This window comes from Mesorhizobium sp. M0500 (assembly GCF_040321165.1).
Taxonomy (GTDB): Bacteria; Pseudomonadota; Alphaproteobacteria; order Rhizobiales; family Rhizobiaceae; genus Mesorhizobium.
In genome coordinates this window covers 7501-63021 of record NZ_JAMYRB010000025.1, presented here as the reverse complement: position 1 = coordinate 63021, position 55521 = coordinate 7501, and the positions used below count along the sequence as shown (strand labels likewise).

55 protein-coding genes, 1 tRNA gene and 2 rRNA genes (2 of these 58 cut by a window edge) are annotated in these 55521 nt (G+C 63.3%); 33 read left to right on the top strand and 25 right to left on the bottom strand.

The window, feature by feature from the left end:
• Positions 1-16 carry part of the coding region annotated (locus NKI70_RS28165) for a hypothetical protein (protein WP_352725630.1) on the top strand (this coding region is incomplete at its 5' end). 231 nt of the annotated region lie to the left of the window's left edge, so 16 of the 247 annotated nt are shown.
• 241 nt (positions 17-257) lie between these two features.
• Here the strand turns inward: NKI70_RS28165 and NKI70_RS28160 are convergent.
• From NKI70_RS28160 to NKI70_RS28130, 7 genes are all read right to left on the bottom strand, one after another.
• Entirely contained in the window at positions 258-491 is a 234-nt protein-coding gene (locus tag NKI70_RS28160) for a hypothetical protein (RefSeq protein WP_352698463.1), read from the bottom strand.
• Between the two features lie 187 nt (positions 492-678).
• Positions 679-2103 carry an NADP-dependent phosphogluconate dehydrogenase gene (gnd, locus tag NKI70_RS28155; RefSeq protein WP_352698461.1) on the bottom strand — a complete coding sequence of 475 codons (1425 nt, stop codon included), beginning with the start codon at positions 2101-2103 and terminating at the stop codon, positions 679-681.
• Between the two features lie 140 nt (positions 2104-2243).
• On the bottom strand, positions 2244-3869 hold the full coding sequence (locus NKI70_RS28150) for a copper resistance CopC/CopD family protein (protein ID WP_023675214.1): 1626 nt from the start codon (positions 3867-3869) through the stop codon (positions 2244-2246).
• 56 nt (positions 3870-3925) lie between these two features.
• A complete protein-coding gene (locus tag NKI70_RS28145; protein ID WP_023675213.1) occupies positions 3926-4444 on the bottom strand; it encodes a YcnI family copper-binding membrane protein in 519 nt (172 codons plus the stop codon).
• A 25-nt stretch (positions 4445-4469) separates the two neighbouring features.
• Complete coding sequence (locus NKI70_RS28140; RefSeq protein ID WP_352698457.1) at positions 4470-5006, bottom strand: copper chaperone PCu(A)C; 537 nt, start codon at positions 5004-5006, stop codon at positions 4470-4472.
• Positions 5007-5107: 101 nt separating this feature from the next.
• On the bottom strand, positions 5108-5464 hold the full coding sequence (locus NKI70_RS28135; RefSeq protein ID WP_023675211.1) for a DUF2946 family protein: 357 nt from the start codon (positions 5462-5464) through the stop codon (positions 5108-5110).
• Between the two features lie 119 nt (positions 5465-5583).
• Entirely contained in the window at positions 5584-6486 is a 903-nt protein-coding gene (locus tag NKI70_RS28130) for a GntR family transcriptional regulator (RefSeq protein ID WP_023675210.1), read from the bottom strand.
• Positions 6487-6742: 256 nt separating this feature from the next.
• Here NKI70_RS28130 and NKI70_RS28125 point away from each other — a divergent pair, with 256 nt between their 5' ends.
• From NKI70_RS28125 to NKI70_RS28105, 5 genes are all read left to right on the top strand, one after another.
• Positions 6743-8248 carry a UxaA family hydrolase gene (locus NKI70_RS28125; RefSeq protein WP_023675209.1) on the top strand — a complete coding sequence of 502 codons (1506 nt, stop codon included), beginning with the start codon at positions 6743-6745 and terminating at the stop codon, positions 8246-8248.
• 329 nt (positions 8249-8577) lie between these two features.
• Complete coding sequence (locus NKI70_RS28120; protein WP_023675208.1) at positions 8578-9573, top strand: ABC transporter substrate-binding protein; 996 nt, start codon at positions 8578-8580, stop codon at positions 9571-9573.
• 103 nt (positions 9574-9676) lie between these two features.
• Positions 9677-11230: a sugar ABC transporter ATP-binding protein gene (locus tag NKI70_RS28115; protein ID WP_352539443.1), complete on the top strand. Its 1554-nt coding sequence runs from the start codon at positions 9677-9679 to the stop codon at positions 11228-11230.
• On the top strand, positions 11227-12192 hold the full coding sequence (locus NKI70_RS28110) for an ABC transporter permease (protein ID WP_352448376.1): 966 nt from the start codon (positions 11227-11229) through the stop codon (positions 12190-12192). Before NKI70_RS28115 ends, NKI70_RS28110 begins: the two co-directional genes overlap by 4 nt.
• Positions 12193-12262: 70 nt before the next feature.
• Positions 12263-13279, top strand: coding sequence for a zinc-binding alcohol dehydrogenase family protein (locus tag NKI70_RS28105; protein ID WP_352698455.1), 1017 nt, complete (start codon positions 12263-12265; stop codon positions 13277-13279).
• An 18-nt stretch (positions 13280-13297) separates the two neighbouring features.
• Here the strand turns inward: NKI70_RS28105 and phnF are convergent, their stop codons facing one another.
• Positions 13298-14041 (bottom strand): phosphonate metabolism transcriptional regulator PhnF, encoded by a 744-nt coding sequence (phnF, locus tag NKI70_RS28100; protein ID WP_352698453.1) that lies wholly within the window; start codon positions 14039-14041, stop codon positions 13298-13300.
• 135 nt (positions 14042-14176) lie between these two features.
• Between phnF and phnG the strand changes: the two genes are divergently transcribed.
• The 11 genes from phnG (at position 14177) to phnE (NKI70_RS28045) (ending at position 24540) form a co-directional block, all read left to right on the top strand.
• Positions 14177-14638, top strand: a complete 462-nt coding sequence (gene phnG, locus NKI70_RS28095) for a phosphonate C-P lyase system protein PhnG (RefSeq protein ID WP_023675204.1) — start codon at positions 14177-14179, stop codon at positions 14636-14638.
• Complete coding sequence (gene phnH / locus NKI70_RS28090) at positions 14638-15246, top strand: phosphonate C-P lyase system protein PhnH (protein ID WP_023675203.1); 609 nt, start codon at positions 14638-14640, stop codon at positions 15244-15246. Before phnG ends, phnH begins: the two co-directional genes overlap by 1 nt.
• Before the next feature lies 1 nt (position 15247).
• Positions 15248-16360, top strand: coding sequence for a carbon-phosphorus lyase complex subunit (locus NKI70_RS28085; protein ID WP_352698451.1), 1113 nt, complete (start codon positions 15248-15250; stop codon positions 16358-16360).
• Between the two features lie 264 nt (positions 16361-16624).
• Positions 16625-17584, top strand: a complete 960-nt coding sequence (locus tag NKI70_RS28080; RefSeq protein WP_352633810.1) for an alpha-D-ribose 1-methylphosphonate 5-phosphate C-P-lyase PhnJ — start codon at positions 16625-16627, stop codon at positions 17582-17584.
• Positions 17581-18357, top strand: a complete 777-nt coding sequence (gene phnK / locus NKI70_RS28075) for a phosphonate C-P lyase system protein PhnK (RefSeq protein WP_352633812.1) — start codon at positions 17581-17583, stop codon at positions 18355-18357. The genes NKI70_RS28080 and phnK overlap by 4 nt, the downstream gene beginning before the upstream one ends.
• A gap of 227 nt (positions 18358-18584) precedes the next feature.
• A complete protein-coding gene (gene phnL, locus NKI70_RS28070) occupies positions 18585-19292 on the top strand; it encodes a phosphonate C-P lyase system protein PhnL (protein ID WP_352577416.1) in 708 nt (235 codons plus the stop codon).
• Positions 19289-19906, top strand: a complete 618-nt coding sequence (locus NKI70_RS28065; protein ID WP_352577415.1) for a DapH/DapD/GlmU-related protein — start codon at positions 19289-19291, stop codon at positions 19904-19906. Before phnL ends, NKI70_RS28065 begins: the two co-directional genes overlap by 4 nt.
• A gap of 235 nt (positions 19907-20141) precedes the next feature.
• Positions 20142-20990 (top strand): phosphonate ABC transporter ATP-binding protein, encoded by an 849-nt coding sequence (phnC, locus tag NKI70_RS28060; protein WP_023675197.1) that lies wholly within the window; start codon positions 20142-20144, stop codon positions 20988-20990.
• A 90-nt stretch (positions 20991-21080) separates the two neighbouring features.
• Positions 21081-21989, top strand: coding sequence for a phosphonate ABC transporter substrate-binding protein (phnD, locus tag NKI70_RS28055; protein ID WP_352539454.1), 909 nt, complete (start codon positions 21081-21083; stop codon positions 21987-21989).
• Between the two features lie 159 nt (positions 21990-22148).
• Positions 22149-23105 (top strand): phosphonate ABC transporter, permease protein PhnE, encoded by a 957-nt coding sequence (gene phnE, locus NKI70_RS28050; RefSeq protein ID WP_023675195.1) that lies wholly within the window; start codon positions 22149-22151, stop codon positions 23103-23105.
• Positions 23106-23172: 67 nt separating this feature from the next.
• Positions 23173-24540: a phosphonate ABC transporter, permease protein PhnE gene (gene phnE, locus NKI70_RS28045; RefSeq protein ID WP_352725627.1), complete on the top strand. Its 1368-nt coding sequence runs from the start codon at positions 23173-23175 to the stop codon at positions 24538-24540.
• A gap of 24 nt (positions 24541-24564) precedes the next feature.
• On the opposite strand, the gene NKI70_RS28040 is transcribed toward phnE (NKI70_RS28045), so the two are convergent.
• The 3 genes from NKI70_RS28040 to NKI70_RS28030 form a co-directional block, all read right to left on the bottom strand.
• The gene (locus tag NKI70_RS28040; RefSeq protein WP_352456817.1) at positions 24565-25416 is read right to left on the bottom strand and encodes a sugar phosphate isomerase/epimerase family protein; all 852 of its coding nucleotides are present in this window, start codon (positions 25414-25416) and stop codon (positions 24565-24567) included.
• A gap of 176 nt (positions 25417-25592) precedes the next feature.
• On the bottom strand, positions 25593-26780 hold the full coding sequence (locus NKI70_RS28035; RefSeq protein ID WP_023675192.1) for a Gfo/Idh/MocA family protein: 1188 nt from the start codon (positions 26778-26780) through the stop codon (positions 25593-25595).
• A gap of 150 nt (positions 26781-26930) precedes the next feature.
• A complete protein-coding gene (locus NKI70_RS28030; protein ID WP_023675191.1) occupies positions 26931-27986 on the bottom strand; it encodes a sugar phosphate isomerase/epimerase family protein in 1056 nt (351 codons plus the stop codon).
• 392 nt (positions 27987-28378) lie between these two features.
• Here NKI70_RS28030 and NKI70_RS28025 point away from each other — a divergent pair, with 392 nt between their 5' ends.
• Genes NKI70_RS28025 through NKI70_RS28005 form a run of 5 tightly spaced genes read left to right on the top strand, consistent with a single transcriptional unit; the run spans position 28379 to position 32616 of the window.
• Positions 28379-29266, top strand: coding sequence for a sugar phosphate isomerase/epimerase family protein (locus NKI70_RS28025; protein ID WP_352725625.1), 888 nt, complete (start codon positions 28379-28381; stop codon positions 29264-29266).
• A gap of 54 nt (positions 29267-29320) precedes the next feature.
• A complete protein-coding gene (locus NKI70_RS28020; protein ID WP_023675189.1) occupies positions 29321-30490 on the top strand; it encodes a mandelate racemase/muconate lactonizing enzyme family protein in 1170 nt (389 codons plus the stop codon).
• A 1-nt stretch (position 30491) separates the two neighbouring features.
• Positions 30492-31208 (top strand): FadR/GntR family transcriptional regulator, encoded by a 717-nt coding sequence (locus NKI70_RS28015; protein WP_292661187.1) that lies wholly within the window; start codon positions 30492-30494, stop codon positions 31206-31208.
• Position 31209: 1 nt separating this feature from the next.
• Positions 31210-32190, top strand: a complete 981-nt coding sequence (locus tag NKI70_RS28010; protein ID WP_352448395.1) for a hydroxyacid dehydrogenase — start codon at positions 31210-31212, stop codon at positions 32188-32190.
• Positions 32191-32232: 42 nt separating this feature from the next.
• Positions 32233-32616, top strand: coding sequence for a hypothetical protein (locus NKI70_RS28005; protein WP_352588475.1), 384 nt, complete (start codon positions 32233-32235; stop codon positions 32614-32616).
• A 14-nt stretch (positions 32617-32630) separates the two neighbouring features.
• On the opposite strand, the gene NKI70_RS28000 is transcribed toward NKI70_RS28005, so the two are convergent.
• Positions 32631-33926, bottom strand: a complete 1296-nt coding sequence (locus NKI70_RS28000) for an amidase (RefSeq protein WP_352577409.1) — start codon at positions 33924-33926, stop codon at positions 32631-32633.
• Between the two features lie 120 nt (positions 33927-34046).
• Here NKI70_RS28000 and NKI70_RS27995 point away from each other — a divergent pair, with 120 nt between their 5' ends.
• Positions 34047-34394 carry a GFA family protein gene (locus NKI70_RS27995; protein ID WP_352577407.1) on the top strand — a complete coding sequence of 116 codons (348 nt, stop codon included), beginning with the start codon at positions 34047-34049 and terminating at the stop codon, positions 34392-34394.
• Here the strand turns inward: NKI70_RS27995 and NKI70_RS27990 are convergent.
• Positions 34391-35614, bottom strand: coding sequence for an MFS transporter (locus NKI70_RS27990; protein ID WP_352577405.1), 1224 nt, complete (start codon positions 35612-35614; stop codon positions 34391-34393). The genes NKI70_RS27995 and NKI70_RS27990 overlap by 4 nt on opposite strands.
• Before the next feature lie 90 nt (positions 35615-35704).
• Here NKI70_RS27990 and NKI70_RS27985 point away from each other — a divergent pair, with 90 nt between their 5' ends.
• The gene (locus NKI70_RS27985; protein WP_023675183.1) at positions 35705-36685 is read left to right on the top strand and encodes an AraC family transcriptional regulator; all 981 of its coding nucleotides are present in this window, start codon (positions 35705-35707) and stop codon (positions 36683-36685) included.
• Between the two features lie 12 nt (positions 36686-36697).
• On the opposite strand, the gene NKI70_RS27980 is transcribed toward NKI70_RS27985, so the two are convergent.
• The 8 genes from NKI70_RS27980 to NKI70_RS27945 form a co-directional block, all read right to left on the bottom strand.
• Positions 36698-36979 carry a hypothetical protein gene (locus NKI70_RS27980; RefSeq protein ID WP_352448400.1) on the bottom strand — a complete coding sequence of 94 codons (282 nt, stop codon included), beginning with the start codon at positions 36977-36979 and terminating at the stop codon, positions 36698-36700.
• 246 nt (positions 36980-37225) lie between these two features.
• Complete coding sequence (locus NKI70_RS27975; RefSeq protein ID WP_352577403.1) at positions 37226-38347, bottom strand: ABC transporter ATP-binding protein; 1122 nt, start codon at positions 38345-38347, stop codon at positions 37226-37228.
• Complete coding sequence (locus NKI70_RS27970) at positions 38347-39450, bottom strand: ABC transporter ATP-binding protein (RefSeq protein ID WP_352577401.1); 1104 nt, start codon at positions 39448-39450, stop codon at positions 38347-38349. Before NKI70_RS27970 ends, NKI70_RS27975 begins: the two co-directional genes overlap by 1 nt.
• The gene (locus NKI70_RS27965; protein ID WP_023675179.1) at positions 39447-39668 is read right to left on the bottom strand and encodes a hypothetical protein; all 222 of its coding nucleotides are present in this window, start codon (positions 39666-39668) and stop codon (positions 39447-39449) included. The genes NKI70_RS27970 and NKI70_RS27965 overlap by 4 nt, the downstream gene beginning before the upstream one ends.
• Positions 39665-40624: a carbohydrate ABC transporter permease gene (locus tag NKI70_RS27960; RefSeq protein ID WP_352448403.1), complete on the bottom strand. Its 960-nt coding sequence runs from the start codon at positions 40622-40624 to the stop codon at positions 39665-39667. Before NKI70_RS27960 ends, NKI70_RS27965 begins: the two co-directional genes overlap by 4 nt.
• A 1-nt stretch (position 40625) precedes the next feature.
• Positions 40626-41531, bottom strand: a complete 906-nt coding sequence (locus tag NKI70_RS27955) for a carbohydrate ABC transporter permease (RefSeq protein ID WP_023722315.1) — start codon at positions 41529-41531, stop codon at positions 40626-40628.
• Positions 41532-41605: 74 nt separating this feature from the next.
• Positions 41606-42922, bottom strand: a complete 1317-nt coding sequence (locus NKI70_RS27950) for an ABC transporter substrate-binding protein (RefSeq protein ID WP_352448404.1) — start codon at positions 42920-42922, stop codon at positions 41606-41608.
• 357 nt (positions 42923-43279) lie between these two features.
• Positions 43280-43975 (bottom strand): TetR/AcrR family transcriptional regulator, encoded by a 696-nt coding sequence (locus NKI70_RS27945; RefSeq protein ID WP_502897736.1) that lies wholly within the window; start codon positions 43973-43975, stop codon positions 43280-43282.
• A gap of 109 nt (positions 43976-44084) precedes the next feature.
• Here NKI70_RS27945 and NKI70_RS27940 point away from each other — a divergent pair, with 109 nt between their 5' ends.
• From NKI70_RS27940 to NKI70_RS27930, 3 genes are read left to right on the top strand one after another with little or no spacing between them, the layout of a single operon-like run.
• Complete coding sequence (locus NKI70_RS27940) at positions 44085-45281, top strand: Tm-1-like ATP-binding domain-containing protein (protein WP_352696724.1); 1197 nt, start codon at positions 44085-44087, stop codon at positions 45279-45281.
• A gap of 11 nt (positions 45282-45292) precedes the next feature.
• On the top strand, positions 45293-46132 hold the full coding sequence (locus NKI70_RS27935; protein ID WP_352456829.1) for a phosphoenolpyruvate hydrolase family protein: 840 nt from the start codon (positions 45293-45295) through the stop codon (positions 46130-46132).
• Between the two features lie 26 nt (positions 46133-46158).
• Positions 46159-46578 carry a cupin domain-containing protein gene (locus NKI70_RS27930; protein ID WP_352577395.1) on the top strand — a complete coding sequence of 140 codons (420 nt, stop codon included), beginning with the start codon at positions 46159-46161 and terminating at the stop codon, positions 46576-46578.
• 11 nt (positions 46579-46589) lie between these two features.
• On the opposite strand, the gene NKI70_RS27925 is transcribed toward NKI70_RS27930, so the two are convergent.
• The gene (locus NKI70_RS27925) at positions 46590-47777 is read right to left on the bottom strand and encodes a M24 family metallopeptidase (protein ID WP_352577393.1); all 1188 of its coding nucleotides are present in this window, start codon (positions 47775-47777) and stop codon (positions 46590-46592) included.
• Positions 47778-48143: 366 nt separating this feature from the next.
• Between NKI70_RS27925 and NKI70_RS27920 the strand changes: the two genes are divergently transcribed.
• The 6 genes from NKI70_RS27920 (at position 48144) to NKI70_RS27895 (ending at position 54141) form a co-directional block, all read left to right on the top strand.
• On the top strand, positions 48144-49754 hold the full coding sequence (locus tag NKI70_RS27920; RefSeq protein WP_352620174.1) for an ABC transporter substrate-binding protein: 1611 nt from the start codon (positions 48144-48146) through the stop codon (positions 49752-49754).
• A gap of 287 nt (positions 49755-50041) precedes the next feature.
• Complete coding sequence (locus NKI70_RS27915) at positions 50042-51028, top strand: ABC transporter permease (RefSeq protein WP_352568295.1); 987 nt, start codon at positions 50042-50044, stop codon at positions 51026-51028.
• Complete coding sequence (locus NKI70_RS27910) at positions 51025-51855, top strand: ABC transporter permease (protein WP_352568296.1); 831 nt, start codon at positions 51025-51027, stop codon at positions 51853-51855. Before NKI70_RS27915 ends, NKI70_RS27910 begins: the two co-directional genes overlap by 4 nt.
• Complete coding sequence (locus NKI70_RS27905) at positions 51852-52850, top strand: ABC transporter ATP-binding protein (RefSeq protein ID WP_352568297.1); 999 nt, start codon at positions 51852-51854, stop codon at positions 52848-52850. The genes NKI70_RS27910 and NKI70_RS27905 overlap by 4 nt, the downstream gene beginning before the upstream one ends.
• A complete protein-coding gene (locus NKI70_RS27900) occupies positions 52847-53638 on the top strand; it encodes an ATP-binding cassette domain-containing protein (RefSeq protein ID WP_352725622.1) in 792 nt (263 codons plus the stop codon). Before NKI70_RS27905 ends, NKI70_RS27900 begins: the two co-directional genes overlap by 4 nt.
• The gene (locus tag NKI70_RS27895; protein ID WP_352568299.1) at positions 53635-54141 is read left to right on the top strand and encodes an L-2-amino-thiazoline-4-carboxylic acid hydrolase; all 507 of its coding nucleotides are present in this window, start codon (positions 53635-53637) and stop codon (positions 54139-54141) included. Before NKI70_RS27900 ends, NKI70_RS27895 begins: the two co-directional genes overlap by 4 nt.
• A gap of 250 nt (positions 54142-54391) precedes the next feature.
• Here the strand turns inward: NKI70_RS27895 and NKI70_RS27890 are convergent.
• The 3 genes from NKI70_RS27890 to NKI70_RS27880 form a co-directional block, all read right to left on the bottom strand.
• Positions 54392-54468 (bottom strand) — tRNA-Met (locus NKI70_RS27890).
• A 130-nt stretch (positions 54469-54598) separates the two neighbouring features.
• Positions 54599-54713, bottom strand: a 5S ribosomal RNA gene (gene rrf, locus NKI70_RS27885).
• A 96-nt stretch (positions 54714-54809) separates the two neighbouring features.
• Positions 54810-55521, bottom strand: a 23S ribosomal RNA gene (locus NKI70_RS27880); it runs 2087 nt beyond the window's last position.

The window sequence follows — 55521 nt, the reverse complement described above, 5'->3', positions numbered from 1 at the left end:
TGAGCTTCTTCAGTAGGATTGCTGGTTTTCCGTACTATTTGCACAGACCGGCTCTCATCTGGCGTAGAGGTGAGCCGACAGCCAGCGCACGACCCGCCCGCGACCCGCAACATGGTGACCGGTGATGTCGGCTTTCAGGAAACAGCAAAGTTGATCTGGATGTCCGTTATGAGGCGCAGTCCCGACGTCCAGATGGCGAACCGCCGGACCGGCCCGAGAACTCCCAACGGCGCGCTTGAGATCACCCGCGCGCGGCTCTACTGGTCCGAAAACCTCACGCTCACGCCGCGCTGCCGAAAATAGGCCTGCATCAACTTGCGCCCCGAGCGGTTGTTCTGCGCCAACTTGGTCGGATCGAACACCGCCTGTTTTATCCCTTCTCGAGTCAGCGCCGCTTTAAGCGTCGCGATATGTGCGTCGATGTCGGCATTGTCCGCCCGCAGCGAGGCATAGATAGTTTCGGTCGCCTGGGCCACGGTCGGTTCGCTCACAGGTGTCGTCCCTTGGTTGGTCGAGCGGCGGCTTACCACAGATTCGCGGCTCCGCCGATACCGATGAGACCGTCAATCGTCTCTACCGGCATAGCAGGTTCCTGGCGCGACCCGACACTCAGTTGGTCGCTGGAGATGTCTGCTTTCTGGCAACCGCAAAATTGGACTCTAGGTCCAAGTCGCGGCGCTAACCCGCCGCGCCACTCCCCCAGGGCCCATGGAAAGCGCCCTGCCCATCGATGCGCTCGAAGCCGTGCGCGCCGAAGAAATCGCGCTGCGCCTGGATCAGGTTCGAAGTGCCGCGGCCCTGCCGGTAACTGTCGAAATAGGCAAGTGCAGACGACAGGGCCGGCACGGGCGAGCCGGCTTCGGCCGCCCTTGCGACGACACGGCGAAGCGACGGCTGTGCCTCCTGCATCAATGAAACGAAAGCCGGCGCCATCAACAGGTTGGTGGCCGCGCCGCCGGCGCCGAAGGCCTCCGCCATCGTATCCAGCAATTGCGAGCGGATGATGCAGCCGGCCCGCCAGATCTTGGCGATGACCGGCATCGGCAGGTTCCAGTTGAATTCCTTCGACGCGCCGCTCATCACCGCGAATCCTTGCGCGTAGGCGGCGATCTTGCCGGCAAACAGCGCCAGCTCGAGATCGGCGAGCAGGGCGTCCCTGTCTCCGGAAATCTTGCTCACGCCGCCGCCATAGACCTTTTCGGCGGCAAGCCGCTCGTCCTTGATCGACGACAGTACGCGTGCCGCCACAGCCGCCTCGATTGCGGTGGCCGGGATGCCGAGCTGCTGCGCCTCGATCACCGACCATTTGCCGGTGCCTTTCTGGCCGGCGCGGTCGAGGATGATGTCGACCACCGGTTTGCCGGTCTTGGGGTCGTCGGCGGCCAGCACCTTGGCGGTGATCTCGATCAGGTACGAATTGAGCCTGCCCGTGTTCCACTGGGAAAACACCTCAGCGATCTCTTTCGGCCCCATGCCGAGCCCGTCGCGCAATATGCCGTAGATCTCGGCGATCATCTGCATGTCGGCATATTCGATGCCGTTGTGGATGGTCTTGACGAAATGGCCGGCGCCGTCGGTGCCAAGCCACGCCGCGCAAGGCTCGCCCTTGAACTTGGCCGAGATCGCGGTCAGCACCTTTTCGACGCGCTTCCAGGACTCTTCGGTGCCGCCGACCATGATAGAGGGACCGTGGCGTGCGCCCTCCTCGCCGCCGGACACGCCCATGCCGATGAAGGTCAGGCCCGAATCGGTAAGCTCGGAGAAGCGCCGCATCGTATCGCGGAAATTGGCATTGCCGGCGTCGATGACGATGTCGTTGGCCGACAGCACGCCGCGCAATGCCGCGATCTGCTCGTCGACCGGCTTGCCGGCCAGCACCATGATGATGATCGGCCGCGGCGGCCGGATCGCGGCAGCCAGTTCTTCGAGGCTGTAGCAGGGCACCACCCTATCCCGAAGCGCGCCGGCATTTTCGACAAAGGCATCGGTGCGCGCCGCGGTGCGATTGAAGACGGCGATGCGGTGCCCCTTCTCGGCGATATTGAGCGCCAGGTTGGAGCCCATCGTGCCAAGGCCGATCAGGCCGATTTCGGCTTTTTCCATCGTTTCTTCCCTGCTTTCGGATCTTGTTGGTTTGAGCCCGCGATTGGGTTGGACGCCCATTCTTGATGGCGATGATTGACGGGGGTTCGCGGCCGCGTCAACCGCCTCGCCGAATTGTGTTGCGCGGACCAGCGCCGTCTTCACGGCCTGATGTCGATCGGCGCCTCTATCTTCACCATCTCGAAATCCGAGACCAGGATGTCGAGCCGCGCCGTCCACCGGCCGGCGACCGGGATGACGAGATCGTCGACGCGCCAGGTACCGTCGCCGGGCTTCGTCGCCGGGCGCTTGATGGGTTCGATGCCGGAATCGGGCTTTGACAGCACCAGCGTTACCTGCTTGGCGTCGAGCGGGCCGAAATCGCCGGTCATGATGAAGATCGAAGCGGCAACAGCTCCGGCATGGCCGGGCGCAATGCTGAGGTCGGCCATCGCTTGCAGCGTGTGGATATGCACCGACGCCGGCTGTGCCGCGGCGATCGCCAGCGCGCGCGGCGGCGGCGTGAAGCGCCAGCCGGCGGCAACGCCGAAGATCGCCAGCACGATCAGCAGCTCGATGGCGATCGAGCGGGCCAGCCGCCGCTGGACTTCTGTTTCGCCCGCCTCAGCCGGGGCCGTAAGCTTGAAGCGATTGACGGCGGCGAGTGTGAACAGAAAGACGAGCAGCACCAGCTTGAGCAGCAGCAGCCGGCCGTAAGCGGTATGGACCAGCACCGACGTCGTTTGCACCTGGATGACGGTGAGCACGATGCCGGCTGCCGCAAGCACCGCCACGACGAACAGGATCGCTCGTGAAAACCGGCGCAGCAACGGCCCGGCTTTGTCCGGCTGCCGTTTCAAGGCAAGACCGAGCGGCGCCAGCGCCCCGGCCCAGACGGCGATACCAGTGGCGTGCAGAAACACCATCGGCCGGGTCAGCCATTGCGGCTCGGCGGCACTGGCATGCCCGCTGGCGGCAAGTGCTGCGCCAACGCCAACCAGTCCGGCCAAGGCCAGCGGCTTTGCGTCGGCGGGCGGCACGACCAGCGATAGCAGGCCAAGGCCGAGCGCCATCAGCGCGATCAGCACCGTCCAGCCGAAGCTGGTGCCAAGCCCGGTCTGCCAGATGACCGGCTGCGCCAGCCGGGCAAGCGGCGCGCCGAGTGCATCCAGCCCCTGGAAACCGAGCGACAAGAGTGCGGCGGCCAGCCCGCACAGGATCGCGGCGACGATCATGTTCTGGCCGGATCGGCCGCCTTGCGCCAGCCAGGCCTGCGCAAAGGCACCGCCGACGCCGAAAAACAGGCCGATGTATAGAAAAACCTTGCCGATCCAGATCGCCGTTCGAAGCGCCCGGTCGACAGCTTCGGAGGCGGCCGGCGCAGCACTCGGCGCACCGACCGAGAACAGCACCGAGCCGCCGACCGGATGCCCGTCGGCGGAGATTACCCGCCAGCTCAGCACATGCGTGCCCGACGTCAGCGCCTGCGGATTGTCAATCTCGACGGTCTGGCCGCTGAGCCGGAAAGAGCTCAGCGGGATCGACGTCCCGTCGGGCCGCACCAGCGTCAGCACCAGCGGCGAAACCGGCTCGCTGAAGGTCAGCGACATCTGCGACGGGCTCTGCGCCAGCACCGCACCGTCAGCCGGCTCGGCCTTGATCAGCGCCGCATGGGCGAAGGCTGCGTTTGGCGCGGCAATGGTGGCAAGCAGCACAATCGCAGCCAGCAGGCCTATGGCAAGCCGGCCGGTTGTGCAGGCCGTTCGCAGGATCGATGCCGCGCTCATGTCACCGCCACAAAGACAGCGGCGCGCTCTTTCGGATAGAGCGCGCCACGTAAGGATCACTTCTTCGGCAGCAGCTTGAGGCCGGGCGCCGGAAATTCCAGCGCGTCCTCAGCCTGCCCGGCCGCCGGAATCTCGATCCAGCGATCGGCAACCCCGTCACATTCCTGCACCACCGGGAAATGCAGCGTCTGGCCTGCCGGCAGGTCGGACGCCAGCGTCGCGCGAAAGACGAATTCGTCGTAGAACTCGTCCGGCAGGCTGCCGGCGCTCCAGTCGATCTCCTTGACGCCGCTGGTCACTGCCTGGCCGTAGAGCTGGTAGGACTTTTCGTATTTGCCGTTCTTGACCTGCAGTGTCCAACCCGGCTTCGGCATCGGTTTGACCGAGAGCACCCCTTCCGGGATCTGCACGCGCAGCGCGGTCGTCGCCTTGCCCTCGCAGCCATGCGGCACCCGAAGAACCGCCTTGTAGGTCGAGCCCACCGCCGCCTCCGGCGTTTCGAGCGTGATGTGGGCAAAGGCCGCGCTGGTCCCGAGGGCAAGAAGCACGCAGCCGGGCAAAAGAGATTTCTTCATGATGCTACCTCTCGAAGCGGCCAAGTCAGTCGTCGTCCTGGGGCGCCGCGCTGCCGATGCCTTGCACGGCGAATTCAATCTGCACGGGCCCGGCTTTCTCGAAGGTCAGCGTGGCGGAGAACGTTTCGCCCTCCTTGGGCTGCCGCTTCAAATCCATGAACATCAAATGGTAGCCGCTGCCCGCCAGCGCGACCTTGCCGCCAGCCGGGATTTCGAGGCCGCCGGTGACCGGCCGCATGGTCATGACGCCATTGCTGACGCCCATCTCGTGCAGTTCGGCCTTGGCCGAAATGTCGGAGGTGATCGACAGCAGGCGATCCGGCGCACTGCCGGTGTTGGTGATGGTGAAGTAGCCGCCGGCCACCTTGGCGCCGGCTGGCGTGGCGCGCGACCAGGGGTGCCCGATCTCGAGATCGCCAAGCTTGAACTCGTGTGCCAACACCGTCTGGGCGCTGGCGAACAGGAGGGCAAGAACGCAAAGGGCGATGCCGAGACGCTGCTCGAAACTACCCAGTGCGAAGCGCCTGCGGCTGGATGCGGCAGCGCGAAAAGAGTGAGACATGATTGCTCCGTGGACTTTAAGGGGGATCGCGCCGATTGCCGGTCGCGAACGATGTCGATAAACGCGCCGGCAAAGCGCTGCGCGGCGCGAACCAGAACGGATCAGGCCGTCGCCGGTGGTGCACGCGGATTGGACGGAGTGCGGGCGCGGGCGAAATCGCGATGCCGGAAGGCCGGCAGGAAAAAGGCGATGGTTTCGATGGAAAGGCTGCGAGCCAGGCTCCCGGCTGCATCCAGCGGCGCGTAGACCGCCGAAACGAGATTGCAGCCAAGCATGCAGCAAGCCGGCATGTGCTGCTGATGCGGATCGCCGGCGGGGAGTTGCGCCGCACCGTCATGGGTGCAGATCGTGTTGCCGAAAGCATCGAATTGCGAGGCGTTCGGCGCGACGCCGGAAGCAAACGCGCCGAATATCGACTGGAGCATGAAAAGCCACGCCGCGGCGAACGCGACCGGCATGCTCCATCGTCTCCGGCGTATGGTCAAGAACCAGCCTCTTCACGCAGCAACGTCAGCTCTCTAGCACGGAGCCGGCGGCCGGAAAATCGCCAAAACGTTGCTGCGGCAACGCAACACAATCACGCGCGTTGCGGCTGCCTGCCCTCGGGAATGGACGTCAGCAGCGTGTGGCGGGCCGATTTCAGGTGCTTGCGGCAGGCGGCGTCGACCTTGGCGAGATCGCGCGATTTGAGCGCGGCGATATAGGCGAGATGCTCCTGGACCGCGACTTCGTTGCGCTCGCGCTCCTGCGCCTTGTTCCACTGGTAGTGGTAGTGGAAGATCATGGCGATGACGTCGTAGAAATCGACGATGAAGCGGTTGTGCGACGCCCGATGGATCAGCCGGTGAAAGCGCTCGTCAAGCTCGGAGAATTCGTTGAAGCGCACGGCGATCTCGCGCTCCAGCCGGTGATGCTCGTCTTCCAGGCGGTCGAGGTCGGTCCACACCGGGCTGTCCTCGGGCAGAGCGGCAAAGGCTGCGGCCGAGCGCAGTTCGAACATCTCGCGGATTTCGGTCAACTCCAGCGCGAAGGCGCGGGTAAAGCCTTTCAGCACCCAGTGGCTGTTGCGGCGCTTCTCGATCAGCCCGAAGCGCGAGAAGCGGATCAGGAATTCGCGCACGCTGGTGGTGCCGACGCCGATCTCACGCGCCAGTTCGAGCTCGTTGATCTGCATGCCGGCTTCGGCACCGCTGGCAAGCAGCCGCCGCATGAAGGAGCGCTCGATGATCTCGGCCAGCGTGTCGGTTTCTTCCTCGGGGAAGAAATCGTCCGGTCGCGGTTCGCGCAGGACCGTCTTGCTGCGCTTGTTCCAGTCGATCAGCCCGGTTTCTTCCATGCGCGCAAGGATAGTGCGGACCGTCGTGCGGCTGACGCCGAGCAGCGTACCCAGCTCCGGCTCCGAAGGCAGGCTCCTGGTTTCGTCGAGCAGCCTCAGACCGCGATTATAGGCGTCCTTGTAAACGTTGTTGCTCTTCGACATCCCCTGCCCCGTGGCGCATCTGCGTTTGCGGCCAGTGTGAAGCGTTTCTCGCGCATGAAACCGGTACCTTTTCGGAAAACATCATGCGCAACGCTAGTTTTGGTTGTAGAGCCTACTTCTCGCATCCAAAAGACGCGTCGCGCTCTGGCGAAAAAACAATTGACGCAAAAATGTTTTTTCACGATAAAAGACATTATATGTTAAGAGCCGCGTGTCAATCCGCTCGCGCACCCAGGAACACACCCAGGAAGCTCCCGTGAACGCCGCAAACAGCATTCTTCTGTCTCCCGCCGACAATGTCGCGGTCGCCAATGGCCGCATCGAGATCGGCACCGTGCTGCCGGGCGGCGCCGTCGCCGCCGCAGTGATCGAGCCGGGCCACAAAGTGGCGATCAAGCCGATTGCGGCCGGCGAGGCCGTGGTCAAATACGCCCAGGCGATCGGCCGCGCCACGCAAGACATCGCGCCCGGCGAGCATGTCCATTCGCACAATCTGGTCTTCGAAAGCGGGCGTTTGCCGGTGGTGCCGCCGAGCGAGGCAGTGCATGCGACTGAGGCCGACCGCGCCCGCACCTTCATGGGCTACCGCCGCGCCGACGGCCGCGCCGGCACGCGCAACTTCATCGGCATTCTCGCCAGCGTCAATTGCTCGGCCACCGTCTGCCACGCCATCGCTGACGCGGCGAACCGCACGCTTCTGCCGCAATATCCCGGCATCGACGGCTTCGTCCCGATCGTCCACGGCCAGGGCTGCGGCATGAGCGCCACCGGCGACGGCATGATGGTGCTGCATCGCACGCTGGCCGGCTACGCCCGTCATCCGAATTTTGGTGGTGTGCTGATGGTCGGGCTCGGCTGCGAGGTCAACCAGCTCACCCTCTACGGCCAGAAGGGCGTTGCCGCGGGAAAACGTCATTTCAACATCCAGGAAGCCGGCGGCTCGCGCAAATCGGTCGAGAAGGCGTTGGTCGTGCTGGCCGAGATCGCCGAGGAGGTCGGCAAGCTTCAGCGTGAGCCGATCCCGGTCAGCGAGATCGTCGTCGGCCTGCAATGCGGCGGCTCCGACGGTATGTCCGGCATTACCGCCAATCCGGCGCTGGGTGCCGCGGTCGACATTTTGGCCGGCGTCGGCGGTGTCGGCATCCTCTCCGAGACGACGGAGATCTACGGCGCCGAGCACCTGCTCGCCTATCGCGCCGCCACCCCCGAGATCGCCGCCAAGCTCGACGGTTACGTGAAATGGTGGGAAGACCATGTCGCCAAACATGGCGCTTCCATCGACAACAACCCCTCGCCGGGCAACAAGCGCGGCGGCCTGACCACCATCCTGGAAAAGTCGCTCGGCGCGGTCGCCAAGGGCGGCCAGACGCCGCTCAACGGCGTCTTCGGCTATGCCGAAAAGGTCATCGGGCACGGGCTGGTGTTCATGGACACGCCCGGCTACGACCCGGTCTCGGCCACCGGCCAGGTGGCGGGCGGCGCCAACGTCATCGTCTTCACCACAGGCCGCGGCTCCTGCTTCGGCTGCCGGCCGACGCCGTCGATTAAGGTCGCCAGCAACTCGACCATGTATCACACGATGGAAGAGGACATGGACGTGAATTGCGGCGTCATCGCCTCGGGCGAAAAGACCATCGCCGGCATGGGCCGCGAGATCTTCGAACTGATCGTCGAGACGGCTTCGGGCCGCAAGACCAAGAGCGAAGAGTTCGGCTACGGCGACAACGAGTTCGTGCCTTGGCATCTCGGAGCGACGCTCTAAGCCGGACATGCGCAATAGTCGCGAACACCGGACGTGATCGCCAGGCGTCACAGTTCCAACGCTCCCGAAAAAGAATGAACATTCCATATTGACTGGATGATGGAATTAATATTCCATGCGACGTATTGGAGGAGATTGGCAGCGGAGTTCCGAGGGAGCAAGCTTTCCCGCCCAGCCATTCGAGCGGCCATCAAACATCGCTTGCGCCGACCGAGGTGATGCACTATCAAAATGCGGTAAATGTTTTTTATTGATAAAGTTCCGTTTGGGCCGCGCCATCCGAATGGAGCTTCCGTAACATTCACCGGGCGACTTAGGGAGGACTCCTAATGAAATTCGTGACCAGCATTCTCAATCGCCGCGCCTTCGTGGCACTCGCAGCCGCCTCGATGCTTGCCGGCGTGATGCATTCGGCGCCGGCATCCGCGGCCGACGCGACCATTCCGATCATCGTCAAGGACACCACGTCCTTCTACTGGCAGATCGTTCTGGCCGGCGCCCGCAAGGCCGGCAAGGATCTCGGCGTCAACGTGCCGGAGCTCGGCGCCCAGGCCGAGACCGACGTCAACGGCCAGATCTCGATCCTCGAAAATGCCGTCGCCGGCAACCCGGCGGCCGTCGTCATTGCGCCGACCGAAGCCAAGGCGCTCGGCAAGCCGATCGACGAGGCCGCCACCAAGGTCAAGATCATCGGCATCGACTCCGGCGCCGACTCCAAGGCCTTCACCTCGTTCCTGACCACCGACAACATCCAGGGCGGCCGCGTCGCCGCTGACGGCCTTGCCGCAGCCATCGGCGAAGCCAATGGCGGCAAGGTCGAGGGCGACGTCGCCCTGATCACCGCGCTTCCGGGTGCCGGCTCGCTCGAACAGCGCGCCCAGGGTTTCAAGGAACAGCTCGCCGCCAAATATCCCGGCCTCAAGCTGGTCGCCGACAAATACGCCGACGGCCAGGCCACCACCGGCCTCAACATCGCCACCGACCTGATCACCGCCAACCCCAACCTCAAGGGCATCTTCGCCTCCAACCTGATCATGGCGCAGGGCGTCGGTCAGGCGATCGCCGAGAACAGTCTTGCCGGCAAGGTCGGGCTGGTCGGTTTCGACAGCGACGAGAAGCTGATCAAGTTCCTCAATGACGGCGTCATTTCGGCTCTCGTCGTTCAGGATCCGTACCGGATGGGCTATGACGGCATCAAGACGGCGCTCGCCGCCTCGAAGGGCGAGAAGGTCGAGGCCAATGTCGATACCGGCGCCAATTTGGTTACCAAGGCCAACATGAAGGATCCGAAGATCGACGCGCTGCTCAACCCGAAGCTCGACTGAGCATAGCCGCAAGTGAACTGTTTCCGGGGCCTTTCGCCCCGGAAACATCCCACTCGTGCCAATCGCGAGGCCAATCTTTGGGGGCCAATCTGGGAGGATTGTCATGATGTCGACGGCGCAGGAACTCCATCCGGCCCCAACGCTGGAACCGGGCAGGACCATCCTCGAACTCCGCGGGCTGGAAAAGCGCTATCCCGGCACCCATGCGCTGAAGCCGGTCGATCTCGCCTTCAAGGCCGGCGAGATCCACGCCATCGTTGGCGAGAACGGCGCCGGCAAATCCACCCTGATCAAGCTTCTTACCGGCGTCATGCCGCGCACCTCCGGCGACGTCATCTGGGAGGGCAAGCCTGCCGCATTGGCAACGCCGCATGAGGCGATGGCGCTCGGCATCAATGCCGTGCATCAGGAAGTCGTCCTGTGCCGCCATCTCACCGTCGCCGCCAACATGTTCCTCGGCGAAGAGGATTCCCGCTTCGGCATCCTGCAGCAGCGGGCGATGATCAGGCAGGCGCAGAAGATCATCGACGATCTCGGCTTCGACCTGCCGGCGCATGTCATGCTGGGTGACCTGACCATCGGCCAGCAGCAGTTGATCGCCGCCGCCCGCGCCACCGTGCGCGGCACCAAATTCCTGATCTTCGACGAGCCGACCGCCTATCTTACCCGCAAGGAGGCCGACCAGCTGTTCACGCTGATCCGCCGGCTGAAGGGCGAAGGCGTCACCATCATCTACATCAGCCATCGCATGGAAGAAGTGTTCGAGCTCGCCGACCGCGTCTCGGTGCTGCGCGACGGCACGCTGGTCGGCACCAGGAACATTGCCGAGACCAATGACGCCGAGCTGGTCAAGATGATGATCAACCGCTCGATCGAGCAGGTCTACCACAAGGAGCATTTCACCCCCGGCGCGACCATCGTCGAAACCAGGAACCTGTCCGGCAAGGGTTTCGAAAATGTCTCGATGTCCGTCCGTGCCGGCGAGATCGTCGGCCTCTATGGCCTGATCGGCGCCGGGCGCAGCGAGTTCGTCACCACGCTCTATGGCCGGCACCGCAAATCGGCCGGCCAGATCCTGTGGGAGGGCAAGGAGGTCAAGGTCAATTCCGAACATGACGCGATCAGGCTCGGCATGGCGCTGGCCCCGGAAAGCCGCCGCGACCAGGGCCTCTGCCTCAACCTGCCGGTCGGACTCAACCTCAATCTGCCGATCTACAAGCGCATCTCGAGCAATCTGCTGATCTCCCGCGCGCAGGAAAAGGCGCAAGCCGATCGCCAGATCGCCGACCTGCGCATCAAGACGCCGACGCGCGGCGCGCTGGCCTCCAGCCTGTCCGGCGGCAACCAGCAGAAGATCGTCATCGGCAAATGGCTCGCCCACGGCGCCAAGCTATTCATCTTCGATGAGCCGACTGTCGGCGTCGATGTCGGCACCAAGGCCGAGATCTACCGCCTGTTCGGCGCGCTGTTGTCCAAGGGAGCCGGCATCATCCTGATCTCGTCCTACCTGCCCGAGGTCTATGAGCTCGCCGACACGCTGCACGTGTTCCGGCGCGGCAAGCTGGTGGCCACGCACGGCTTTCGTACCGCTGACCACGAGGAGATCCTCACCCAGGCGCTGGCCGAGAAACAAGAAAAACCGGGAGGACGGATATGAGCACCGAGGCGATCGCTGCCGAAAGGCCGAAACGCAACTACAACGCCCTGTTCGGGCTGACACTGCTGGCGCTGCTGGTTCTTTTATGGATCATCCTGTCGGTGGCGACGCCGAGCTTCGCCTCCGCCAACAACATCTCCAACCTGTTGCGGCAAGGGTCGATGATCGCCATCCTGGCGGTCGGCCAGACCTTCGTCATCATCACCGGCGGCATCGACCTTTCCGTCGGCGCCGTGGTCGGCTTCGCCACCGTCATCGTCGCGATGCTGATCAACGCCGGCACACCGGTTTTCCTCGCCATCCTGATCACCTTGCTGGTCGGCGTCGCCATCGGCATGTTCCATGGGTTCGGCATCGTCAAGATGGGCCTGCCGCCCTTCATCATCACCCTGGCAACGCTGACCTCGCTGCGCGGCATCGGTCTGTTGATGACCAATGGCAACTCGATCTCGATCAACAACGACGCCTTCCAGACGTTCTCGCGCAGTTCCTTCGCCGGCGTCCCCAATCTGTTCTGGATGGTGATCCTGGTCGGCATCCCAGCCTACATCTTCCTGCACCACAGCCGCTGGGGCCGCTATCTGTTCTCGGTCGGCTCCAACGCCGAGGCGTCGCGCCTGTCAGGCGTCAACGTCCAGCGCACCATCTACATGGCCTACACGCTGTCGGGCCTGTGTGCGGCCTTCGTCGGCGTGCTGCTTGCCTCGCGCATCGGCATCGGCAATCCGACGCAGGCCGAGGGCTGGGAATTGCAGGCGATCGCCTCCTCGGTGATAGGCGGCACCTCGCTGTTCGGCGCTGTCGGCTCCGTGCACGGACCGCTGCTCGGCGCCTTCATCCTTGCCACCATCAACAACGGCGCCAATCTGCTCAACGTCAACGCCTTCTGGCAGCGCATCATCACCGGCGTGCTGATCATCGTCATCGTCTATTTCGACGGGCTGCGCCGCCGCGGCAAATAGACTGCCTCCCAACAACCGCCGGCCTCGCGACAGCAGGGCCGGCGGTGCCATGAACCGACTGGATTGAAGCATGAAAGCCGTCGTCTGCCGCTCGCCCGGCGAACTTGTCCTCGAAGATCGTCCGGCGCCTGGCGCGCCCCCCGCCGGCTGGGCGCTGGTCGCCGTCAGCCATGTCGGCATCTGCGGCACCGACTATCACATCTTCGAAGGCAAGCACCCGTTCCTCGCCTATCCCCGCATCATGGGCCACGAGGTTTCCGGCACCGTGATCGAGGTTGGCGAGGACGTCGATCTCGCCGTCGGCGAAGCGGTGATCGTCAATCCCTATCTCGCCTGCGGCAAATGCATCGCCTGCCGGCAAGGCAAGCCGAATTGCTGCGTCAGGATCGAGGTGCTCGGCGTCCACCGCGACGGCGCCATGTGCGAGCAGATCCTGGTGCCGGCGCAAAATCTTTATCCGGCAAACGGCCTGTCGCTGGCCGATGCCGCCGCCGTCGAATTCCTGGCGATCGGCGCCCATGCCGTGCGGCGCTCGCTCGCTGATCCAGGTGCGCGCACACTGGTCATCGGCGCAGGCCCGATCGGGCTCGGCACGGCGCTGTTCGCCCGCATCGCCGGGCTCGACGTGACGCTGCTCGACATGAGTGCGGAGAGGCTGGGTTTCGCCGAAAGCGAACTCGGCTTCGCGACCCTCGACGGCTCGCGGGGCGCTGCTGCCGACCTGGTGCGGGAAGCAACCGGCGGCGACGGCTTCGACGTGGTTTTCGATGCCACCGGCAACACCCGGTCGGTGCAGTCGGCCTTCGCCCATGTCGCGCACGGCGGGGCGCTGGTCCTGGTCAGCGTCGTCAAGGACGACATCGCCTTTTCCGATCCCGAATTCCACAAGCGCGAGATGATGCTGATCGGCAGCCGCAACGCCCTGCGTGCCGATTTCGATCATGTCGCCGCCTCGATTCGCAACGGCGCGCTGCCGCTGGCAAAGCTGGTCACCCACCGCACCACGCTTGGCGAGACGCCGCACGACCTCGCCCGCTGGGCGCATGAGAAGTCCGGCCTGATCAAGGCCGTCATTCAAGTCGGATGATGCCAGGGCTGCCGCATCTCAGAGCGCCGACAATTTGAGCTCGATCCGCTCGGCCGGGAAGCGCGACTCCGAAAACTGTATCGGCTGACCGTCGGGCGTGACGTTGACGGCGACCGTCACCAGCACGATGGCGCCGGGCTGCAGCTCGAGGTCCGCAAGGTCGGCGGCATCGGCATGGCGCGCCGACAGCACGGTCGATTGCCTGAGATAGTCGTCGATGCCGAAACGTGCCAGCGATGCGGTGATCGAACCGGTTTCCGCCATGGCGGCATCGATGCCGGCAAAGCGCCTGGCATCGAACCAGCCGGCCGCGCGGGACACCGGCATTCCATCGGCTTCGCCGCGCGTTTCCAGGCGTATCACATCGGCCCCCGTCGCAAGGCCTAAGCCCTCTGCGACACGACGGTCGGCCGGCTCGATCGATGACGCGAGCAAGGTGATATGCCGCTCGGACGCCTGTCCTTGCAATCCCTCGGAAAAGCGGGTGCGGGCGCCGATCGGATAAGACAGCCGCTTGCGCGACAGCACGAAGGTGCCGCGCCCTTGCTCCGCCCTGAGCACGCCCTCCTGCACCAGCGCTGCGATAGCGCTGCGCACCGTGTGGCGGTTGACGCCATAGCGTCCGGCCAACGCGATCTCCGGCGGCAGCGCGGCATTCTCGGGAAAATCGCCGGCGGCGATCGAATGCAGGATCTGGTCGGCGATCTGCCGCCACAGCGCGACACCGCTGCGCCGCTCGATGCTGTTGGCTTGTCCGATCATCTCCCGCCCCAATTCCTTGCGCCGATCTTTTGGCCCGTGTCACGTGCCCGTCATGGACACGCGCTAGATAATGGATATAATTTGTATAGTTGTCTATATCAATAGACAAAATGAACGCAGACGAGGAGCACCGCCATGCGAGGACGGGAAGCGCGAGAGCAGGCCGAGCGCAAGGCCGTGATGGCGACGCTGGCGCAATCGGCCGGCGACGACATCGTCCGCCTCTGGGACGAAGCCGGCCTGCCTTGCGAAGCGGAACTTCTGCGTGGCCCCGAAACCGGCCTGGTTACGGTACGCGGCCGCATCGGCGGCGGTGGTGCCCCTTTCAATGTCGGCGAGGCGACGGTCACCCGTGCCACGGTGCGGCTTGCGTCCGGCCATGTCGGCCACTGCTACGCGCTCGGCCGCGACAAGCAGAAGGCAAGGCTGGCGGCAATCGCCGATGCGCTGTGGCAGGACCCGGCCCACCGCAATGAGGTCGAGATCAGGATCGTTGCGCCATTGCAGGCGGCACTGGCCAAGGCGCGTGAACAGCGCCGCGCCGAGACGGCGGCGACCAAGGTCGATTTCTTCACCATGGTGCGCGGAGAAGACTGATGGATATCGCCGCTCAATCCATTGAAGGCGGCTTCGCCGATCCGGTATTCAATGCCCAGACCGTATTCCGTGCCGTGATGGACGCGATGGCGCGGCCGGGCAGCGTCCAGCCCTTGCCGGCCCTTGCCCACCCACCGGCGCCGCTGTCGGCCACCGCCGGCGCCGTTGCGCTGGCGCTGTGCGACAACGACACGCCGCTCTGGCTCGACCCGGCTTTGCAGGTGTCGGCGGTGAAATCCTGGCTTGGCTTCCATACCGGCGCGCCGCTGGCCAACACCCCGGCCGACGCGCATTTCGCGCTGATCGCCACGCCGGCCGAGATGATGGCGCTCGACGGGTTTTCGCAAGGCACCCAGGATTATCCCGATCGCTCCACGACGCTGATCCTCGAGGTCGGCGATCTCATCTCCGGCGCTGCGCTGCTGCTCGAAGGCCCGGGCATCGAGAAGACGGCGACGATCGCGCCGGCGCAAATGCCGCGCCATTTCGTCGAGCAATGGAAGCAGAACAACCAGCGTTTTCCGCGTGGCGTCGATATCATCCTCGCCACGTTCGACGCAATTGCCTGCCTGCCGCGCACGACGCGCATCAAGATGATGGAGGCGTAGCATGTATGTTGCGGTAAAGGGTGGCGAGACGGCCATTCGCAATGCTCACAAACTGCTCGCCGACCGCCGGCGCGGCGACCGTTCGGTGCCCGCACTTCGTCTAGACCAGATCGTCGAGCAGCTGGCGCTCGGCGTCGACCGGGTGATGAGCGAAGGTTCGCTCTACGACAGGGAACTGGCGGCATTGGCGATCGTCCAGGCGCGCGGCGACATGATCGAGGCGATCTTCCTGGTTCGCGCCTATCGCACCACGCTGCCGCGTTTCGGCTACACCAGGGCGATCGACACCGGCACGATGCTGGTCGAGCGGCGGGTGTCGGCGACCTACAAGGATCTGCCCGGCGGCCAGTTGCTCGGCCCGACTTTCGACTACACCCACCGGCTGCTCGATCCCGAACTTGCTGCCGGCGGCGATGTCGCCGAGCCGGAACAGCGTGCAGGCGAGGCGGAGGCGATGCCGCGCGTCTCGGCCATCCTCGCCCGCGAAGGCCTGATCGAGCCCGACGGCGACATGCCCGGCGATCATGTCCCCGGCGACATCACCCGTGAGCCGCTCGAATTCCCGATGGCGCGTGACATCCGCCTGCAGGCGCTGTCGCGCGGCGACGAGGGGTTTCTGCTGGCGCTCGGCTATTCCACCCAGCGCGGCTACGCGCGCAACCATCCCTTCGTCGGCGAGGTTCGCATCGGCGAGGTCGAACTGGAACTGGACGTGCCGGAACTGCCCTTTGCCGTGCCGCTCGGCAGCATCCGCGTCACCGAATGCCAGATGGTCAACCAGTTCAAGGGCTCGGCCAAGGCGCCGCCGCAATTCACCCGCGGCTACGGCCTCGTCTTCGGCCAGAGCGAGCGCAAGGCGATGGCCATGGCACTATGCGACCGCGCGCTGCGCGCCTCGGAGTTGGGTGAGGATGTCATCGCCGCCGCGCAGGACGAGGAGTTCGTCATCTCGCATTCCGACAATGTCCAGGCGACCGGCTTCGTCGAGCATCTGAAGCTGCCGCATTATGTCGACTTCCAGGCCGAGCTCGACCTCGTGCGCCGCATGCGCACCGAGCACGACGCCCGCGAAAATGCCGGCAAGGGCGAAGAGAAGAGGCAGGCAGCGGAATGACTTCAGTTAGCTCCACCACCGTGACCTCCCCCGTCTGGGGAATGGCCTCCGGATCCGCCGTAACCGCTACTGCCGCCAATGGTCTCGCCTTGCGCGCCTTCCCTCGGCTCAGGAAGAACATTCTTCGAAGCACAAAGGCAACCACCCCGACGAACACCAGCAACAGGATTCCGAGGCGCATCCATCCGGTCGGGGTCATCGGAGCCCAGCCCCTTTTCCGTGTCTTGGAACTCAATTCGGTAGCACAGAGCGGAAGCGATCGCCATGACCGACATCGCCACCTACAACTTCGCCTATCTTGACGAACAGACCAAGCGGATGATCCGTCGGGCGATCCTCAAGGGCATCGCCATTCCTGGCTATCAGGTGCCGTTCGCCTCGCGCGAAATGCCGATGCCCTATGGTTGGGGCACCGGCGGCGTCCAGGTCACCGCTTCGATCATTGGCCCGGACGATGTGCTCAAGGTCATTGACCAGGGCGCCGACGACACCACCAATGCCGTCTCGATCCGCGCCTTCTTCAAGAAGGTCGCCAATGTCGCGGTCACCACCGAGACGGCCAAGGCGACCATCATCCAGACGCGCCACCGCATCCCTGAATATCCGCTGAGTGCCGGTCAGGTGCTGGTCTACCAGGTGCCCATCCCCGAGCCGCTGCGCTTCCTCGAGCCGCGGGAAACGGAGACGCGCAAAATGCATGCGCTGGAGGAATACGGCCTTATGCATGTGAAGCTCTACGAGGACATCGCCAGGCACGGCCGCATCGCCACCACCTACGCCTACCCGGTCAAGGTTGAGGGCCGCTATGTGATGGATCCCTCGCCGACGCCGAAATTCGACAATCCGAAGATGCACCGTTCGCCGGCTCTGCAATTGTTCGGCGCCGGCCGCGAAAAGCGCATCTATGCGCTGCCGCCGTTCACCGATGTGGTCAGCCTCGACTTCGAGGACCATCCCTTCGAGGTGCAGACCTTCGACCAGCCCTGCGCACTGTGCGCGGCCGAGAACGTCTATCTCGACGAGGTCATCCTCGACGACCATGGCGGCCACATGTTCGTCTGCTCCGATACCGATTATTGCGAGAAGCGGCGCAACGCCCCTACCTCCCCCTTGTGGGGAGGTCGCGCCGAAGGCGCGGGTGGGGGTACTGCCACCGCCTCACCCCCCACCCCGGCGCTACGCGCCGACCCTCCCCACGAGGGGGAGGGTAAGGAGAAGCAATGACCGACGAACCGCTGCTGCGCGTTTCGGCGCTGTCCAAATTCTACGGCTCGCGCGTCGGCTGCGAGAACGTCACTTTTGACCTGTGGCCGGGCGAAGTGCTGGCGGTGGTCGGCGAATCCGGTTCCGGCAAGACGACTTTGCTCAACTGCCTGTCAACTCGACTGCTGCCCAGCTCCGGCACCGCCAGCTACCGGATGCGCGACGGCCAGTTTCGCGAACTCTACCGCATGAGCGAGGCCGAGCGCCGCTTCCTGATGCGCACCGATTGGGGTTTTGTCCATCAGAACCCGGCCGACGGGTTGCGCATGACGGTGTCGGCCGGCGCCAATGTCGGCGAGCGGCTGATGGCGGTCGGCGACCGTCACTATGGCAGGATCCGCGCAACGGCGCTCGACTGGTTGTCTCGTGTCGAGATCGACGAAGACCGCATCGACGACGAGCCGCGCGCCTTTTCCGGAGGCATGCGCCAGCGCCTGCAGATCGCCCGCAACCTCGTCACCGGGCCGCGGCTGGTGTTCATGGACGAGCCGACCGGCGGCCTCGACGTCTCGGTGCAGGCGCGCCTGCTCGATCTGTTGCGCGGCCTGGTCACCGATCTCGGCCTGGCCGCCATCGTCGTCACCCACGATCTCGCCGTGGCGCGGCTGTTGTCGCAGCGCATGATGGTGATGAAGGACGGCCGCGTCGTCGAAAGCGGCCTCACCGACCGCGTCCTCGACGATCCGCGCGCGCCTTATACCCAGTTGCTTGTCTCCTCGATTCTGCAGGTGTGACGATGATTGCTCCGGCGTACCCCCCCTCTGGCCTGCCGGCCATCTCCCCCTCAAGGGGGGAGATCAGCAGCTTTTATGGCCCGCCCGTTCTGCGACACAGGAGAATGGCGAAACCGAATGCGACTGCCAATCTCCCCCCTTGAGGGGGAGATGGCAAGTTTTGGCAAAGAGGGCAAGCCAGAGGGGGGTGTTGGCCCGCAGACGAATGACGATTGGAGAACGCTCTGATGGCAACCCCGCTCGTTGTCTCCGATGTCGCGAAGAGCTTCACCATGCATCTGCGCGACGGCATCAAACTGCCGGTGGTCGCCGGTGTCTCGTTCGCGATCAGGGCCGGCGAATGCGCCGTGCTCGGCGGCCCGTCCGGCGCCGGCAAGAGCTCGATCCTGAAAATGCTCTACGGAAATTATGCCGCCGATGAAGGCCAGATCATCGTCCAGCACGAGGGCGGGCTCATCGATCTCGCCTCGGCCAGCCCGCGCACCGTGCTTGCCGTGCGCCGGCTTACCATCGGCTATGTCAGCCAGTTCCTGCGCACCGTACCGCGTGTCTCTGCGCTCGACGTCGTGGCCGAACCGCTGGTCGAGCGCGGCGAGGAGCGCGAGGTCGCGCACGGCAAGGCACGCGCCTTGCTGGCGCAGCTCAACCTGCCGGAGAAGCTCTGGGCGCTGCCGCCGGCGACGTTCTCCGGCGGTGAACAGCAGCGCGTCAACATCGCGCGCGGCTTCATCACCGAGCACCCGATCCTGCTGCTCGACGAGCCGACCGCTTCGCTCGATGCCAGGAACCGCGATGTGGTGATTTCCCTGATCGTCGCCAAGAAGGCAGCGGGCGTCGCTTTGCTCGGCATCTTCCACGATCACGACGTGCGTGAGGCGGTCGCCGACCGCGTCATCGACGTGACCGCCTTCGCCGCCGGGAAAATCGCCGCATGACCAGGAAACTGTCGGAGGCGCCGCTGATCCACGAGACGGCGGAAGTCGAGAACTCGACGCTTGGCCGCTGGACCGAGATCGCCGAGCGCTGCCGGGTTTCCGAAAGCACGCTCGGCGACTATTCCTACATGATGCAGGACTGCGGCGTCTGGTGCGCAACGATCGGCAAATTCGCCAACATCGCCGCAAGCGTGCGCATCAACGCTACCAACCATCCGACCTGGCGGCCGACGCTGCACCATTTCACCTATCGCGCCTCGGATTATTGGGACGACGCCGAGCACGAGAGCGAATTCTTCGCCAAGCGCCGCGCCAAACGCGTCACCATCGGCCACGACACCTGGCTCGGCCACGGCTCGACCATCCTGCCGGGCGTCACCGTCGGCGATGGCGCGGCGGTCGGTGCCGGTGCGGTGGTGTCGAAGGACGTCGCGCCCTACACCATCGTCGCCGGCGTACCGGCCAAGCCGATCCGCGAACGCTTCGACCGCCGCACCGCGGAGCGCTACCAGGCGCTCGCCTGGTGGGACTGGGACCACGCAAGGCTGCGCGCCGCGCTCGACGATTTTCGGGAATTGTCGGCGGAGGCGTTTCTGGAGAAATATGGCGGCTGAGGGTCGTGAAATGGTGAATGGTGAATGTGAATGGGGGCAGCGGACAGGTTTCGAGGCTCAGGGAAGCCGTTCTTATCACCATTCACCATTCGAGCTTCTCGCGCCGAGTTGATCCCGCCCCGCTCCAGGCTGTGGGCAGTAACAAAACTGACATCGTTCCGACACCGCAGGTTCATGCGGCTGCGCTAGCCAGGGTAAACAGACCTTCAATTGCGATTGGACTGGAGCCTGCACCATGTCAGCTACGCTCGAAATCCGCGGCGTCACCCGCCGGTTCGGCAAGAACACCGCCGTCAGCAATGTTCACATCGCGATTCCGCAAGGCCAGATGGTCGGCATCATTGGCCGCTCCGGCGCCGGCAAATCGACGCTGCTGCGCATGATTAACCGCCTCATCGATCCCAGCCAGGGATCCATCCTGTTCAACGGCGTCGAGGTCTCCGGGTTGCGCGGCTCGCCGCTCCGGCGATGGCAGCGCGACTGCGCCATGATCTTCCAGCAGTTCAATCTCGTGCCGCGCCTCGATGTGCTGACCAATGTGCTGCTCGGCCGGCTCAACCACCGCTCGACGCTGTCCAACCTATTTGGCATGTTCTCCCGCGGTGAATGCGCCGAGGCGGTTGCAGCCCTCGAGCGCCTCGACATCGCCCGCACCGCCCTGCAGCCGGCCGGCACACTTTCCGGCGGCCAGCAGCAGCGCGTTGCGATTGCGCGCGCCATGATGCAGCAGCCGAAGGTGTTGCTGGCGGATGAGCCGATTGCCTCGCTCGATCCGCTCAACGCCAAGGTGGTGATGGATTCGCTGCAGGACATCAATTTGCGCGAGGGCATCACCGTCATCACAAATCTGCATACGCTGGATACGGCCCGCACCTACTGCAACCGCATCATCGGCATGGCCGCCGGCAAGGTCGTCTTCGACGGCCCGCCCGAAGCCCTCAACCGCGAGGCCGTGCGCATGGTCTACGGCGCCGACAGCAATGGCGGCGAAATCTCCGAGGCCATCACCTCCACCAGTGTCGCCATCAAACAGAAAATCGCTGCATCCGCCGGACCGCTCGAGCCCGCATTCCCGGGATATTGAGAACGGCCTGATCGCCCGCCCGCGTCAAAGGCACCTGTCAAAAAATTCGAACGCTACCGGCGCGAGGCCGGGACCAACAGGAGAGAGATAATGTTCAGGAAGATGGTTTTTGGCGCCGTTTCATTGCTCGCCATCGCGGCAAGCGCCGCTCACGCCCAGGATATCAAGGAATTCCGCATCGGCATCCTTGGCGGTGAAAACGAAGCGGACCGGCTGCGCAACTTTCAGTGCCTCGCCGATCACATGAAGTCCGAATTCGGCTTCGAGAAGGTCTCGCTGTTCCCGGCCGCCGACTATGACGGCGTTATCCAGGGCCTGCTCGGCGGCACGCTCGATTTCGCAGAGCTTGGCGCGTCGGGCTATGCCAGCGTCTACCTCAAGGATCCGAACGCCGTGACCCCGATCCTCACCACCCAGCAGACCGACGGCGCGACCGGCTATTATTCGATCGGCCTTGCGCTGAAGTCGTCCGGCATCACCGACATCAAGTCGGCCAAGGGCAAGAAGCTCGGCTATGCCGACCCGGATTCGACCTCCGGCTACCTGATCCCGCTGACCCAGATCCCGAAAGACACCGGCGCTTCGAACGAAACCTTCTTCGCCTCGACACAGTTCAATGGTGGCCACGAGAACAACCTCCTCGCCGTTCGCGACGGCAAGGTCGATGTTGCGGTTGACGATTCCTCTGGCATCGGCGACTTCAAGAACGGCTACACCTCCGGCACCTTCCACAAGGAAGTCGCCAAGGGCGCCGTGGACCCCAACGATTTCGTCGAAGTCTGGCGCTCCGGCTTGATCCCGAACGGCCCGCTGGTCGTGCGCACCGCACTCGGCGGCGATATGAGCGCCAAGCTCGCCAACTTCTTCACCAGCCTGCCGGCCAAGGACAAGCCTTGCTTCGAGGCCATCGAAGGCGGCGATTTCACCGGCTATGTTCCGGTGAAGCCGGACTTCTACAGCGTCATCGTCGAAGCCCGCAAAGCCGCGATCGGCGGCTGACGACAATTGCGGAAAGGGCGGCGTCCATTAGAGCGACGTGCGTCCACTTGGACGCACAAAGTACGCTCTAACACTTAGATGCCGCATCGTGCTTTCCGAAAGTCAACTTTCGGGCCGATGCGGTCGCCGCCCTTTTTGCGTGTCCGCTCGTGACCCCGTATGACCTTCGCCGCTACAATTCGTTCAGACGCGGTCCGGCAGGCAGCAGACGCCTGGCGACGCCAGACGTCCTTGCGCCGGTTCTACACGGCGCTCGGCATCGGCTCACTGCTTGTCGCCATGTGCACAGCCATGTGGTTCGCCGACGAGGCCAATGCCGGACATTTCTTCGATCGGCTGCCGCACATACTGGATTTCCTTAGTTGGCTTGTTCCCAAGGACTGGAACGACGTCTGGCGGGCGCTGTTCGACATCGCATCGCCGCACGACAAGGGCAGCCAAGAGTTCAACTTCCCGCTTGGCCGCGTCTATCTCTGGGGCGGCTTTTATCTACCCGAATATTTCGAGCTGATGCTCACCACGCTTAACGTGGCGCTGGTTTCCACTTTCATCGGCTTTGTCTTTGCGGTGCCCTTTTCCTTCATCGCCGCGCGCAACTTGACGCCCAGTCCGGTGCTCAGGCTCGTCGTCAAGCGCTTCATGGAACTGCTTCGCGCCTTCCCCGAGATCGTCATTGCCGGCCTGTTCGCAGCCATCCTCTCGACCGGCCCGGTCGCAGCCATCATCGCCATCGGCCTGCATTCCATCGGCGCTCTCGGCAAGCTCTTCTACGAGATCAACGAAAACATCGACATGCGCGCCGAAGAAGGCCTGCGCGCGGTCGGCGCCAACTGGTTCGAGCGCGTGCGCTTTGCCGGCCTGCCGCAAGTGCTGCCCAATTTCATGTCCTACACGCTGCTCAGGATCGAGATCAATGTGCGTATCTCGACCATTATCGGCGCGGTCGGCGGTGGCGGCATCGGCGAGGAACTGAAGCTCTCCATCTCGCGCGGCTTCGGCGCCAAGACGCTGGCATTGGTGCTGCTGCTGTTCACGACGATCTTCCTCGTCGACCAGTTTTCCGCCTGGCTACGCCGCAAGCTCGTCGGCGAGCAGGCATTCATGATGGGTGCCTGACCATGATCCCAAAAAGTGGATTCCGGTTTTTGGAAAAGATCATGGCAAATCAACAAGAAGACTGCCCATGGCCGCAATGACCGCCGATGAGATGCGGTCGATCGAGGAGCGCTTTCCCCAAGTGTTCCGGCGGCCCTTGTACAAACGCTTCGGCCCGCTGGTCCTGTTCACCGGCATCCTGCTCTATCTCCTCTACGCCTTGTGGTTCTTCAGCCTGCCGCAAGTGCTGAGGGAATCGCACTGGGAGCGCCTGCCGCTCTTCCTGACGCAATGGATCAGCTACGATCTGCAGCCGGAATTCCGTCTCGACCAGCCTCAGATCACACCCAGATACCCGCGTTTTTCGGCGCTCGGCGAAGATCCGCATCCCGATTGGGTCATCACCAACGCCAACGGCTCCTACACCATCCTGATCGACGGCCGGGCCAAATCGGTCATCTTCGACAAGACCGAGGCGACGCTGGTCGCCAATGGCCAGACGGTGCCGGTGTCCTTGGCCAGCGGCAAACCGGTAATATCCGGCCCGGTGCCGGAGTGGATCACCGCGCATGACGATGAGATCGTCGCCAGGATAGGCTTTGCCGGCGAGGTCCGTATAACCGTCGATCGCGTCAAGGTCCGCAAGCGCTTCCTCGGCTGGGCGAATTTCGTCTTCGACACACGCTCGCCCTTCTTCGGCAAGTCGCCCGGCGAGGTGGTCTCGTTGCTGGTGTCCGGACCCCAGCTCAAGCCGGGCACATCAAACATTGCGCTGGCCGCCGATAATATCTGGAACAACGCCCAATGGCAGCATGGCGACGTCTGGACGAAGCTGTTCCAGACCATCGTCATGGCGTTTCTCGGCACCTTACTCGGCGGCATCGTTGCCTTCCCGCTCGCCTTCTTCGCCGCCCGCAACATCACCCCGAGCGGCCTGCTTAGCCAGGTGCTAAAGCGGTTCTTCGATTTCATGCGTTCGGTCGACATGCTGATCTGGGCGCTGTTCTTCACCCGCGCCTTCGGCCCGGGCCCGCTTGCCGGCAGCGCCGCGATTTTCTTCACCGAGATCGGCACGCTCGGCAAAGTCTATTCGGAAGGCCTCGAGAACATCGATGACAAGCCACGCGAGGGCATCCAGTCGACCGGCGCCAACGGCTTGCTGGTGCAGCGCTATGGCGTGCTGCCGGAAGTGATCCCGGTCTTCATCAGCCAGACACTCTATCAGTGGGAATCCAACACCAGGGGCGCGACGATCATCGGCGCCGTCGGTGCCGGTGGCATCGGCCTGAAGCTCTGGGAGGCGATGCGCACCAATTCCAACTGGGCCAATGTCTTCTACATGGTGCTCTTGGTCCTGCTCGTCGTTTTCATCTTCGACAACATTTCCAATTTCCTGCGCCGCCGCTTGAGCAGGACGATCCACGACTACAACCGGATCCAGGCCGGCCAGGGCTGACGGGGGCGTTGCGCAGGCGTGCGGTTAGGGCGCCTTCCTCCATCCATTCCTGATATGCCTGTAGCCGTCGCGGTAAACAGCTTCCGGGCCTTCGGAAAAGTCGCGCCACACCTTGGTGGCCGCGGCTAAATCCTTCAGCGAACGCCCGAACGCCTCGATCGTCAGCCAATCGTCGTAGCCGCTCTTGCGAATGGCGGAGAAAGTCTCCTTCCAGGGGACGTGGCCGCGGCCCGGCACGCCGCGATCGTTCTCCGAAATATGGATATGGACGATGTTCTTGCGGTTGCGCGTATAGGCGCCGATCGGGTCGGCCTCTTCGATGTTGGCATGGAACGTGTCGTACATCGCCTTGATGTGCGGCCGGTCGATCGCGTCGATATGCGCCGACAAATCGTCCATCGTGTTGAGCAGATAGCATTCGAAGCGGTTGAGCGCCTCCAGCCCGATGGTGACACCCTTGTTGCCGGCATGGTCACCGATGGCGCGCTGCGAAGCGATCGAACGTTTTTTCTCGGCCGCCGTCGGCCCGCTGCCGGAGAAGGCTCCGAGTGTGGAATGCAGCGGGCCGCTCAACGTGTTCGCGCCAAGCGCCTGAGCGCAGTCGATCGCCGATTTCATGTAGTCGATACCGGCCTTGCGCGTCGAGGCGTCGGCCGAGATCAGGTTCATCGCCGGATCGCCCATCGCCGAGACGGCGGTACGTTGCAGCCCGATGCGGTCGAGCAGCTCACCGAGCTTCTTGTAGTCGTCCGGCGTGCCGGAGAAGACCGGTATCTCGACGCCGTCGAAGCCGGTCGCCTTGATATCCCTCAACAACGGCTCGTGTTTTTTCGTGACACTGGTCGTCCACAACAACATGCACATGCCGATTTTCATCGACGCCCCTCCCCTTCATTCGCTCGATCGCCGGAGGGGTGGTGAGATTCAGGTCAGGCCGAGCCGAAAATGGTGGGTTCCGAGAACCGGAGCGGAGCGTACTTTTGGTACATGAGCACCGGAAGCGCAGGAAACTGCCATTTGCAGGCCGGTCTCACCTGAATATCACCACCCCTTCAGAGCTTCGTCCACGCTCCATTCTTCTTCGCCGATTTCACGCAGGCCTCGATGAAGGCCATGCCTTCGACGCCGTCTTGCACAGTTGGGAAAACGACATCCTTAGCCGGCTTGCCGCCCTTCCGGCGCGCCGCACGAATGGCCCGCGCGGCTTCCTGGTAGATGTTGGCGAAACCTTCGAGATAGCCTTCCGGATGGCCTGGCGGAACGCGGCTGACGCGCCCGGCGACGGGCAACGCTCCCGCGCCGTTTCGGGTGATCAACTGCTTCGGCTGGCCGAACGGCGTGTACCAGAGATAGTTCGGATCGGCCTGCACCCATTCGAGCCCGCCCTTCGAGCCGTAGATGCGCAATTTCAGGCCGTTCTCGTGGCCGGGCGCCACCTGGCTTGCCCAGATCATGCCCTTGGCGGAGTGCGACCCGCCGACCGGCTTGAAGCGCAGCAGCACATTGATGTTGTCGTCGAGCAGCCGCCCCGGTACGAAGGCATCGAGATCGGCCGACAACGAATCGAGCTCCAGCCCGGAGACGAAACGGGCGAGGTTGTAGGCGTGCGTGCCGATATCGCCCAGCGCACCGCCGGCACCGGCCTGCTTGGGGTCTGAGCGCCACGCAGCCTGCTTCTGGCCGGTGGCGGCCAGATCTTCGGTCAGCCAGTCCTGCGGATATTCCGACTGCACGATGCGGATATCGCCGAGCTGTCCTTTGGCCACCATCTCGCGTGCCTGCCGCACCATCGGATAGGCGGTGTAGTTATGCGTCAGCACAAACACCTTGCCGGTCTTTTCGACCAGCGCCGCCAGCTTCTTTGCCTCGGCCAGCGTCGTCGCCAGCGGCTTGTCGCAGATGACGTGGATGCCGGCCTCTAGAAAAGCCTTGGCGGCCGGCACGTGCACATTGTTCGGCGTGACGATGGCCACCACCTCGATGCCGTCCGGCCGCTTGGCCTCGGCCTGGGCCATCTCGGCATAGGAGCCGTAGCTGCGTGCCGGATCGAGCCCAAGCTCGGCCGCCGAGGCCTTGGCGCGCTCCGGATTCGACGACAAGGCGCCGGCAACCAGCACGAACTCGTTATCAATGCGCGCCGCGATGCGGTGCACCGCGCCGATAAAGGCGCCTTGTCCGCCGCCAACCATGCCGTAGCGGATCGGACCGCCTCCCGTTTCCGTCTTCGATGCGCCAACCATGATTTTCTCCCTCGTTATCTGAGATACCCCTCCCCCCTTGAGGGGGAGGGTCGACGCGTAGCGCGGGTGGGGTCGCCGGGCATGAAGCTCGGCATGGACCGACCCCACCCGGCCCTCCGGGCCACCCTCCCCTCGGGAGGGATATCTGTGCTAGATCCCCATCATGCCGCGCAGCACCTTTTTATCGGTCGTGCCGCCGGCGAAATCGTCGAATGCTTTTTCCGTCACCCTGATGATGTGGTGCTGGATGAAGGGGGCGCCTTCGGCAGCACCATCCTCCGGGTGCTTGAGGCAGCATTCCCATTCCAGCACCGCCCATGAATCGTAATTGTATTGGGTGAGCTTGGAGAAGATGCCGCCGAAATCCACCTGCCCGTCGCCGAGCGAGCGGAAACGCCCGGCGCGGTTGGTCCAGCTCTGGTAGCCGGAATAGACGCCTTGCCGCCCGGTCGGATTGAATTCAGCGTCCTTGACGTGGAACGCCTTGATCCGCTCGTGGTAGATGTCGATGAATTCGAGATAATCGAGCTGCTGCAGCAGGAAGTGCGACGGGTCGTAGTTGATGTTGCAGCGCTTGTGGCCGCCGACCGCATCGAGGAACATCTCGAATGTCGCGCCGTCGAACACGTCCTCGCCCGGATGGATTTCGTAGCCGATATCGACGCCGTTCTCGTCATAGACGTCGAGGATTGGCTTCCAGCGCTTGCCCAGCTCGGCAAATGCTTCCTCGATCAGTCCCGCCGGCCGCTGCGGCCATGGGTAGAGGTATGGGAAGGCCAACGCGCCGCAAAACGACACCGACGCCTTGAGCCCGAGATTCTTCGACGCCTTGGCGGCGAACTTCATCTGTTCGACCGCCCATTGCTGCCTGGCTTTTGGATTGTTGTGCACCGCAGCCGGCGCAAAGCCGTCGAACTGCGCGTCATAGGCGGGATGCACCGCCACCAGTTGCCCCTGCAGATGCGTCGACAGTTCGGTGATTTCGACGCCGGCATCGGCGCAGATGCCCTTCACCTCGTCGCAATAGGCCTTGGAGGAGGCTGCCTTCTCGAGATCGAACAGTCGAGCGTCCCATGTCGGGATCTGCACGCCCTTGTAGCCCAGACCAGCCGCCCATTTGGTGATCGAGGCCAGCGAATTGAACGGCGCGGCGTCGCCCGCAAACTGCGCCAGGAACAGACCAGGCCCCTTCATCGTCGTCGGCATCGGCATCTCCCTATGTTTCACGACCAAGCATAGCGCCGATTGAAAACAGGGCCAGCGTCTTTGGTCTCTTTGCACAGCGCGCTCAGCGCCGCTATTCTGGTATTACCAAATGACGAAATCTGGTCAAGCCATTTGACGCGCTGCCGCAGTCTTGCAACCATGCCGAGTTAAGCCACATGTTTAAGCATAATCAATGGTCTAGCTAGGAGCTAACGCTTGATGGCAGCACTTCTTGCCGTCCAGATGAAATTACTGTAGACCTCCCATCAAGCCCAATTGGTCGAACCAGTTTGCAAAAAATGCTGGGACGCCTTGGGGAGGAATCATGCGGCACGCTTCGGCAGAGTGCGCCGCAGGCGAACTGGTACAGGCGATTCTGGGAAGGATAGACCATGCATCTTTCGACGCACAATTGGATGCGGGCGGAGCCGCTGGAAACGACGCTCAAGCGCATCAAGAAATTCGGCTACGAGTCGATCGAGATCTCCGGCGAACCCGAACACTACAAGCCCAAGGAGACGCGCGCACTGTTGAACGAGTACGGCATTCGCTGCTGGGGAGCGGTGACGCTGATGCTGGGCGAGCGCAATCTCGCCGCCAAGGACCAGGGCCAGCGCGAGCGCTCGGTGCAGTATGTCAAGGACGTGCTGACCATGGTCAGCGAACTTGATGGCGAGATCATCACGCTGGTTCCGGCCACCGTCGGCAAGGTGGTGCCGGACGGCACCGAGGAAGAGGAGTGGAAATGGGTGGTCGACGCCACCCGGGAATGCTTCACCCACGCCAAGAAGGTCGGCGTCAAGATCGCGGTCGAGCCGCTCAACCGCTTCGAGACCTATCTGTTCAACCGCGGCGCCCAGGCACTGGCGCTGGCCGATGCGGTCAGTCCCGAATGCGGCGTCTGCCTCGACGCCTACCACATCCACATGGAAGAATTTAACGTCTACGACGCCATCCGGCAGGTCGGCAAGCGCCTGTACGACTTCCATGTCGCCGACAACAACCGCTTCGCCGCCGGCCTCGGGCAGATCGACTGGCCGAAGATCGTCGGCACGCTGAAGGAGATCGGCTATGACGGCGCGCTGACCAATGAATTCGTCGCCCCCGTCGACCGCACCCCGGCTGCCCCCTATCCCGACATGGTCGAACGCAACCCCGTCGACATCTCGCCGGAGCAGTTGAAATTCATTCAGGACCACGGCTCCAGCGTGCTCACGGAGAAATTCTACACCGACCAGATGCGCATCAACGCGGAAACGCTGCTGCCGCTGATCAAGTAGCCGAGCCGTTTGGAAAAGCCCTTCCGCCTCACCGCGGCCGGGCCGAGGATGAACATGCGCATCAAGACGGTCCAAGCCTGGTGGGTCCGCATACCGATCGAAGCCGCGAAGCAGCACCGTAGCGACTTCGGTCAGGTGGCGACGTTCGACGCCGCCATCCTGCGCATCGAGACCGACGACGGGCTGGTCGGCTGGGGCGAGGGCAAGAATGCCGCCGGCAGCGCCGGCAGCTACGGCGCCCTTGTCCATTTGCTGAACTACGAGGTCGGCCCGCAGCTGGTCGGCCGCGACCCGGCTGACATCGGCGTCATATGGGAGATGCTCTATAATGGCACGCGCCACGACAGCGCCGCTCGCGCTGGCCACGCCATGCCGCAATTGGCGCGACGCGGCATGAGCATCGCCGCTATCAGCGCCGTCGACATCGCATTGTGGGACATTCTTGGCAAATCGCTCGGCGTTCCGGTCTGGCGGCTGCTCGGCGGCCGCAAGCTGGACCGCATGCCGGCCTATGCTTCCGGCGGCTGGGCCACTGCGGAAGCCATCGGCGACCAGCTGCAGTCCTACATCACCAAGGGCGGTTTCAAGGCGCTGAAGATGCGCGTCGGCGCCATGGACGGCGCCCCACATATCTCGGCCGCTCGCGTCCGTGCCGCCAGACAGGCGCTCGGTCCCGATATCGACCTGATGGTCGACGCGCACGGCACCTACACGGTGGCCGAGGCCAAGCGCTTTATCCATCTCGCCGGCGACCTCGATCTCGCCTGGTTCGAGGAGCCGGTGATCGCCGACGACAAGCCCGGCATGGCCGAGGTGCGCGCCTGCGGTTCGATCCCGATCGCCACCGGCGAAAGCGAGGCGACGCGCTATGCCTTCCGCGACCTCGCCGTGCTCAAATCCGCCGATATATTCCAGCCGGATCCGGCCTTTTGCGGTGGCATCAGCGAGGCGATGAAGATCGGCACCATCGCCAGCGCCTTCAATCTGCGCTTTGCGCCGCATCTTTGGGCCGGCGCGCCCTGCTTCTTTGCCGGGCTGCATGTCTGCGCTGCTTCACCGGCGAGCTTCACCGTCGAATATTCGCTCGGCGCCAACCCGATGATCCACGATCTGATCGAAGAGACTGTCGAAGCAAAGGACGGTATGGTAGCGATCCCTGATAGACCCGGGCTGGGATTCACCATTTCGGAGCGGTTCCTGGAGGCGCACGCGCAACACGGCTGACATGAAAGAAAAGAACCTTCTCGCGGAACTCGCCGCCTATCTGTTCTCCCATTCGGACAAGGAGACGGGCCGCACGCCGTCGGAGCGCGAACTGGCAGAGCATTTCAGCGTCAGCCGCGGCCAGATCCGCGAGGCGCTGGCCATTCTCGAGGCCATGCGCATCGTCGAGCGACGGGCGAAATCCGGCATCTACATCGATACGAAGCAGGCGAGCGTCGAGGCGATGGCGCTGTTCGCCCGCGCCGGCCTGCCGCTCGATCCCGTCCAGATCTACGAGACGGTCGAGTTGCGCAAGATCCACGAGATCAAGGCCGCCGAACTTGCCTGTTCACGCGCCACCGAGGAGAATTTCGAGCGGCTGCGCGAGATCCTGAAGGCCTCCGAGGATCGCATCGCCGCCGGTGAAGGGCTTGCCCGGGAAGACCGCGAGTTCCACCTCGAGATCGTGCGGGCGACCAAGAACAGCGTCTTCCACAATATCTGCAGCGTCTACTACATGATGGGTGAACTGCGCCTGCCGATCTATTTCAACGATCCCGAACGCAGCGTGCGCTCCCATGCCGAGCATATCCAGATCTACGAGGCGCTGCTGCGCCGCGATGGCAACCTCGCCCAGGCGCTGATGAGCGCCCACCTGCAAGGCGCGGAAAGCTACTGGAAGGGGCTGATCGAGGGGCGTGGGGCGGAACCGGAAAGCCCTGCGCTCGAAAAGGCCTGAAATGCCCAAGATCCTGTCAACACACAGACTGCACCCTCGTGCCGCTTCCATGCTGACCGGGGCCGGCGAACTCGTCGTTGCTTCCGCCCTCGATGCGGCCACGCTGGCCGCCGAGGCGAGGAACGCCGATGTCATCATCGTTCGCGCTCCCTTGCCTGCGGCGCTTTTCGAAGGCGCGAAGAAGCTCAGGGCCGCGATCCGCCACGGCGCCGGGCTGGACATGGTACCGATGGAAGCGGCCAATGCGGCCGGCGTGCTGGTGGCGAACGTGCCGGGGGTGAACGCGCGATCTGTCGCCGAATATGTGATGTTCGCGGCGCTGGCGCTGCTTAGGCGCTTCCGTGTGTTGGACCGCGACTTGCGTGCGAAAGGATGGCTGGCGGGCCGCGAACACACGGTGGTGGCCAGCGAGCTAGCGGGCAAGACGATCGGCATTGTCGGCCTCGGCGCGATCGGTCAGGCGGTTGGCCACATCGCCGCCCATGGGTTCGATCTGAATGTGGTGGCGACGACGCGCAGCATGCGGCCGGCGCCGGACAGGGTCGGCTTCCTGTCGATCGATGCACTCATCGAGCAGAGCGACATCATCGTTCTGTGCTGCCCGCTGACGCCCGAAACACGGGGGCTGATCAGCCGCGAGCGCATTGAGCGGATGAAGCCGGATGCGCTGCTGATCAATGTTTCGCGCGGGCCGGTGATCGATGACGACGCGCTGATCGAGGCCTTGCAGAAGGGCCGCATCGGCGGCGCTGCGCTCGATGTTTTTGCTACACAACCGCTACCGCCCAACCATCCTTATTTTGGCTTCGACAACGTCATCGTCACCCCGCACATGGCTGGGATTACCGAGCAGTCGATGATGCGCATGGGCGTCGGCGCGGCTGGCGAAGCCTTGCTGGTGCTGGCCAACAGATTGCCGGTCAATCTGCGCAACCCCGAAGTGGTCGAGCACTACCGGCGGCGGTTCCCTGCCGATTTCTGAAAGCGCCCCAATTTTCCCGAATTCGCCGGCGATGGTGCCGGCATGGCAAGCGTCACAAAATTCCTGCTGACCACCGGCTTCTGCGTGGCGACGGCGCAAGCCTTCGCCAACGGACAGGGTAGCTACGTGTTCTGCGACAACGGCATACGCTGCGTGGCGGCACCCTGTCCATCGAACAGCGCGCTCGACCTCGCTGCTGGGAAGCTCATCAAAGGCGTTTCAATCGACATCGATCGCCTGCCGCAGCAAGACAAGGCGCTCGATCTTTCAGACAAGCTCTATGCCGGCAAGGTCGTTGTTGTCGGCTCGATCGAGAACCGCACCCGGACCTTCAACGGCAAGCGGTACACCCTGCCTTGGCTGGTCGCCACCAGCATCGAACGCGCCGCCAAGGACAGCGAACGCGGCCACTGCTCGTCGCGCTGACACGCGCTATCCGATCAATTTGCAAGCAGCCCCTCCACGCCCGCTGCGATGCGCAGCAGGTGGTGGTCATGGCCATTGCGCGCCACCAGCATCAGCCCGGCCGGACGCGTCATTCCCGGCATCGGCAGCGAGATGGCTGATAGATCGAATTGGTTGGCGACCTGCGTGTTGCGCAGCAGAAGGCCTTCCGTCCTGTTGCACAGAGCCTCGTCGCTGGTCATCGACACGATCGTCGGCGCCGTCACCGGTGTGGTCGGCAGGGCCAGCACGTCGACCGACGCCAGCCGGTCATCCATCGCGGCGGCCAGCGCCGTGCGGCGGCGCATTGCCCTGATATAGACCGTGGCCGGAATGGCGGCGGCGCGCGACAATGGCCCGCTTACCCGCGGGTCGACCGGCCTCGTCGCTCCCATCGCCAGCCAGTCGGCATGGATCTCCGCCCCTTCCATCGCCGCGATCGACGCGCGTTGGGTTGCCACGCGCAGATCGGCAAGCAGGTCGTCGATCGACAGCTCCACAAGCCGTGCGCCGCTAAGCTCTATCTTGCGCAGACACCGGTCGAACGTCGTCGCGACCTCTTCCTGCGTATCATCGAACAGCACGCCGCGCGCAATACCGATGCGCAGGCCGTCCAGCGGCAGCGGCAACAGTGCCGCCAGGTTTTCGCCCGACATCACTGCATCGGCCGCCGCACATTCGGCGACGGTGCGGGCCAGCGGACCGATCGAGTCCAGCGTGGCTGACAGCGGAAACGCACCCGTGAGCGGCACGCGCCGCGCAGTCGGCTTGAAACCGACGACGCCATTCAGCGATGCCGGAATGCGCACCGAACCACCGGTATCGGAACCGATGGAGATTTCGCTGGTGCCTTCGCCCACCGAAACGCCGGCGCCTGAGGAGGAGCCGCCCGGAATACGGCTGGCATCGCTAGCATTGCCGGGCGTGCCATAATGTGGATTGACGCCGATCGCAGTAAAGGCGAACTCGGTCATGTTGGTCTTGCCGAGGATGATTGCACCGGCCTGGCGCAACTGTTGCACGACAATGGCATCCCGCAGCGCCGGCGCTGCGTTGGCGAGCAGCAGAGAGCCCGCCGTGGTCGGCTCGCCGGCGACATCGAACAGATCCTTGATCGAGACGATCGCCCCATCGAGCGGCCCGAGCGTGACGCCGGCTTTTCGCCGCGCATCGGTGGCGTCCGCCGCCGCCCGTGCGGCTTCCGGGTAGAGCTTTACGAAAACCCTCTCATCGTCGACGCGAGCGGCAAGAGGCGAAAGAATTGCTTCGAGGTGATCGCGGGCTGATTGCATTTTTCGGTGTCGGACTCCGCGCGCTTGCAACGTCTTAACGTAGTAGCCAGAAACTGGCCGCAGGAGACATAGCCCGGCACGGTCGGATTTGCACCTGTCGAACCGAAGGAGGAAGGCCCGATGCTCTACCAAGGCAGCTGCCACTGCGGCAAGGTCGCGTTCGAGGTCGAAGGCGAGCTGACCGGAGCCGTTCGGTGCAATTGCTCGATCTGCTCGCGCAAGGGTGCACTGCTATGGGCAGTTCCGCATGAGAGCATGTGGGTGCTTGCCTGGGGCGATGATCTCGGCCGCTACAGCTTCGGCAACCATGTCATCGCCCACCGCTTCTGCCGCAGCTGCGGCATTCACCCCTTCGCCGAGGATATCGGCGAAGGGAGCGGGCGAAGTGCCTATATCAATATTAATTGCATCGAGGCGTTGGACGTCGCCGCCGTGCCGGTCTTCGACTTCGACGGCCGTTCCGTTTAGGCCTTGGGGTCGTCGATCGGCTTGGGGCCAAGGAAGAACGCCGCCAGTGCCGCAAGCAACGTCGCCGCCGCGCAATAGGCGAAGGCGGTGGCAACGCCGGTATTGTCGACCAGCAGGCCGCCGAAGACGGCGCCCAACGCGATGGCGACCTGGAACGTCATAACCATGAGCCCACCGGCGCTTTCCGCCTGATCGGGGGCGGCCCGCACCAGCCAGGTCTGCAGCCCGACTGGGACGGCGCCGAAGGCAAAGCCCCAGCTGCCCACTGCTATTGCAGCCACGACGGGTGAACCTCCGACCACCAGCAGCAGGAGCGCCGAAAACGCGATCAGCAGGGGCGCCAGGCTGATGGCTGCCTTGAGGCTGCGTTCGGCAATGAAGCCGCCGGCAAAATTGCCGAAGAAGCCACCAATGCCGTAGGCGAGCAGCACAAGCGAGATCGTCTCGATGTCCAGCGCGGGCACCTTCTCGAGAAACGGGCGGACATAGGTGAAGCCGGCAAAATGTCCCGAGGCGACCAGCAGCACCACCAGCAGTGCCACCCTGATCATCGGCCGCTTCATCACCTCCAGCAGCGTGCGAAAACCTGCCGTACCTGCAGGCGGCAGCTTCGGAATGGTAGCCACCTGCACCAGCAGCGCCAGCGCACCGACCACGGCGGCGATCATGAACGCCGTCCGCCAGCCCCAGATGTCGCCGACATAGGCGCCGACCGGAGCCGCGCAGACCGTCGCCACCGAAACGCCGGTGAGAATGATCGACATGGCGCGCGGCATCAGCCGCATTGGGACAAGCCGCATCGCCATGGCCGCCGACATCGACCAGAAGCCGCCGAGACTGATCCCGAGCATGATGCGGGCGATCAGAAGAACAGGAAGCGACGACGCAAACGCGGCCACCAGGTTTGACAGCACAAGCAGCACAGTCAGCGCCAACATGACCAGCCTGCGGTCCAGCCGCTTGGTGACAATAGCCATGGTCGGCGCCGCAATCGCGCCAATGACGGCCGTCGCCGTTACCGCCTGCCCGGCGGCGCCTTCGGTGATGCCGAGATCCTGCGCAAGCGGCGTCAGCAGGCTGGCCGGCAGAAATTCTGCGGTCACCAGGCCGAAGACTCCGAGCGCCAGGGAAACCACCGCCCCCCATGCGGGCTCGGATCGTTCGCCGGTTTCCGATGGATCGAGAACGGCGTCCATGACGCCTGTCGCGGGTTCGGTCATGAGGGATCTCCGGTCTGTTGCAGCGCAGCATTTGGCTGCAATGCAACATAAGGAGTGACTAGCTGGAGTTTCCATGCTAGAAACACCATTATGTTTGACCGTTCGTCCAAAATTCCAATCACCGGCGATCCGCTGACAGACATATTGCGCGGATTGCGTCTCGAAGGCGTCGATTACGGCCGTTGCGAGATGAAGGAACCCTGGGGCATCCATTTTCCGGCTCAGGCGGCGGCACGGTTTCATTTCATCGGCCGCAAAGGCTGCTGGTTGCTGCAGCCGTCCGGTGAATGGGTCGAGCTCAAGGCGGGCGACGCGGTATTGTTGCCGCGCGGCTCAGCCCACACGCTGGCGAGCGAGCCGGGTATCGAGGCGGCGCCGATCCACGGCTATGAGGTCGAGGAAATCTGCAAGGGTGTCTATTGCATGTCGAATGACGGCATGCCCGGCTGCCGTCCGGGGACCTTGCTGTTTTTCGGCAGCATGTATTTCAATCTCGATGGCTTGCACCCCTTGCTCGGCATGATGCCGGACGTGATGCGCGCACATGAGTTGGAGGCCTATGAGCCAGGTATCCCGCATTTGCTGGAAGCGATGGCCCGCGAGGTGACGATGGAGCGCGTCGGCTCCGGCGGCATCTTGGCGCGGCTGGCCGATGTGCTCGCCGCGACCGTCATCCGCTCATGGGTCGAGCGCGGCTGCGGCGACTCTTCCGGTTGGATTGCGGCGGTCAGGGACCGCGAGATCGGCCGGGTGCTGGCCGCGATCCATCTGGAACCGAACCGCGACTGGACGGTGGAGGCTCTGGCGAAGATGATGGGTGCCTCGCGATCAGGTTTCGCCGAGCGCTTCGCAACCATTGTCGGCGAAACACCGGCAAAGTACGTCACGCAGGTGCGGATGCACCAGGCGAGGCAATGGCTGGTCCGCGACCGGCTCAAGATTTCCGTCGTCGCGGCTCGTCTCGGCTACGAATCCGACGCCTCCTTCAGCCGCGCCTTCAAACGGGTCATCGGATCGCCGCCCAGCCATTTCCGGGCCGAGGAACAGGCGGAGATCCGCCAGGCCGGCTAAACGTTGGCCGGCTTATTGCTCGGTAATGCAGGCCGAGCCGGCGCTGCTCTTGCAATATTTGCCGGAGGCCCCGCACCTGCCATCCGAGACTTCCACGACGGTGCCGCTCAACAACAGCTTGCAGTCGCTGGTGGACAGATTGACCGTGCCGTTGAGGTCCTTGATCTTCTTGGCGTCGACCTTCGCGCCGGCGACAACTTTCTTGGCTGCCTGCGCCTCGCCCAGATGCGCCGCCGACAATCCCATACCGGCGACGAGCAGGATCGTCGCAAAACTGCGGAACAGATTTCCCATAGCCAACCCTCCATTTTGGGCCTCCAAATTGGGCTTGCAAAGCCCGTTTGGGACCAAAGGATCAGCCTATTCGACAAATCGGAGCATCCGCATCCCCCGTACGGGGGATGACGGGAAGACTCGAGCATTTCGCAGCCAAGTGGAATCACGTGGCGTCGCACAAATGCGGCTAAAACACATGGATAGAGCGGGATGCACGGTTCACTTTGAACGCATCCCGCTCTAGCGCAGTAAAGACGCTTGTACTTAGCCGGCGTGACGCAGGCTTATTCCGCTGCCCTTGTCGAACAGCACCACCTTGTCCGGGTTCCAGGCAAAGCGCACCGGCTGCTCTATCTGGACGTCGGTCCTGGCAGGCACGGTGGCGCGCAGCATGGCGTCGCCGACCCGCAGCGTCAGGATCTTCTCGACGCCATGGTTCTCGACGTCATGGACCCGCGCCTCGACCGGCGCGCCGGTCTCGAGATAGACGTCCTCGGGACGAATACCGAAGACGAGCGGGCGACCGTCGGTCGCCGCGCCCGTCTTTAGCCCCCACGAAGTCTTGGTACCCCCCGAAGTCTTGGCACCCCCCGCAAACGGCAATTCGAAATTGAGCGGCGCCATCACCGCACGTCCGTTGACGAGCTTGCCGTCGATGAGGTTCATCGGCGGCGAGCCGACGAAGCTTGCCACGTAGGTGTCGCGCGGATTGTTATAGATCTCGTACGGCGTGCCGGTCTGGACGATGCGGCCATGGTTGAGCACGCCGACCTTGTCACCCATCGACATCGCCTCGATCTGATCATGCGTCACGAACAGGAAGGTGGCGCCAAGCTGCATCTGCAGGTTCTTCAATTCGGTGCGCAGCGCCTCGCGCAATTTGGCGTCGAGCGCCGACAACGGCTCGTCCATCAGGAATACCCGCGGCTTGCGCACGATGGCGCGACCGATCGAGACGCGCTGCATCTCGCCGCCTGAAAGCCTGTCGGTCTTGCGGTCGAGCAGATGCTCGATCCTCAGCGTCCTGGCCGCGCGGTCGACACGATCCTTGATCTCGGCATCGGGCAGCCGGCGGATCTTCGGCTTCAGCGGAAATTCGAGGTTCTGGCGTACCGTATAGCGCGGGTACAGCGAATATTGCTGCAGCACCAGCGCCACGTCACGCTCGGCCGCGCCCCAGTCGGCGACATCGACGCCGTCGATGAAGACCTGGCCTTCGCTCGGTTTTTCCAGGCCGGCAATCATGCGCAGCGTCGTCGTCTTGCCGGCGCCGGTCTCGCCAAGCAGGACGAAGAACTCGCCATCGGCGATGTCGAGATCGAGCCCGGTCAAGGCGGTGTGGTTGCCGAATTTCTTCGAGATGTTCTTGAGTTGGATGTGGGCCATCAGAGTCTCACTCCCAGCGATTTGCCGCTCGCCGTGTCGAAGAAATGCGCCTGGCTGGGATCGATTCTGACGAAGACCCTTTCGCCGGGGCCGCTGATGAAGCCGCTCTTGGTGCGCGCACGCAGCATCTTGGAGCCGACCTTGAGGTCGACGATGTCGAAAGACCCGAGCGGCTCGACGATCTGCGTCTCCACCGGCAAGAATCCCTCGGCGGCTTCGCGGCGGACGAGGACGCCTTCCGGCCGGATGCCGAGCGCGAGTTGGCTGCCGGCATGGCCGTTGAGCTTCGACAGCAAGGCGCGCGGGAATTCGAAACCGGCGGCCGCATCGCCGACGGTGACCGAGGCCGATGAGGCTTTCTCGGTCACCGAAGTGTCGGCGACGTTCATCACCGGGCTGCCTACAAATTGCGCGACGAAAAGATTCGCCGGATGCGAATAGACCTCGTCCGGTGAGCCGACCTGCTGCAGCACACCTTCATGCATGATGACGATGCGGTCGGCGAGGCTCATCGCCTCGATCTGGTCGTGGGTGACGTAGATGCTGGTCGAGCCCTGCTTGATGTGCAGCCGCTTGATCTCGGCCCGCATCTCCTCGCGCAGCTTGGCATCGAGCGCCCCGATCGGCTCGTCCATCAGCATCGCCTTCGGCCGCCGCACCAAGGCTCGGCCGATCGCCACGCGCTGCATGTCGCCGCCCGACAGCGCCGACGGTTTCTTGGCGAGGAGATCGCTGATCTGCAGCGTCTTGGCGACCGAGCGCACCTCGCTGTCGATCTCGGCCTTGCTCTTGCGCGTCGCCCTGAGCGGAAAGGCGATGTTCTCATAGACGCTCATATGCGGATAGAGCGAGAACGACTGGAAGACCATGGCGATATCGCGATCGGCGGCCTTGAGGTGCTGGACCGGCTTACCGTCGATGAGGATGTCGCCGCCGTCGATCGTCTCCAGCCCGGCAATCGCCCTGAGCGTCGTCGTCTTCCCGCAGCCCGACTGGCCGAGCAGCACGATGAACTCGTTGTCGTTGATCTTCAGGTTGAGGTCCTTGATGACCTGGACGGCGCCGAAATATTTCTGGACGCCTCGAAGCTCGATCTGGGTCAATGCTGTGCCCCCGGATTTGCCCCTTGCCCGGTGCCGGCCTTCTCCTCCGGCGCGATCTTGGAGGTGATGTTGAAGCCGATCAGGCCGATCAGGATGATGGTCACGCCATAGCTGTGCAGCAGCATGTTCCACGGCTGGCAGAGCGCGATGATACCGAGCACCATCAGCACCTGGCTGCCCGGTTCGAGATATTTCTGGTTGATGTCGCGAAAGCTCATTTGCGGATCGCTCCAAACGACATGCCGCGCAACAGGTGGTTGCGGAGCAGGAAGGTGAAGATCGCGACCGGCAGCAGGAACAGGAAGGTTCCGGCGGCAATCACCGTCCAGTCCGGCAGGCCGGAACCGATCTGGCTGGGGATGAAGGGCGGTGCTGTCTGGGCACGGCGGCTGGTCATGATCAGTGCGAAGGCATATTCGTTCCACGCCGTGATAAAGCAGAACACGGCGGTGGCGGCGATGCCGGTGGCGGCCTCGGGCAGCACGATCTTGAAGAAGGCCTCCATGCGCGTATAGCCGTCGACGAGGGCCGCCTCCTCATACTCCTTGGGGATCTCGTCCATGAAGCCCTTCATCAGCCACACCGAGAAGGACAGGTTGAAGGCGGTGTAAAGGATGATCAGGCCGATATGGGAATCGTTGAGGCCGACCGCCCGGTACATCAGGAACATCGGAATGGCGACGACCACCGGCGGCAGCATGCGTGTCGACAGGATGAAGAACAGTAGGTCCGCCTCGCCTTTTACCTTGAAGCGCGAGAACCCATAGGCGGTGAAGGTGCCCATGCCGACGGCCAGGACGGTCGAGGTTATGGCAACGATCAGTGAGTTCATGAAACGGCTCGGATAGCCCGACCACTGCACCTGGCCCTTGCCGTCGCGCACGATCTTTTCGCCTCCATTGAAGACGACGCGCTCCCACCACGGCGCAGCCGCGTACTCCTCCGGCGACGGCGGGCTGCGCAGCTGCGAACGCTTGGTGAACAACTTGACGAAGGGCGATATCTCCGGCTGGAAAACCACCGTCGGCGGAATGGTGGTGGCGAGGTTGCGCGGCTTGAACGCCGTCGAGGCGATCCAGTAGATCGGCGCCAGGAAGATGATCGTCACCAGCAGGACAGCGACGATGGCGACCCGGTTGAAGGTGATTTCGGAAGAAGTGCGGACTGCGGCCATCTCAGCGCTCCTTCACCTTGTTGAGGTATTTGACATAGATGTTGGTGATCGCCAGCACCATGATCAGCACGATGTAGGCGAGCGCGCAGGAACGCCCGGTCTGCCATTCCTGGAACGCCATCTTGTAGAGCCGGATCGAGATCAGCTCGGCCGTCGGCTGGCTGGTCAGGATGTAGGCGAGGTCGAAGGTCTTGAACGCCTCCATGGTGCGGAAGATGACCGCGATCATCAGGATCGGCGCAACAAGCGGCAGCGTTATGCGGAAGAAGGTGTAGAACGGCCCGGCCCTGTCGATCGCGGCTGCCTCGTAGAGATGCTTGGGCACGGCCGACAGGCCGGCCAGCGACAACAGCATGACGAAGGGCGACCACATCCAGATGTCGGTCAGCGCGACCGCATAGAGCGCCATTTTCGGATCCGACAGCCATTCGAAGGTGCCGAGGCCCAGCGCATAATTGATGATGCCGAAGGACGGATCGTAGAGCAGCTTCCAGAACAGGCCGACGACGGCCATCGACAGCATCATCGGCAACAACAGGAGCGTCGTCAGCAGGCCCTTGAGCGGAATGTCGCGATTGAGCAGCATGGCCACGCCGAAGCCGACGAGCAGCTGGCCGGCGACCGAGATGATGACGTATTTTGCGGTAATGGCGAAGTTGGACCAGACATAGGGATCGCTGAGCAGGTCGCGATAATTTTGCAGCCCGACGAAATTCGCCGCCGCGCTGGTCGAGGCGCGGAAATCGGTGAACGAATAGCCCAGCGAATAGATCAGCGGGAAGATGTTGAAGACGATCAGAAACAGGATCGTCGGGATGATGAAGAGATTGCGGATCGAAATGTCGCTTAGACCGCGAGCGGCGGCCCGCGAGGACCTGTCCAGCGTGGTGATCATCGTGGTCGCCAAGACTCTGCTCCCGGTTCAAAAATCAGAAAAAGAAACGGAGGAGGCACGAACGCCCCCTCCGTGAAACTTCATACTTATTGGCCGCGGCCGTATTTCTTGAAGGTCGCGTTCCAGTCGGCTGCCAGTGCGTCCAGCGTCTCCTTGGCGGTGCCTTCGCCGCCGATCATGTAAGGATAGATGCGCTGGTTAAGCTGCTGCAGCAGTTCCGCGTATTCCGGAACCGCCCAGAAGTCCTTGACCTTGAACATGGTCTCGTAGAACGCCTTGTTGTAGGGCGTGGCGTTCTGGAATTCGGGCGACTTGAGCACGGCGGCACTGCAGGTGTAGCCGCCAAGCGCTGCCCATTTCTTCTGGGTCTCGTCCTTGATGAACCATTCCAGGAACTTCGTCGCCTCTTCCTGCTTCTGCGAGTAGGAAACGATGGAGATGCCCTGACCGCCGAGTGCGGCGAACTGGTCGCCGCCAGGTCCGGCTGGATTGGCGAAGAAGCCGGTGTTCTTGGCGTTCGGGTTCGACGCCTCGTTGATCAACGAGGGGAAGAACGCGAAGTAGTTCATGCTCATCGCGGCCAGGTTTTCAGTGATCGCCTGGTTGTCCTCGACGAAGAACGACTTGGCCCAGCCCGGAGGCGTGAACTTGTAGAGTTCCTTGTAGGCGTCGAGCGCCGCGATCGCCTTGTCGGAGTTGATGAAGCCATCGACCTTGTAGGTCTTATAGTCACCCAGCTCGCCGCCGAAGGAGAACAGCGCGTTTTCGAAGCCCATCGCCATCGCGTCATAGGAATTGTCGGTGTAGATGGCGATGCCGTATTTTTTCTGGTCCGGCCGGTAGAAGAATTCGGCGATGTCGCGTAGCGCCTTGAAATCCTTCGGCACGTCGAGATCGTAGCCATACTTGGCCTTGAAGGCTTCCTTTTCCTTGGGGTCTTCGAACCAGTCCTTGCGATAGGACCAGCCGACGGCGTCGCCTTCGAGCGGAATGGCCCAGTACTTGCTGCTGCCGCCCGGATATTCGGCATAGTATTTCACCGTGGCCGGTGCCATCACTTCACCGACCTTGTGCTTGTTGAAGAAGTCGGTCAGGTCGACATAGTGGCCACCGGTCGAGCCAGCACCAAGCCATTGCGAGTCGCCGACGACCATATCGTAGGCGTCGCCATGGGCGTTGAACTCCGTGAAGGCCTTGGTCTGGAAGTCGGGCCACGGTGTGGTTTCCACCGTGATCTTGACGCCGGTTTCCTTCTCGTACTCGTTGCCGAGTTCCTGCAGGTAATTGGCCGGATCCCATTCCGCCCAGAAGATTGTAAGTTCCTTTTCCTGCGCGTAGACGGACGTTCCGCAGGCGAGCACTAGGCCGATACCAGCAAGCAAGCTGGTCATTGTCTTGCGCATAATGATTTCCTCCCTTGTGCGCATTCTACCGTTCATGAGAACCGGCATCGAGGCCGGCCCTGGTAGTCCTCCCGTGACGGCACCGTTTCGGTCTGTGAGCCTCCTCGCTCGACCGAAACGGATCTCAGCCTTCACCTTTGATCCGCTTTATTTGTCCTGATCTGGTATTACCAATTTAAGAGGAACGTCAAGCCCTTTCTTGGACGGTGGCGGACACGCAGACAAGTTGGCTTCTGCGATATCTGCCTGTTTTCCCTGAATTTTCCTACTCCTTGATACATGAATGCCTTACTTGGGCCGCTGCATCGCTAGTAGCATGAATAGCCAGGTTGAAAATCTGGTCGAACCAGATTGGCGTCATCTCACGGCGGTCGTCGGCGCGATCCCATCTCCTTCAATCATCGATTCGGTCATAGCCGCGCGCACAAGAGCGCCGGCCGCCCATTGCGCAACCGACATCATACTGCGGCTATCCAATCCCCATATATCCTTCAATACGATCAGCACCTCAACACCGAAGATCAATGACAGCGCCTGCGCGAGCCGCTTGAATTCGCGCGGCGGCAACCGGCCTTTGAGTGGCGCGATCGCATCTTTCAAAAGATCGACGCGATGGCCGCGCGTGAAGGCAGGTTCGCCGTCAAGCGTGCCTGCCTGTCGCTGCGCCCACTGGTCGAGCGACAGTTTCAGCGCCGCCTTGAACGTCGCTTCGAAGACCTCGATGCGCGGCATGGCGGTCTCGAACAGGTCGGCGACCCGGCGCTCGGGATCGGCAGAGCTCGATTTCCACGTAAGGATCGGCCCAAGCCCCTCATCGACCACCGCCTGCACCAACGCCGCTTGGCTCGGAAAATACCGATAGGCGGTGGCGCGCGAGACCTCCGCTGCCTCCGCCACCTCGCTGACGGAGGGCGTGGCGCCCGCCTGCATCAGCTTTGTCGCCGTCTCAAGCATGAGACGCCTGGTGCGCGCGCGGGCCCCGCGCTCTACTTGGGGGTTCGGCCCTTGGCTGGCATCGTCGTCCATTGCCGCTTGTTGACGTGAGACATTCATGTCAATACGATACGCGTGTCTCAAAAAATTGCAATGGCCCTTCGCGCCGTCGAAGGGCCGGGCAAAAAGGGGCGGCAGCGCCGAGCACGCCCAAGACCGGGGAAACGCGATGAAGCGCATCTATGTGGTGGGCACCGCCGACACCAAGGGCGAGGAACTCGCATTTCTGGCCGATGCGGTCGCGGCTACCGGCGCTTCGATTGCCCGTGTCGACATCGGAACACGCGGCGCGACCGTGCCGGTCGATGTTTCGGCAGACGAGGTCGCCAGCCACCATTCCGAGGGTCGCAATGCCGTGCTCGGCGTCGACGATCGCGGCACCGCGGTGGCGGCGATGGCTGCCGCCTTTGCCCGGTTTGTCCAGTCGCGCAGCGATATTGCCGGGATTATCGGAATTGGCGGCGGTGGCGGCACCTCGATCATCACCGCAGGCATGCGCACGCTGCCGCTCGGTCTGCCCAAGATCATGGTTTCGACGTTGGCCTCGGGTGACACCGCGCCTTACGTCGACGTCTCCGACATCGTCATGATGCCGTCGGTGACCGACATGGCCGGCCTCAACCGGCTTTCGCGTGTCGTGCTGCACAACGCCGCCCAGGCGATATCAGGCATGGCGACAAAGCCGGCGCCGCCGCCCGAGGGCAAACCGTCGCTCGGCCTCACCATGTTCGGCGTCACCACGCCATGCGTGACCGCGATCGCCGATGAGCTTCGTTCGACTTATGACTGCATGGTCTTTCATGCCACCGGCACCGGCGGCCGCACCATGGAAAAATTGGCCGACAGCGGCCTGTTGTCAGGCGTCATCGACATCACAACGACCGAAGTCTGCGACTTGGTGCTTGGCGGCGTGCTGCCGGCGACCGAAGATCGCTTTGGCGCCATCGCCCGCACCGGGCTGCCTTATGTCGGCTCGGTCGGCGCGCTCGACATGGTCAATTTCTGGGCGCCGCCGACAATTCCGGAACGCTATCGCGGCCGGCTGTTCTATGAGCACAATCCAAACGTCACACTGATGCGCACCACTGCCGACGAAAGCAGAACGATCGGCGAATGGATCGGTACAAGGCTGAGCCTCTGCCAGGGTCCGGTTCTTTTCCTCATTCCGGAGAAAGGCGTGTCGGCGCTCGACATTGAAGGCGGCGCCTTCTTCGACCCTGAAGCCGATGCCGCTTTGTTCGAGGCGATCGAGCGTACCATCAAACCCGCCAAAACGCGGCGCGTGCTGCGCCTGCCGCTTCATATCAACGACCCCGAATTCGCCTGGGCTGCCACAACGGCCTTCCTCGACATCGCCAGACAGTGAGACACCAAGACATGGCCGCCATACCGCGCAAGAAAATCCTGGAGAAATTCCGCAAGATGATCGCGGACGGCGTGCCGATCGTCGGCGGCGGTGCCGGCACCGGCCTGTCGGCCAAGGCAGAGGAAGCCGGCGGCATCGACCTGATCATCATCTACAATTCCGGCCGCTACCGCATGGCCGGGCGCGGCTCGGCCGCCGGCCTGCTCGCCTATGGCAACGCCAACGAGATCGTCAAGGAAATGGCCTACGAAGTGCTGCCGGTAGTGAAGAAGACGCCGGTGCTGGCCGGCGTCAACGGCACCGATCCCTTCGTCATCATGCCGCTGCTTTTGGCCGAGTTGAAGACGATGGGCTTTTCCGGTGTGCAGAACTTTCCGACCATCGGACTGTTCGACGGCCAGATGCGGCAGAGTTTTGAAGAAACCGGCATGGGCTTCGGGCTCGAGGTCGACATGATCGCCGAGGCTCACAAACTCGACCTGTTGACCACGCCCTATGTCTTCAACCCAGACGAGGCGCGCGCCATGACAACAGCTGGCGCCGACATCGTCGTCGCCCATATGGGGGTGACCACCGGCGGCTCGATTGGCGCGACATCGGCTAAATCGCTGGACGACTGTGTGAGCGAGATCGACGCCATCGCCAAAGCGGCACGCTCAGTGCGCGAGGATATGATCCTGCTTTGCCATGGCGGGCCGATCTCGATGCCGGACGACGCCAGATATATTCTCGAGCGCTGCAAGGGCCTGCACGGGTTCTATGGCGCCAGTTCGATGGAGCGGCTGCCGGCGGAAGCCTCGATCGCCAGGCAGACGGCGGATTTCAAGGCCGTCACGTTCGGCGCTGCGTAGAGACCAGCAAAAAGAAAGGTGGGACGATGACCGACAACAGCAAGGTATTCGTATATCCAAAAGACGTCAGCGCCTTCGGCTTCGACTGGGGCAGGCTGTCGCTGACGGTCGCTCCCGAAGTGAACGGCGCAAAGCGATTTTCCGGTGGTGTCGTCGACCTACCGTCAGGCAAAGGCCATACGCGTCATAACCATCCGGGTGCGGAGGAGATCATCTTTGTCATCTCAGGCAATGGCGAGCAGATGGTCGAAGACGAGAAAGGCAACCCGGTCGTCGAGAAAGTCGGCCCCGGCTGCACCATCTATGTGCCGGAAAGCCGCTTCCACTCGACGCTCAATACCGGCGACGGGCCGATGCAGCTTTTCGTCGTCTATTCGCCGGCCGGGCCGGAACTGGCGTTGCGCGACCTGCCGGATTTCAGGCTGCTGCCGCCGGGCGGGAAGTGAGATAGAAGCGCCTAACCCCCGCCCCTGTTCCAGCCCCGGCCCCGATCGCCGAACATGACGTAACCGGCATCGGTCACCGCCACCGTGTCCTCCAGCTTGATGAAGCCGCGCGTCGGGTGGAGCATGGTCGTCTCGACCGAAAGCACCATGTTCTTCTCCAGCGGCTTTGCGGCATAGGTGCCTTCATAGGTCACCGGATGGTTGGTCATCAGGAACGGCGCTTCATGCGTGATCAGCCCCATGCCATGCGCGAAGAAATCAGTATAGGCCGCAACCTTGGATTTCTTCAGAACGCCTTCGGCACGAGAAATCATGTCACCGCCCAGCGTGCCCGCCTTGACCTTGGAGAAGGCCGCCTGCTGCACTGTCTCAATCTCGGCCAGCAGATCCTCGAGTTCGGCGTCAGGGTCGCCCAGCACGCCCATGCGGCAAAGATCGCCGATATAGCCGTGGTAGTTGCCGCCGGAATCGATCGACATCACCTCGCCCTTCCTCCACGCCTGCGGCGAGGCGGCGCGGTTGTGGCTGGAGCCTAGCGTCAACAGGCAATATTCGAAATGCGCGCCGCGATTGGTCTCCTCGCGCCTGAGCTGTTCGATGATCTCGCTCTTGGTCGTGCCTTCGCGTGCCCAGCCGATGGTCGCCAGCATGGAATCGGTGATCAGCTCCGAAGCGATGCGCAGCTTTTCCAGCTCCGCCTCGGTTTTGATTGCCCGCATGCGCTCCAGCATATCAGTCGCATCGATCAGCTTGGCATCCGGCAGCGCGTTGCGGATCAGCATATAGGCGTCGGACGGCAGGAAGGCGGGCTCGATGCCGATGCGGGCATTGCCCTTGCCGATCTTTCGCAAATGCTCGACCGCCAGATTGGCGGCATCGAGCGTACCCCAGCAGGCGGCATGCAGTGTCGGCGTCCAGAACGGATGATTCTGGTGCTCGCCGCCTTCCATGCGGTTGCCGATATAGGCGGCATGCTCCGGCCCACCTTTCTCATAGACGACGACAGGCAGATAACGGCTGTGGCCGATTGCATCCATGGCGGCGAAGAAGATGAACTTGTAGCCGCCAAGCAGATATTGCGTGTTGTGCTTGGAGGTGGCGAGCAGCACGTCGATGCCGGCCTCCTCCATCAGCCCGTCCACCCTGGCCTGGTCGAACGGCACGCTGCCGACGGCATTCTTGCCTGGGGCAATGTTCATGTCTCTCTCCCTGAAATCCCTTAGCCGGCCGCTCGCCGGCACCGGCTTTTCCGGCTCTGAACCTCGGCTATGCTTAAATCTGCATCATTTTGCCCGATCTGGTCCAGCCAGAACGGGCGAACCAGCCCCAAAAGCTGCTCCACCTGCTGCACTTTACTCCAGTCTGGTCCTGCTAGAACCGCGCGTCGAATCGTTTTCTGTACAACTGGTCCAGCGGACGGAAATTTCAAAGCCACGTAGAGATGCGCCAATTCCGTCTTTGGCGAAACCCCGCACAAGGCCCATAATCAGCTTTGCAGGATGCTTACGAGCGTCCGAGGGGTACGGCGGACCCGGCCGGGTCCGCGGAGAGGACGGAGTTCGATCATGCCAGAGTTCACCATTTCCAGACGTACAATGCTGGCCGGTTCGGCATTGCTGTTGGCCTCCACCGCCATGCCGACGATCGGCTCGGCGCAGACGCCGAGAAAGGGCGGACGACTGGTTGTCGCCGCCGATTCCGAGCCGCGCAATCTCAATCCGGCGATTGTCGCCTCGAACGGCGTCTTCTTCATTTCGAGCAAGATCGTGGAAACCTTGGCCGAGGCCTCCTTCGGCGGCAAGGACGGGCTCGATCCGCGCCTGGCGCTCAGCTGGGAAGGTGCCGCCGACGGCCTGTCGGTGACGTTCAAACTGCGCGAGGGCGTCAAATGGCATGATGGGAAGCCATTCACCTCAGCCGATGTCGCCTTCTCGGCGCTGCAGGTCTGGAAGCCGCTGCAGAATCTCGGCCGCACCGTGTTCAAGGATCTGGAGGCGGTCGACACGCCGGACGAAGCCACCGCCGTGTTCAAATTCGCCAAGCCGACACCGTTCCAGCTGATCCACAACGCCTTGCCGGCGCTGAGCAGCGTGGTGCCCAAGCACATCTACGAGACCGGAAAGATCGAGGACAACCCGGCCAACAACGCCCCGGTCGGCACCGGACCGTTCAAATTTGCCGAACACAAGCCCGGCGAATATTACCGGCTGGAGAAGAACACCGACTATTGGGGCAAGGACGAGCCCTATCTCGACGAGATCATCTATCAGGTGCTGCCGGACCGCACGTCGGCGGCCAGCGCCCTGGAAGCCGAAGAGATCCAGCTCGCCGCCTTCTCCGCCGTGCCCCTGGCCGATCTCGACCGCATCTCCAAAGTGCCCGGTCTCAAGGTGATCACCAAGGGTTATGAAGGGCTGACCTACCAGCTCGTCGTCGAGATCAATCATCGCCGCAAGGAGCTGGCCGACCTGAAAGTACGCCAGGCGATCGCTCACGCCATCGACAAGGATTTCGTCGTCAAGACGGTATTCCTTGGCTATGCCGCCACCGCCACTGGCCCGGTGCCGAAAAACGACCCGCAATTCTACACCGCCGACGTGCCGACCTACGCCTTCGACGTCGCCAAGGCCAACGCCTTGCTTGACGAGGCCGGCTACAGCCGGGGCGATGACGGCAAGCGCTTTTCACTGAGATTGCTGCCGGCGCCTTACTTCAACGAAACCAAGCAGTTCGGCGACTATCTGCGCCAGGCGCTCGCCGCCATCGGCATCGACGCCCAGCTGGTCAACAACGACTCTGCCGCGCACATCAAGGCGGTTTACACCGACCACGCCTTCGACCTTGCGGTCGGGCCGCCGGTGTTCCGCGGCGATCCGGCGATCTCGACCACCATCCTGGTGCAGAGCGGTATTCCCGACGGCGTGCCCTTCTCCAACCAGGGTGGCTACAAGAATGCCGATCTCGACGCCCTGATCGCCAAGGCATCGGAGACGCTCGACACCGCCGCCCGCACCGAACTCTACAAGGAGTTCCAGAGAAAAGTTGCCGCCGACCTGCCACTGATCAACGTCGCCGAATGGAGTTTCATCAGCGTCGCCCGCGATACGGTCAACAACATCGCCAACAACCCGCGCTGGGCGGTATCGAACTGGGCGGACACTTGGCTGGAGGGGTAAGGAAGTCTCTTCAGACTTGCGCGCCGCTTGTGTGGGTGCTCAGCTTCAGCGATGAGAGCTTTTTCGCGCCCCCCTCTGTCCTGCCCTCTTTGCCACCACTTGGCATCTCCCCCACGAGCGGGGAGATCGGCTGTCATTGTCGCTTTTGCCAATCTCCAGCGTTGCAAGACGGCCGGCAACGCCGAAACTGCCAATCTCCCTCCTTGTGGGGGAGATGTCCGGCAGGACAGAGGGGGGCGCCGTAGAGCGCGGCACCGAAGACTTGGCTCTCCTATCGGCGTTGCGCCATGACCCGCGCCGTCATCCTCCTTCGCCGCCGTCTCGTCGGCAGCATCTTCGTGCTGCTGATTGTCGTCATTGGCACCTTCCTGCTGCTCGAAGCCGCTCCCGGCGACGCGGTCGATGCCTATATCGTCTCGACCGGCGGCGACGCCGGCATGATCGAGCTGTTGCGTCACCGCTGGGGGCTCGACCAGTCTGAGCTGACGCGGCTGGCCAATTACCTTTGGGCGCTGCTGCATCTCGACCTTGGCCAGTCGGTCACCTTTTCGCGGCCGATCCGCGAAGTCGTCCTCGAGCGCCTGCCCAACACGCTTCTGTTGATGGGGAGCGCCACCGCGCTCTCCTTCGGCCTCGGCTCGGCGCTCGGCATCTATGCCGGCGCCAGACCCGGCAGCTTCCGTGATCGTTTCCTGTCCATCGGCTCGCTGGCGCTCTATGCCGTGCCGGGCTTCTGGCTCGGGCTTGTGCTGATCATTGTCTTCGCCGTCGACCTGCGCTGGTTTCCGATCGGCGGCATCGAGAGTATCGTCTCGGCCAGGACCGGCCTCGATCGCGCCGCCGATATCGCCCGCCATCTCGTCCTGCCGGTTTCGGCGCTCGGCTTCATTTATCTCGCGCTCTATCTGCGCATGACGCGCGCCGGCATGGCCGAGGTGTGGCGACAGGACTTTGTGCTGGCCGCCCGTGCCAGGGGACTTTCCCGCCGTCGCATCGTGCTCGCTCACGTCGCCCGTAACGCGCTGTTGCCGCTGGTCACCATGCTCGGCCTGCAATCCGCGCAGATGTTGGGCGGCAGCGTCGTGATCGAGAGCGTCTTTTCCGTCCCCGGCCTCGGCCGACTGGCGCAGGAAGCGGTGGCCGCGCGGGATACCCCACTACTGCTCGGCATTATTCTCACCAGCGCTGTCCTGGTCGTCATCATCAACGTTCTCGTCGACATCGCCTACGTCTTCCTCGATCCGCGCGTCGGCGCCAGTGAGGCCAGCGCATGAGTCCGCTTGCCCGCTTCCTGCGCACGCCGGAGGCTGTCGCCGGCGCGGTCATCCTGGCGGCGCTGTTTGCCATGGTTTTTGCCGCGCCTTTGTTCTTTCCCGGCGATCCGCAGGCGATTGCCGGACCGGCATTGCTGCCGCCCTTCCAGGATTGGTCGCTGCCGCTCGGCACCGACCGGCTCGGCCGCGACGTGCTAGCCGAGCTTCTCCACGGCGCCCGCACCTCGCTGGCGGTCGGGCTGGCAGCAGCAGCCGTCGCCCTTGCCGTCGGCGCCATAATCGGCACGTTGGCCGGTTTTGCTGGCGGCGTTGTCGACGAGATGCTGATGCGCATCGCCGACGCGTTCCAGACCGTGCCAGCCTTCCTGCTGGCTTTGGCTTTCGTGAGCATTGTCGGGCCGTCGCTCGGCGTCGTCGTCGCGGCGATCGCGCTTGGCGCCTGGACCGGACCGGCACGCGTGGCGCGGGCCGAAGTGCTGTCGATCCGCGAGCGCGATTTTGTTGCCGGCGCCCGCGTCATCGGCATGCATCCGTTGGAGATCGCCTTTCGGGAGGTGCTCCCCAATGCGCTGCCGCCGGTAATGGCTTTGTCGTCGGTGATCGTCGCCGCGGCGATTCTCACCGAAGCGGCATTGTCCTTTCTCGGCCTCGGCGATCCCAACCGGGTTACCTGGGGCGGCATGATCGCCGAAGGCCGCGCCGTGCTGCGCACCGCGCCCTTCCTGTCGATCATTCCGGGCGTAGCGCTCGTGCTCACCGTGCTCGGCGTCTATCTCGCCGGCGAAGGCGTCGTCGAGACCACGGCGATGAGGAGGAGCCTGTCGTGACGGCGCTTGCTTCGATCCGCAATCTGACGGTGACCTATCGCCGTGACGGCGCCGAGGTAGCGGCGCTGAAGAATGTCGGCTTCGACATCACCGCCGGCGAGCGCTTTGCCATCATCGGTGAAAGCGGTTCGGGCAAGAGCACGCTGGCGCTGGCCATTGCCGACCTGCTGCCGGCCACCGCCAGGATCGAAGGCCGCATCGATTGGCTCTTGCGCCCGCCACCAATGTTTGGTGCCAAGGCACCCCCCTCTGTCCTGCCGGACATCTCCCCCTCAAGGGGGGAGATCGGCAGTTCCGCAGCCGGTTCCTTTCCGCCAGCTTCGGTGATTGGCGAAGGCAGAGATGAAAGTGCAATCTCCCCCCTTGAGGGGGAGATGTCCGGCAGGACAGAGGGGGGTGCGACGGGACGCCAACCTGCAAGCCTTCGCGACCATGCTCCAATCGGTGGCCGTGACATCGGCTTCATTTTCCAGGACCCATCCGCAAGTCTCGACCCGGTGATGCCAATCGGCAAGCAGATCGCGGAAGTCGCGTGCACTCATCTCAGCCTCAGTTGGCGAGACGCCTATGCCAAGGCAAAAACCCTGCTCGAGCGCGTCCGCCTGCCCGATCCGGACGCTGCCCTCTGCGCCTTCCCGCACCAGCTCTCCGGCGGCCAGAAGCAGCGTGTGGCGATCGCCGCGGCGATTGCTGCCGGTCCGAAACTGCTGATCGCCGACGAGGCGACCAGCGCGCTGGATACGATCGTGCAGGCCGAGATCGTCGGGCTGATCCGGCGACTGGTGGCCGAGGACGGTATGACGCTGCTGTTCATCAGCCACGACATTGCGCTGGCCGCTGAGCTTGCGGAGCGCATCGCGGTGTTCCGGCATGGCGAGCTGCTCGAGCTCGGTTCGACAGCCCAAATCGTCAATGCGCCGCGTCACGCATACACTCGTGTGCTGCTTGACGCTCATCTCGGCCTCGACGCCGAGCCGCTGTTGCGGCGAACATGACCGACCCGCTGCTCGCCGTTTCCGGCCTGACCAAACGATACAGTCGCGGCGGCAAGATCATCGCCGCGGTCGACGACGTTTCCTTCCACATCGACCCCGGCGAGACGCTGGCGCTAGCCGGACCTTCCGGCAGCGGCAAGTCGACGATAGCTCGTCTAGTGCTCCGGCTCATCGAATTCGATACCGGCCGTATCGAATTTGAAGGCAGCGATTTCCTGTCGCTGAACGGCGCTGCCTTGCGCGGCCGGCGCGCCCGTCTTCAGATGGTGTTTCAGGATCCGCTCGCCGCCTTGAACCCACGCGCCACAGTCGCGCGTGTGCTCGACGACCCCTTGCGCATCCATCACATTGCCTCTGGCCCCGAGCGCCCGCGCCGTATTGCAGCTCTGCTGGAACGCGTCGGCCTCAGCCCCGGTCTCGCCGGCCGCGCCATTCACGAAATTTCCGGCGGTCAGCGCCAGCGCGTTGCAATCGCCCGCGCCATCGCCACGAAACCGTCGCTGGTCGTGCTCGACGAGGCCGTGTCGGCGCTCGACGTTTCGGTTCGTGCGCAGATCCTGCAACTGCTGCTCGACCTTCAACGCGAGGAGCGCATCGCCTATCTATTCATTTCGCACGATCTCGGCGTCGTCCGTGCCATCGCCCACCGCATGGCCATTCTGGACGCCGGGCGGATTGCCGAGAGCGGCGATGCCCGCACCGTCATCGACGTGCCGCAATCCGCGATCGGCAAGGCGCTGGTAGCGGCAGCGCCAAGACTGTCAAGGCTCGAACAGGACGCATCATGACCGACGCCGAAGCCCGAGCCGAAAAACTGTCGCGCGAACTCGATTCCGCCTTCCGCAACCGCGCCGATCTCTATCGTCTGTTCCTCGACGAGCTAACCGCGGAGTTGGGCGCGGAAAAAGCCGAGGCGATTATGATCCGTATAATCGAACAACGCGGCAAGGAGGTTGCGGCGGCGGCCTTTGCCGATTTCGGCCCGAACGATGCACCGGCGATCGGCGAGGCGTTCCTGGCCGTCAGCCCGGATGGCGGCCGCATGTATCCGACCGACGTCGAACGCAGCCAAGGCCGCATCGCCTTCAAGGTCAAGCGCTGTCCGCTGAAGGACGCCTGGGTCGAAGCCGGCGTCGGCGACGAGAAGCTCGCCACGCTCTGCCGAATCGCCGGCGCCTTCGACCGCGGCCTGTTCGAGGCCACCGGAGTGCGCTTCGACAACGTCACCTGGACGCCGGGCCACGGTTCCGGCTGCTGCCACATCGCCTTGACCAACCGGGATGCCGGCTAGAGCTGCATCCATGCAGCACATTCAGGTGCCGGCAGGACGTGGAACTTCGTCGCGGCGCGCGAGCTTCGGTGTTTGGCAGCACGCCCCAAAACAAAAAAACCCCGGCGCTGTAAGGCTACCGGGGTTTTTGCGGGGGCTGGACCTGCCTTGGTGTCTCGCTGTGTCTGCTTCGTGCGAGTCCCTGACGGGGATCGAACCAATCGGCCAGCAAAACGAAAACGGCCCGCACAAGGCGGGCCGTTTTCGAATTTGGTTGCGGGGACAGGATTTGAACCTGTGACCTTCAGGTTATGAGCCTGACGAGCTACCGGGCTGCTCCACCCCGCGTCAACCCTAGAAGTAAGCCTTGGCTCACTGGATTCAAGCTTCCGCCAAATGAAAAGGCCGCTTGCGCGGCCCGATATCCCGTTGGCGGGCCTGTTCGTAAGGAGAAGATTAAACAACGTGCGCTTGGCAGACCTGGCAGCGACCTACTCTCCCGCGTCTTGAGACGAAGTACCATCAGCGCTGGAGCGTTTCACGGCCGAGTTCGGAATGGGATCGGGTGCAGCCGCTCCGCCATAACCACCAGGTCGGCAAAACGCACGTTGCTCGAGAAGCTGTTTTCTGTGCCATCCATCTCGGCGCAATCCAAGGATTGTCACCAGAAATGGGCATTAGGAATGAGAACGATCAAGCCGATCGAACTATTAGTACCGGTAAGCTTCAAGCGTTGCCGCTCTTCCACACCCGGCCTATCAACGTGGTCGTCTTCCACGGTTCTCAGGGAATACTCGTTTTAAGGTGGGTTTCCCGCTTAGATGCCTTCAGCGGTTATCCCGTCCGGATATAGCTACCCTGCTATGCGGCTGGCGCCACAACAGGTCCACCAGAGATCCGTCCATCCCGGTCCTCTCGTACTAGGGACAGATCCTTTCAATATTCCTACACCCACGGCAGATAGGGACCGAACTGTCTCACGACGTTCTGAACCCAACTCACGTACCGCTTTAAATGGCGAACAGCCATACCCTTGGGACCTGCTCCAGCCCCAGGATGCGATGAGTCGACATCGAGGTGCCAAACAACCCCGTCGATATGGACTCTTGGGGGTCATCAGCCTGTTATCCCCGGCGTACCTTTTATCCGTTGAGCGATGGCCCTTCCACGCGGGACCACCGGATCACTATGACCGACTTTCGTCTCTGCTCGACTTGTCAGTCTCGCAGTCAGGCAGGCTTATGCCATTGCACTCAGCGAACGATTTCCGACCGTTCTGAGCCCACCATCGCGCGCCTCCGTTACTCTTTAGGAGGCGACCGCCCCAGTCAAACTACCCACCATACATTGTCCCGGACCCGGATAACGGGCCGCGGTTAGACATCCATAGTGATAAGGGTG

What these genes read in the sequence shown, in the direction of transcription:
- gnd (WP_352698461.1), bottom strand. Translation starts at nt 2,103, where the DNA reads ATGGAAAAAGCCGAAATCGGCCTGATCGGCCTTGGCACGATGGGCTCC.
- NKI70_RS28150 (WP_023675214.1), bottom strand. Translation starts at nt 3,869, where the DNA reads ATGAGCGCGGCATCGATCCTGCGAACGGCCTGCACAACCGGCCGGCTT.
- NKI70_RS28145 (WP_023675213.1), bottom strand. Translation starts at nt 4,444, where the DNA reads ATGAAGAAATCTCTTTTGCCCGGCTGCGTGCTTCTTGCCCTCGGGACC.
- NKI70_RS28140 (WP_352698457.1), bottom strand. Translation starts at nt 5,006, where the DNA reads ATGTCTCACTCTTTTCGCGCTGCCGCATCCAGCCGCAGGCGCTTCGCA.
- NKI70_RS28135 (WP_023675211.1), bottom strand. Translation starts at nt 5,464, where the DNA reads ATGCCGGTCGCGTTCGCCGCGGCGTGGCTTTTCATGCTCCAGTCGATA.
- NKI70_RS28130 (WP_023675210.1), bottom strand. Translation starts at nt 6,486, where the DNA reads ATGTCGAAGAGCAACAACGTTTACAAGGACGCCTATAATCGCGGTCTG.
- NKI70_RS28120 (WP_023675208.1), top strand. Translation starts at nt 8,578, where the DNA reads ATGAAATTCGTGACCAGCATTCTCAATCGCCGCGCCTTCGTGGCACTC.
- NKI70_RS28115 (WP_352539443.1), top strand. Translation starts at nt 9,677, where the DNA reads ATGATGTCGACGGCGCAGGAACTCCATCCGGCCCCAACGCTGGAACCG.
- NKI70_RS28110 (WP_352448376.1), top strand. Translation starts at nt 11,227, where the DNA reads ATGAGCACCGAGGCGATCGCTGCCGAAAGGCCGAAACGCAACTACAAC.
- NKI70_RS28105 (WP_352698455.1), top strand. Translation starts at nt 12,263, where the DNA reads ATGAAAGCCGTCGTCTGCCGCTCGCCCGGCGAACTTGTCCTCGAAGAT.
- phnF (WP_352698453.1), bottom strand. Translation starts at nt 14,041, where the DNA reads ATGATCGGACAAGCCAACAGCATCGAGCGGCGCAGCGGTGTCGCGCTG.
- phnG (WP_023675204.1), top strand. Translation starts at nt 14,177, where the DNA reads ATGCGAGGACGGGAAGCGCGAGAGCAGGCCGAGCGCAAGGCCGTGATG.
- phnH (WP_023675203.1), top strand. Translation starts at nt 14,638, where the DNA reads ATGGATATCGCCGCTCAATCCATTGAAGGCGGCTTCGCCGATCCGGTA.
- NKI70_RS28085 (WP_352698451.1), top strand. Translation starts at nt 15,248, where the DNA reads ATGTATGTTGCGGTAAAGGGTGGCGAGACGGCCATTCGCAATGCTCAC.
- NKI70_RS28080 (WP_352633810.1), top strand. Translation starts at nt 16,625, where the DNA reads ATGACCGACATCGCCACCTACAACTTCGCCTATCTTGACGAACAGACC.
- phnK (WP_352633812.1), top strand. Translation starts at nt 17,581, where the DNA reads ATGACCGACGAACCGCTGCTGCGCGTTTCGGCGCTGTCCAAATTCTAC.
- phnL (WP_352577416.1), top strand. Translation starts at nt 18,585, where the DNA reads ATGGCAACCCCGCTCGTTGTCTCCGATGTCGCGAAGAGCTTCACCATG.
- NKI70_RS28065 (WP_352577415.1), top strand. Translation starts at nt 19,289, where the DNA reads ATGACCAGGAAACTGTCGGAGGCGCCGCTGATCCACGAGACGGCGGAA.
- phnC (WP_023675197.1), top strand. Translation starts at nt 20,142, where the DNA reads ATGTCAGCTACGCTCGAAATCCGCGGCGTCACCCGCCGGTTCGGCAAG.
- phnD (WP_352539454.1), top strand. Translation starts at nt 21,081, where the DNA reads ATGTTCAGGAAGATGGTTTTTGGCGCCGTTTCATTGCTCGCCATCGCG.
- phnE (WP_023675195.1), top strand. Translation starts at nt 22,149, where the DNA reads ATGACCTTCGCCGCTACAATTCGTTCAGACGCGGTCCGGCAGGCAGCA.
- phnE (WP_352725627.1), top strand. Translation starts at nt 23,173, where the DNA reads ATGGCCGCAATGACCGCCGATGAGATGCGGTCGATCGAGGAGCGCTTT.
- NKI70_RS28040 (WP_352456817.1), bottom strand. Translation starts at nt 25,416, where the DNA reads ATGAAAATCGGCATGTGCATGTTGTTGTGGACGACCAGTGTCACGAAA.
- NKI70_RS28035 (WP_023675192.1), bottom strand. Translation starts at nt 26,780, where the DNA reads ATGGTTGGCGCATCGAAGACGGAAACGGGAGGCGGTCCGATCCGCTAC.
- NKI70_RS28030 (WP_023675191.1), bottom strand. Translation starts at nt 27,986, where the DNA reads ATGCCGACGACGATGAAGGGGCCTGGTCTGTTCCTGGCGCAGTTTGCG.
- NKI70_RS28025 (WP_352725625.1), top strand. Translation starts at nt 28,379, where the DNA reads ATGCATCTTTCGACGCACAATTGGATGCGGGCGGAGCCGCTGGAAACG.
- NKI70_RS28020 (WP_023675189.1), top strand. Translation starts at nt 29,321, where the DNA reads ATGCGCATCAAGACGGTCCAAGCCTGGTGGGTCCGCATACCGATCGAA.
- NKI70_RS28015 (WP_292661187.1), top strand. Translation starts at nt 30,492, where the DNA reads ATGAAAGAAAAGAACCTTCTCGCGGAACTCGCCGCCTATCTGTTCTCC.
- NKI70_RS28010 (WP_352448395.1), top strand. Translation starts at nt 31,210, where the DNA reads ATGCCCAAGATCCTGTCAACACACAGACTGCACCCTCGTGCCGCTTCC.
- NKI70_RS28005 (WP_352588475.1), top strand. Translation starts at nt 32,233, where the DNA reads ATGGCAAGCGTCACAAAATTCCTGCTGACCACCGGCTTCTGCGTGGCG.
- NKI70_RS28000 (WP_352577409.1), bottom strand. Translation starts at nt 33,926, where the DNA reads ATGCAATCAGCCCGCGATCACCTCGAAGCAATTCTTTCGCCTCTTGCC.
- NKI70_RS27995 (WP_352577407.1), top strand. Translation starts at nt 34,047, where the DNA reads ATGCTCTACCAAGGCAGCTGCCACTGCGGCAAGGTCGCGTTCGAGGTC.
- NKI70_RS27990 (WP_352577405.1), bottom strand. Translation starts at nt 35,614, where the DNA reads ATGACCGAACCCGCGACAGGCGTCATGGACGCCGTTCTCGATCCATCG.
- NKI70_RS27985 (WP_023675183.1), top strand. Translation starts at nt 35,705, where the DNA reads ATGTTTGACCGTTCGTCCAAAATTCCAATCACCGGCGATCCGCTGACA.
- NKI70_RS27980 (WP_352448400.1), bottom strand. Translation starts at nt 36,979, where the DNA reads ATGGGAAATCTGTTCCGCAGTTTTGCGACGATCCTGCTCGTCGCCGGT.
- NKI70_RS27975 (WP_352577403.1), bottom strand. Translation starts at nt 38,347, where the DNA reads ATGGCCCACATCCAACTCAAGAACATCTCGAAGAAATTCGGCAACCAC.
- NKI70_RS27965 (WP_023675179.1), bottom strand. Translation starts at nt 39,668, where the DNA reads ATGAGCTTTCGCGACATCAACCAGAAATATCTCGAACCGGGCAGCCAG.
- NKI70_RS27960 (WP_352448403.1), bottom strand. Translation starts at nt 40,624, where the DNA reads ATGGCCGCAGTCCGCACTTCTTCCGAAATCACCTTCAACCGGGTCGCC.
- NKI70_RS27950 (WP_352448404.1), bottom strand. Translation starts at nt 42,922, where the DNA reads ATGCGCAAGACAATGACCAGCTTGCTTGCTGGTATCGGCCTAGTGCTC.
- NKI70_RS27945 (WP_502897736.1), bottom strand. Translation starts at nt 43,975, where the DNA reads ATGAATGTCTCACGTCAACAAGCGGCAATGGACGACGATGCCAGCCAA.
- NKI70_RS27940 (WP_352696724.1), top strand. Translation starts at nt 44,085, where the DNA reads ATGAAGCGCATCTATGTGGTGGGCACCGCCGACACCAAGGGCGAGGAA.
- NKI70_RS27935 (WP_352456829.1), top strand. Translation starts at nt 45,293, where the DNA reads ATGGCCGCCATACCGCGCAAGAAAATCCTGGAGAAATTCCGCAAGATG.
- NKI70_RS27930 (WP_352577395.1), top strand. Translation starts at nt 46,159, where the DNA reads ATGACCGACAACAGCAAGGTATTCGTATATCCAAAAGACGTCAGCGCC.
- NKI70_RS27925 (WP_352577393.1), bottom strand. Translation starts at nt 47,777, where the DNA reads ATGAACATTGCCCCAGGCAAGAATGCCGTCGGCAGCGTGCCGTTCGAC.
- NKI70_RS27920 (WP_352620174.1), top strand. Translation starts at nt 48,144, where the DNA reads ATGCCAGAGTTCACCATTTCCAGACGTACAATGCTGGCCGGTTCGGCA.
- NKI70_RS27915 (WP_352568295.1), top strand. Translation starts at nt 50,042, where the DNA reads ATGACCCGCGCCGTCATCCTCCTTCGCCGCCGTCTCGTCGGCAGCATC.
- NKI70_RS27910 (WP_352568296.1), top strand. Translation starts at nt 51,025, where the DNA reads ATGAGTCCGCTTGCCCGCTTCCTGCGCACGCCGGAGGCTGTCGCCGGC.
- NKI70_RS27900 (WP_352725622.1), top strand. Translation starts at nt 52,847, where the DNA reads ATGACCGACCCGCTGCTCGCCGTTTCCGGCCTGACCAAACGATACAGT.
- NKI70_RS27895 (WP_352568299.1), top strand. Translation starts at nt 53,635, where the DNA reads ATGACCGACGCCGAAGCCCGAGCCGAAAAACTGTCGCGCGAACTCGAT.